This window comes from Myxococcus xanthus (assembly GCF_013116825.1).
GTDB classification, from domain to species: Bacteria; Myxococcota; Myxococcia; order Myxococcales; family Myxococcaceae; genus Myxococcus; species Myxococcus xanthus_B.
In genome coordinates this window covers 1-57,671 of record NZ_JABFNS010000015.1, presented here as the reverse complement: position 1 = coordinate 57,671, position 57,671 = coordinate 1, and the positions used below count along the sequence as shown (strand labels likewise).

The 57,671-nt window shown below is 69.4% G+C and carries 46 protein-coding genes (1 of these 46 running past the window's edge); 21 read left to right on the top strand and 25 right to left on the bottom strand.

Annotation, left to right across the window (positions count from 1 at the left end; translation table 11 throughout):
• Window positions 1–3,112, bottom strand: the 5' portion of a protein-coding gene (locus HNV26_RS06505) for a ribonuclease E domain-containing protein (protein ID WP_171441052.1). 2,348 nt of this gene lie to the left of the window's left edge; 3,112 of the gene's 5,460 nt are visible here — the first part of the coding sequence; its start codon is at window positions 3,110–3,112; the stop codon falls past the left edge of the window.
• Window positions 3,113–3,284: 172 nt separating this feature from the next.
• On the opposite strand from HNV26_RS06505, the gene HNV26_RS06500 reads away from it, so the two are divergent.
• The 7 genes from HNV26_RS06500 to HNV26_RS06475 all read left to right on the top strand — a co-directional run bounded on the left by HNV26_RS06500 (window position 3,285) and on the right by HNV26_RS06475 (window position 8,054).
• Window positions 3,285–3,791 (top strand): GNAT family N-acetyltransferase, encoded by a 507-nt coding sequence (locus HNV26_RS06500; RefSeq protein ID WP_171441051.1) that lies wholly within the window; start codon window positions 3,285–3,287, stop codon window positions 3,789–3,791.
• 129 nt (window positions 3,792–3,920) lie between these two features.
• Window positions 3,921–4,643, top strand: coding sequence for an endonuclease III domain-containing protein (locus HNV26_RS06495; RefSeq protein WP_171441050.1), 723 nt, complete (start codon window positions 3,921–3,923; stop codon window positions 4,641–4,643).
• 458 nt (window positions 4,644–5,101) lie between these two features.
• Window positions 5,102–6,724 (top strand): sigma 54-interacting transcriptional regulator, encoded by a 1,623-nt coding sequence (locus tag HNV26_RS06490; RefSeq protein WP_171441049.1) that lies wholly within the window; start codon window positions 5,102–5,104, stop codon window positions 6,722–6,724.
• Window positions 6,725–6,753: 29 nt separating this feature from the next.
• Entirely contained in the window at window positions 6,754–7,200 is a 447-nt protein-coding gene (locus tag HNV26_RS06485; protein WP_171441048.1) for a hypothetical protein, read from the top strand.
• A 119-nt stretch (window positions 7,201–7,319) separates the two neighbouring features.
• A complete protein-coding gene (locus tag HNV26_RS06480; protein WP_171441047.1) occupies window positions 7,320–7,709 on the top strand; it encodes a transposase in 390 nt (129 codons plus the stop codon).
• The gene (locus HNV26_RS38205; RefSeq protein ID WP_253816296.1) at window positions 7,591–7,857 is read left to right on the top strand and encodes a transposase; all 267 of its coding nucleotides are present in this window, start codon (window positions 7,591–7,593) and stop codon (window positions 7,855–7,857) included. Before HNV26_RS06480 ends, HNV26_RS38205 begins: the two co-directional genes overlap by 119 nt.
• Window positions 7,842–8,054 (top strand): transposase, encoded by a 213-nt coding sequence (locus HNV26_RS06475; protein WP_171441074.1) that lies wholly within the window; start codon window positions 7,842–7,844, stop codon window positions 8,052–8,054. The genes HNV26_RS38205 and HNV26_RS06475 overlap by 16 nt, the downstream gene beginning before the upstream one ends.
• A gap of 253 nt (window positions 8,055–8,307) precedes the next feature.
• Here the strand turns inward: HNV26_RS06475 and HNV26_RS06470 are convergent, their stop codons facing one another.
• Window positions 8,308–9,009 carry a hypothetical protein gene (locus HNV26_RS06470; protein ID WP_171441046.1) on the bottom strand — a complete coding sequence of 234 codons (702 nt, stop codon included), beginning with the start codon at window positions 9,007–9,009 and terminating at the stop codon, window positions 8,308–8,310.
• A 551-nt stretch (window positions 9,010–9,560) separates the two neighbouring features.
• Window positions 9,561–13,196: a serine/threonine-protein kinase gene (locus HNV26_RS06465; RefSeq protein ID WP_171441045.1), complete on the bottom strand. Its 3,636-nt coding sequence runs from the start codon at window positions 13,194–13,196 to the stop codon at window positions 9,561–9,563.
• Between the two features lie 373 nt (window positions 13,197–13,569).
• Between HNV26_RS06465 and HNV26_RS06460 the strand changes: the two genes are divergently transcribed.
• Window positions 13,570–15,129, top strand: a complete 1,560-nt coding sequence (locus HNV26_RS06460) for a LamG domain-containing protein (protein ID WP_253816289.1) — start codon at window positions 13,570–13,572, stop codon at window positions 15,127–15,129.
• 54 nt (window positions 15,130–15,183) lie between these two features.
• Here the strand turns inward: HNV26_RS06460 and HNV26_RS06455 are convergent, their stop codons facing one another.
• A complete protein-coding gene (locus tag HNV26_RS06455; protein WP_171441043.1) occupies window positions 15,184–16,458 on the bottom strand; it encodes a phospholipase D-like domain-containing protein in 1,275 nt (424 codons plus the stop codon).
• A gap of 141 nt (window positions 16,459–16,599) precedes the next feature.
• Here HNV26_RS06455 and HNV26_RS06450 point away from each other — a divergent pair, with 141 nt between their 5' ends.
• Both HNV26_RS06450 and HNV26_RS06445 read left to right on the top strand, forming a co-directional pair.
• A complete protein-coding gene (locus HNV26_RS06450; protein ID WP_171441042.1) occupies window positions 16,600–18,933 on the top strand; it encodes an acyl-CoA dehydrogenase family protein in 2,334 nt (777 codons plus the stop codon).
• A 63-nt stretch (window positions 18,934–18,996) separates the two neighbouring features.
• Window positions 18,997–19,509, top strand: coding sequence for an ester cyclase (locus HNV26_RS06445; RefSeq protein WP_171441041.1), 513 nt, complete (start codon window positions 18,997–18,999; stop codon window positions 19,507–19,509).
• Between the two features lie 8 nt (window positions 19,510–19,517).
• Here HNV26_RS06445 and HNV26_RS06440 read toward each other — a convergent pair whose 3' ends face one another.
• Window positions 19,518–20,144: a hypothetical protein gene (locus tag HNV26_RS06440; protein ID WP_171441040.1), complete on the bottom strand. Its 627-nt coding sequence runs from the start codon at window positions 20,142–20,144 to the stop codon at window positions 19,518–19,520.
• Window positions 20,145–20,291: 147 nt separating this feature from the next.
• Between HNV26_RS06440 and HNV26_RS06435 the strand changes: the two genes are divergently transcribed.
• Complete coding sequence (locus HNV26_RS06435; protein WP_171441039.1) at window positions 20,292–21,728, top strand: M48 family metalloprotease; 1,437 nt, start codon at window positions 20,292–20,294, stop codon at window positions 21,726–21,728.
• 142 nt (window positions 21,729–21,870) lie between these two features.
• Window positions 21,871–22,335 carry a DUF3293 domain-containing protein gene (locus HNV26_RS06430; protein ID WP_253816288.1) on the top strand — a complete coding sequence of 155 codons (465 nt, stop codon included), beginning with the start codon at window positions 21,871–21,873 and terminating at the stop codon, window positions 22,333–22,335.
• A 63-nt stretch (window positions 22,336–22,398) separates the two neighbouring features.
• Here HNV26_RS06430 and HNV26_RS06425 read toward each other — a convergent pair whose 3' ends face one another.
• From HNV26_RS06425 to HNV26_RS06410, 4 genes are all read right to left on the bottom strand, one after another.
• Window positions 22,399–22,815: a hypothetical protein gene (locus HNV26_RS06425; protein WP_171441038.1), complete on the bottom strand. Its 417-nt coding sequence runs from the start codon at window positions 22,813–22,815 to the stop codon at window positions 22,399–22,401.
• A 144-nt stretch (window positions 22,816–22,959) separates the two neighbouring features.
• A complete protein-coding gene (clpP, locus tag HNV26_RS06420) occupies window positions 22,960–23,571 on the bottom strand; it encodes an ATP-dependent Clp endopeptidase proteolytic subunit ClpP (RefSeq protein WP_090488476.1) in 612 nt (203 codons plus the stop codon).
• A 105-nt stretch (window positions 23,572–23,676) separates the two neighbouring features.
• On the bottom strand, window positions 23,677–25,077 hold the full coding sequence (fumC, locus tag HNV26_RS06415) for a class II fumarate hydratase (protein ID WP_171441037.1): 1,401 nt from the start codon (window positions 25,075–25,077) through the stop codon (window positions 23,677–23,679).
• 99 nt (window positions 25,078–25,176) lie between these two features.
• Window positions 25,177–25,530 (bottom strand): PspC domain-containing protein, encoded by a 354-nt coding sequence (locus HNV26_RS06410; RefSeq protein ID WP_253816287.1) that lies wholly within the window; start codon window positions 25,528–25,530, stop codon window positions 25,177–25,179.
• Between the two features lie 248 nt (window positions 25,531–25,778).
• Between HNV26_RS06410 and aceB the strand changes: the two genes are divergently transcribed.
• From aceB to HNV26_RS06395, 3 genes are all read left to right on the top strand, one after another.
• A complete protein-coding gene (gene aceB / locus HNV26_RS06405; protein ID WP_171441035.1) occupies window positions 25,779–27,404 on the top strand; it encodes a malate synthase A in 1,626 nt (541 codons plus the stop codon).
• A 57-nt stretch (window positions 27,405–27,461) separates the two neighbouring features.
• A complete protein-coding gene (aceA, locus tag HNV26_RS06400; RefSeq protein ID WP_171441034.1) occupies window positions 27,462–28,748 on the top strand; it encodes an isocitrate lyase in 1,287 nt (428 codons plus the stop codon).
• A 178-nt stretch (window positions 28,749–28,926) separates the two neighbouring features.
• Complete coding sequence (locus HNV26_RS06395; RefSeq protein WP_171441033.1) at window positions 28,927–29,334, top strand: hypothetical protein; 408 nt, start codon at window positions 28,927–28,929, stop codon at window positions 29,332–29,334.
• Window positions 29,335–29,337: 3 nt separating this feature from the next.
• Here HNV26_RS06395 and HNV26_RS06390 read toward each other — a convergent pair whose 3' ends face one another.
• The 8 genes from HNV26_RS06390 to HNV26_RS06355 form a co-directional block, all read right to left on the bottom strand.
• Window positions 29,338–29,580: a hypothetical protein gene (locus HNV26_RS06390; RefSeq protein WP_171441032.1), complete on the bottom strand. Its 243-nt coding sequence runs from the start codon at window positions 29,578–29,580 to the stop codon at window positions 29,338–29,340.
• A 67-nt stretch (window positions 29,581–29,647) separates the two neighbouring features.
• Window positions 29,648–29,986, bottom strand: a complete 339-nt coding sequence (locus HNV26_RS06385; protein WP_011556377.1) for a hypothetical protein — start codon at window positions 29,984–29,986, stop codon at window positions 29,648–29,650.
• Window positions 29,987–30,045: 59 nt separating this feature from the next.
• Window positions 30,046–30,774, bottom strand: coding sequence for a SitI6 family double-CXXCG motif immunity protein (sitI6, locus tag HNV26_RS06380; protein WP_171441031.1), 729 nt, complete (start codon window positions 30,772–30,774; stop codon window positions 30,046–30,048).
• A complete protein-coding gene (gene sitA6 / locus HNV26_RS06375) occupies window positions 30,771–31,442 on the bottom strand; it encodes a SitA6 family polymorphic toxin lipoprotein (protein WP_171441030.1) in 672 nt (223 codons plus the stop codon). Before sitA6 ends, sitI6 begins: the two co-directional genes overlap by 4 nt.
• A 48-nt stretch (window positions 31,443–31,490) precedes the next feature.
• Window positions 31,491–32,774: a TIGR04013 family B12-binding domain/radical SAM domain-containing protein gene (locus HNV26_RS06370; protein ID WP_171441029.1), complete on the bottom strand. Its 1,284-nt coding sequence runs from the start codon at window positions 32,772–32,774 to the stop codon at window positions 31,491–31,493.
• An 86-nt stretch (window positions 32,775–32,860) separates the two neighbouring features.
• On the bottom strand, window positions 32,861–34,456 hold the full coding sequence (locus HNV26_RS06365) for a serine hydrolase domain-containing protein (RefSeq protein WP_171441028.1): 1,596 nt from the start codon (window positions 34,454–34,456) through the stop codon (window positions 32,861–32,863).
• A 302-nt stretch (window positions 34,457–34,758) separates the two neighbouring features.
• Complete coding sequence (locus HNV26_RS06360; RefSeq protein WP_253816286.1) at window positions 34,759–35,355, bottom strand: hypothetical protein; 597 nt, start codon at window positions 35,353–35,355, stop codon at window positions 34,759–34,761.
• A 749-nt stretch (window positions 35,356–36,104) separates the two neighbouring features.
• Window positions 36,105–37,208 carry a heparin lyase I family protein gene (locus HNV26_RS06355; RefSeq protein ID WP_171441072.1) on the bottom strand — a complete coding sequence of 368 codons (1,104 nt, stop codon included), beginning with the start codon at window positions 37,206–37,208 and terminating at the stop codon, window positions 36,105–36,107.
• A 256-nt stretch (window positions 37,209–37,464) separates the two neighbouring features.
• On the opposite strand from HNV26_RS06355, the gene HNV26_RS06350 reads away from it, so the two are divergent.
• Window positions 37,465–38,490, top strand: a complete 1,026-nt coding sequence (locus HNV26_RS06350; RefSeq protein WP_171441027.1) for an arginine N-succinyltransferase — start codon at window positions 37,465–37,467, stop codon at window positions 38,488–38,490.
• 9 nt (window positions 38,491–38,499) lie between these two features.
• On the opposite strand, the gene HNV26_RS06345 is transcribed toward HNV26_RS06350, so the two are convergent.
• Complete coding sequence (locus HNV26_RS06345) at window positions 38,500–39,525, bottom strand: lasso peptide biosynthesis protein (protein WP_171441026.1); 1,026 nt, start codon at window positions 39,523–39,525, stop codon at window positions 38,500–38,502.
• 62 nt (window positions 39,526–39,587) lie between these two features.
• Between HNV26_RS06345 and HNV26_RS06340 the strand changes: the two genes are divergently transcribed.
• Window positions 39,588–42,734, top strand: coding sequence for an ABC transporter substrate-binding protein (locus HNV26_RS06340; protein WP_171441025.1), 3,147 nt, complete (start codon window positions 39,588–39,590; stop codon window positions 42,732–42,734).
• A 36-nt stretch (window positions 42,735–42,770) separates the two neighbouring features.
• Here the strand turns inward: HNV26_RS06340 and HNV26_RS06335 are convergent, their stop codons facing one another.
• The 6 genes from HNV26_RS06335 to HNV26_RS06310 all read right to left on the bottom strand — a co-directional run bounded on the left by HNV26_RS06335 (window position 42,771) and on the right by HNV26_RS06310 (window position 48,363).
• Window positions 42,771–44,900, bottom strand: coding sequence for a hypothetical protein (locus tag HNV26_RS06335; RefSeq protein WP_366816776.1), 2,130 nt, complete (start codon window positions 44,898–44,900; stop codon window positions 42,771–42,773).
• Between the two features lie 104 nt (window positions 44,901–45,004).
• Entirely contained in the window at window positions 45,005–45,625 is a 621-nt protein-coding gene (locus HNV26_RS06330; RefSeq protein ID WP_171445524.1) for a DedA family protein, read from the bottom strand.
• A gap of 125 nt (window positions 45,626–45,750) precedes the next feature.
• Complete coding sequence (locus tag HNV26_RS06325; protein ID WP_171445523.1) at window positions 45,751–46,827, bottom strand: radical SAM protein; 1,077 nt, start codon at window positions 46,825–46,827, stop codon at window positions 45,751–45,753.
• The gene (locus HNV26_RS06320) at window positions 46,824–47,132 is read right to left on the bottom strand and encodes an anti-sigma factor family protein (RefSeq protein WP_316564470.1); all 309 of its coding nucleotides are present in this window, start codon (window positions 47,130–47,132) and stop codon (window positions 46,824–46,826) included. The genes HNV26_RS06325 and HNV26_RS06320 overlap by 4 nt, the downstream gene beginning before the upstream one ends.
• Window positions 47,129–47,743, bottom strand: coding sequence for an RNA polymerase sigma factor (locus HNV26_RS06315; protein ID WP_171445522.1), 615 nt, complete (start codon window positions 47,741–47,743; stop codon window positions 47,129–47,131). Before HNV26_RS06315 ends, HNV26_RS06320 begins: the two co-directional genes overlap by 4 nt.
• A 35-nt stretch (window positions 47,744–47,778) precedes the next feature.
• A complete protein-coding gene (locus tag HNV26_RS06310) occupies window positions 47,779–48,363 on the bottom strand; it encodes a DNA-3-methyladenine glycosylase (protein WP_171452777.1) in 585 nt (194 codons plus the stop codon).
• 107 nt (window positions 48,364–48,470) lie between these two features.
• On the opposite strand from HNV26_RS06310, the gene HNV26_RS06305 reads away from it, so the two are divergent.
• Window positions 48,471–50,021, top strand: a complete 1,551-nt coding sequence (locus HNV26_RS06305; protein ID WP_171445346.1) for a 4-alpha-glucanotransferase — start codon at window positions 48,471–48,473, stop codon at window positions 50,019–50,021.
• A gap of 54 nt (window positions 50,022–50,075) precedes the next feature.
• Here the strand turns inward: HNV26_RS06305 and HNV26_RS06300 are convergent, their stop codons facing one another.
• Window positions 50,076–50,387, bottom strand: a complete 312-nt coding sequence (locus HNV26_RS06300; RefSeq protein WP_090488432.1) for a hypothetical protein — start codon at window positions 50,385–50,387, stop codon at window positions 50,076–50,078.
• A 156-nt stretch (window positions 50,388–50,543) separates the two neighbouring features.
• Here HNV26_RS06300 and HNV26_RS06295 point away from each other — a divergent pair, with 156 nt between their 5' ends.
• From HNV26_RS06295 to HNV26_RS37865, 3 genes are all read left to right on the top strand, one after another.
• Entirely contained in the window at window positions 50,544–52,691 is a 2,148-nt protein-coding gene (locus HNV26_RS06295; protein WP_171445345.1) for a BamA/TamA family outer membrane protein, read from the top strand.
• The gene (locus tag HNV26_RS06290) at window positions 52,688–57,424 is read left to right on the top strand and encodes a translocation/assembly module TamB (RefSeq protein WP_171445344.1); all 4,737 of its coding nucleotides are present in this window, start codon (window positions 52,688–52,690) and stop codon (window positions 57,422–57,424) included. The genes HNV26_RS06295 and HNV26_RS06290 overlap by 4 nt, the downstream gene beginning before the upstream one ends.
• Window positions 57,425–57,488: 64 nt before the next feature.
• Window positions 57,489–57,671: helix-turn-helix domain-containing protein (locus HNV26_RS37865; protein WP_216611860.1), on the top strand; the 183-nt coding region annotated here is incomplete at its 3' end.

Here is a 57,671-nt window from a genome sequence, read left to right as displayed (position 1 = left end):
ACGAGGGCAGCTCGCCTCCCACCACCACGATGCCCACGAAGGAATACGGGACCGCGAGCGACGCGAAGAACGGCTGACGACTGGCTCGCGTCCAGAGCAAGGGCAGCACGCAGGTGCCCACGAGCAGCAACGGCAACCCCGCGTCGTCCCACCTCACGACCGCGACGCCCAGCACCACGGCGGCGGACAACGTCGCCGCCAGGGCGAAGCGGTGACCGCCCGCCCCCACGCGCAAGACCGCGGGGACCTCCTCCAGCACGGCCAGGAGACTCAACACCCCGGCGAGGAACAGCAACGGCACGGCGCCGAAACTGGACGTCGCGGTGAGCGCATAGAGCGCGGCCACGGCGACACTCAGCCCCGCGGGCAGTACGCGCGCGGTGAGCAACGCCGCGAGCGCTGCCCCCAGCAAAAGGGGCGCCTGCTCCGACGAACGCGCGCCCAGCAGGGCCGTCAGCGGGAAGACGAGCGCGATGAGCCCAGCGACCGTCGCGCTGATGCCTCGACCCCACCGGGCCGCGGCGACGGAAGCCCCCAGGGCCCAGCAGCAGAACAGCGCCACGGACAGGCCCGGCGACATCCATCCACCCCATGGCGAATAGAGCCCCGGGATGTCGCGCACCAGCGCCAGGGCCGACATGAGCACCGCGAGGGGACGCACCACCGGGAACGTCCGCGACGCCAAGGCCACCGCGCCCGCGGACACCAGGATGATGCCGGCCAGCCCCGGCGCCTGGGCCAGCACGCCCCAGGGAATCGCGAGCACCGCGTAGAAGACGCCCGGCAGGCCCAGCCACCGCGTCAGCCCACTCCGCATCCCCAGCAACGAGAGCCCGAGCGCCACCGCCGCGAGCGTGGGCGCCACCGCCGTGGACGAAAGCTCTCCCGCCAGGCGCGGAAGCGTGGCCGCCGCCAGCACTGACGCCAGCGCCATGAGCGAGGCGCGCTGGAGCACCCAGGCGACGAGCACCGCGGCGGCGCCACACAGGGCCACGCCCGTCACCGCCGTGAAGCCGTCACCGGCAATCAGGCCCATGAGGAACCCCACCGTGGCCACCACGCCCACGACAGCGCCCAGCAGCCCGCGCGTGCGCGCGGTGCACAGCATGCTCACCGAGGCGAGCACGAGGGCCAGCGCCCCCGACGCGACCGCGCCGCCGGACGCCCCCAGGACGGCGTAGGCCTGGAAGGGAAGGAACAGCGACAGCCCCGCCCCCACCACCGTCAGGAAGAAGCGCTCCACCAGCAGGCCCAGGACGAGACACAGCACCGCCAGCGCCAGCGCGCTCCAGAAGGAGGGCCGAGCGTCCGGTCCCGACAGGCCAAAGAAGACGAAGAGCGGGCTCGCCACCGCGGTGGCGCGCAGCAGTACCTCCGCCAGCGCGAGGTCCCGTGCATTGCCCGTACGCTGGCCTCGCCACAGCCGCGACACGGCGAGCAACGCGCCCGCGAAGATGAAGGGCAGCGCGGATAGCGCTCCGAATTGAAGGGGCAGCGGCTCGGTGACGTAACCGAGCCAGGCCTTCACCGCGTTGATGATGCGCCGCACCGGCCCGGGGATGAGCTGGGAGAAGGAGGCATAGGCGAAGTACGTGCTCGCATAGGCCGCGTAGACCCACCGGATGCGGGCGACGCCGCCGCGCGACAGCGACAGCAACGTCCACGAGATGACCGCCGCCGTGACGAAGAGCGCCGGCGCCGGCGCCAGCGCCGCGACGATGAGGCAGGTGGCCTGGAGTGACACCACGCCAATGGACAGCGAATCCGCGCCCCGCTCGGCGTCCAGGGTGCGGAAGCGCAACGCGGTGGCCAGGAGAAAGGCGCCGAACGGGGCATAGGTGCCAACGGAGACCGCCACGTCCGCGCCCGCCAATGCGACGTGCAGGCGCGTGAAATAGAGCAGCAGCAGGTACAGCGGCGCGGCGAGGACGAATGCGAGCGCGGTGCCCTCACGCGGCGCTGGCGGCGGACGCGAGGACAAGAGGAAGAAGAGCGCGCACGGCAGGACGTTGAGCCACAGCGCATGGATGCCCAGCCCCGCGGCGAGCGGCGCCAACCCCATCATCAAGGTACTGGCCACGAGCGCCAGTTGGATGAAGGGACGGGACGTGGAATCGAAGGCCTCCAGCGGCTTGCGCGCCAGGAAGGCCGCCACTCCCGCCCATGCCAGCAGCGCGGGGATGAGCCACACCGTGCCGACGCCTCCCAGTTGGAAGACGTCCCCCAAGCCCATGGGCCCCAGTGCGATACCAGCGAGCGGCGCCACGGCCGTACCGATGAGCCCCAGGATGTACCCAGGCTTGCGTAACGCCTCGCGCCTGGCGAGGTACGCGCCCCAACCGGTGAAGCCCGCGGAGCAACCCGCCGTCAGCCCGAACACCGTGAGCGAGCGGAAGCCAGACGACATCCCCACCCAACTCTCGAACACGAGGTAGAGGGCACTGGAGAGGATGAGGAAGGCCCCGACGAACCACATGAGGCTTTCGTAGAGGAACGGCCTCCACACGCGGTTCCAGGTGGAGGTCTCCTCGACGAGGCGCGCGGTGAGGCTTCGCGCCGGCGGCGGCTCCGCGTAGGGCTCCGCCGGGTTCGCAGGCAGCGGCATCCAGACAGGCGGGGCCTCGGGAAGCGGCTCATCCGACGGCACAGCCTCGGGCGCCGCGTCCACTCCGGCATCGGCCTCCGGCGCGGACGGGGGCGACGGCGCCGCGACGTCCTCCGGCTCCGACGGAGCAGACGCTTCGGCCTGGCGCGGCTCCTCGGCGAGCCCCGGAGCCTCCACGGCCGGAGTCACCTCGACCTCCGGTTGCACCGAGGCCGCCTCCGCGGAGCCCGCTGGAGGCAGCTCCGTCAAGACCGCGAGGAGGATGCGAGCCTGCCGCTCATACCGCTCCGAGATGAAGCGCCGGACGCTGGGCGGAACCTCGGACGACTCCCACCGCGTCAGCTCATCGAGCAGGAATTGAACGTGCGTGAGCTCGGCTTCGATGACCTCACGCGAGCGCCCCGTCATCCGAGCGCCACACAGCGCGCACCACAAGTCCTTGCCACGCCGCTCTTCGCGGCAGTCAGCGCAGTACATACATCCCCCTCGATACAACGAACATGCCATCCAAGAGGCTGTCGCGTACAGGCACCCCCAGACGAAGGGGAACGCGTACACGCTGCATCACACCCGTGGCATCTGTGCATCCGGCTGCACAACCCGTGCGTGAGCGTCAACGCAGCGGGCGGCCGCCTTGCCGCCGCTGGCACCTCAGCCCCGGCTATGAAACGTTGCGCGCATGAGCACGGAAGAGCTGACGCTGCGACGCATCGAATCGAGGGATGACACGGCCGTTGCCGGCATCATCCGAACCGTGATGCCGGAGTTCGGCGCGGACGGCCCTGGCTTCGCCATCCACGACCCCGAAGTGTCGGCGATGACCGCCGCCTACGCCCGGCCCCGGACCGCCTACTTCGTCGTGGAGCGGGCGGGGCGTGTCATCGGCGGCGGTGGAATCGCCCCACTTGAAGGAGGAGACGCGGGCGTCTGCGAGCTGCGGAAGATGTACTTCCTCCCCGAAGCCCGAGGCCTCGGCCAGGGCGAGCGCCTGCTCCGACGCTGCCTGGAGTTCGCGCGTGAAGCGGGCTTCCAGCGCTGCTACCTGGAGACGCTGGCGGGAATGCAGCAGGCCCAGAAGCTCTACCGCCGCATGGGCTTCGAACCCCTGTGCGCGCCCATGGGCAGCACGGGCCACTTCGGCTGCGACCACTGGTACGCCCGGGATTTGTCGAAGCCGCTCGACTGACGAAGACGGGCGGCCCCCTGCCCTGCCAGCGGCCCTTCGTACGGCCCAGGGCCTCGTCGCGCCCGCGTCCCCAGGTTTGGGGCGGGAGGCAGCACATGACGAGCATCCATCCCGCGGAAGGCGCGCGCCATGCCTGAGCGGCGGGCGCCCATGAAGCCCGGCCGCGTCGTGGAACCACCGCCCCGGCCGGACAAGGAGCCCTTCGACATCGACGAGGTGCTCGGCCGCATCCGAGAGGCGGTGCGCCACTTCGCGGACGCGGCGATGTTCGCGCTCGCGGCCCGAGGACATGACACGCTCTTCGAGCAGCTCGTCGCCTGCGTCCTCTCCATCCGCACCCGCGACGAGGTGAGCCTGCCCGTCTCGCTCGCCCTGCTCCAGCGCGCCTCCACGCCGGCGGCCCTGGCGCGCATGTCGCCAGAAGACATCGACGCCCTCATCCAGCCCGTCACCTTCCACGAAGCGAAGGCCTGGCAGCTTCACGCCATCGCCACGCGGACGCGGGATGAACTCGGAGGCGCGCTGCCGTGTGATGCCCAGGTGCTCCAGTCCTTCAAGGGCGTGGGCCCCAAGTGCGCGCATCTGGCGCTGGGCATTGCCTGCGGGCACGAAGCCATCAGCGTGGACATCCACGTCCATCGGGTGACGAACCGCTGGGGCTATGTGCAGGCGCGCACGCCGGAGGCCACCATGGAGGCGCTGGAGGCCGTGCTCCCGCGCGCCTGGTGGGTGGAGCTCAACCGGCTGCTGGTGCCCTTCGGCAAGCACGTCTGCACGGGCACGCGGCCGAAGTGCTCCACATGCCCGGTGCTGAGCTTCTGCCGGCAGGTCGGCGTGAGGGACGCGCGCTGACGCTACCGGTCCTGCCCCACGAGCTGCGTCGCCCGGCGGGCCAGCCGCCAAGCGGCCCGCGCTGCGGTGCTCGCCGCGGCCTACGCCGCTCCCCCTGAGCGATTCCCCCGCGGTGCCCCCATGCCGAAGACACCGCCAATCGTCGTTTGGAAAAGCGAACCCGCGCAGTCATCTCTCGAACGCACTGTCTCACTCGCGTTGACAGGTTCCGCGTGTCGCGCCGCAGCCAAGGCGCTGGAGTGCGCCACCTCGACAGTGGTGGTGGCCGTAATAGGCAGAGATCTACCCCGGATGGCTTGGAGACTTCTGGCCTCGTGCACGGCTCGCTTGCTCGCCTCGACGCGCTCATGACGCAGCGAGCGAATTTTGGATAGTCACAGGTGACAGGGTATTGGACGACCTCAGCACTTGAGCCCTTGCGGGTGCAATTCATTGAGCATTGAGATAAATTCACACGGATGTCCCGTCCCAGCGTCCCCCCTCCCCGTGCGCCCGCGAGGACCTCGGACGTGTCCACGGCCTCCGAGTCGGTTCCGTACGGGCAGCGCCCGTCCGCGCGCCCGATTCCAGCGTTGACGCTCATCTCGCACACCACCGTCACCCGCCTCGGGGAGAGGTTGCTGCTGCACGGACTCCTCGCCGGCCGGGAGGTCCCGCTCTCCCGCAATGCCCCGGACTTCTGCCGCCCGGGCGAGCCGCTGGGCCTGCCCCTGGGCGACCCCTTCATGAGCCGCAAGTCGATCCTGTTCGTCCCCGCGGGAGCAGGCCTCCACGTCGTCCTGGGCGAAGTGGGACGATGCACGTCAGCGGGTGAGCCACTTCACGGGGCCCGCGAATTCGGTCACACGGAGCTTGAACGAGGAGTCCCGCTGGAGTTCTCCAGGCGGACGGGGGTGCTGCTGCACCTGGCCTCTCCCCCTGAATCAAACGCACCATCCGCCCTGGGAATGGTGGGCGAAAGCGCCGCCATCCATGCCCTGCGCCGACACATCGAGCGCGTCGCCGACCTGGATGTGCCCGTCCTCATCCGGGGCGAAACCGGCACTGGCAAGGAACTGGTCGCCCAGGCCCTCCACGAGCGGAGCCAGCGCCGAGGTCCCTTCGTCAGTGTCAACCTGGGCGCCCTCCCGAAGGAACTGGCCGCGGCGGAACTCTTCGGCAGCGTCCAGGGAGCCTTCACCGGTGCCCAACGCGACCGTAAGGGCCTCTTCCAAGCCGCGGAGGGCGGCACGCTCTTCCTCGACGAGGTGGGAGAGGCCTCATCCGACGTACAGGTCATGCTCCTCCGAGTGTTGGAGACGGGGGAGCTGTACCCGGTGGGGGCCAGCAAGCCCGTGGCGACGAACATCCGCCTCATCGCGGCCACGGATGCGGACCTGGAAGCGCAGATCGCCGAGGGGCGCTTCCGGTCTCCCCTCCTCCACCGGCTGGCCGGCTATGAGCTCCGGCTTGCCCCTCTCCGCGAGCGCCGGGAGGACATCGCTCTACTGTTCCTCCACTTCGCCCGCCAGGAGTTGGACGCGCTCGGAGAGGCTCACCACCTCGCCGCGAGAGACCCTCATGCACTACCTTGGATGCCATCAGACCTGGCGGCGCAGCTCCTGGTGCATCCCTGGCCGGGTAACGTCCGTCAGCTCCGGAACGTCGCCCGACAGCTCGTCATCGGCAGCAGGGGTCAGCCCTGCCTGGAGCTTGATGCACGCCTCGCCCAGGAGTTGAGGCTCGACCTGGCGCCGCCGGCCCGGCCCTCCGCCTCCGCCGTCCCCCCGAAGCGTGAGGTTGCGGCCCGTCGCAAGTCCACGGACGTGGGCGAACAGGAACTCCTCATGGCATTGCGTGCGCACGACTGGGACGTCAAGAAGGCCGCCCACCACCTGGAGATCGCCCGCTCCTCCATCTATGATCTCATCGAGCGCAGCCCCAACATCCGGCTGGCTGGAGACCTGAGCGTGGAGGAGCTCACCCACGCCTTCCACGCGTGCCAGGGCAACCTGGATGAGATGGCGCAGCGCCTGGAGGTGTCCAAGCGGGCCCTGAACCGGCGTGTCAAGGAACTGGGGCTGTATTCGAAGGAGTCCTGAACGCCTCAATGGCAGACCAGGAGACGACCATGAAATCCAATACCATCACAATCAAATTCAACGAGGAAAACCACACACCAGACCCAGAGACAATCACGGTCTCAAGCGGCACCAGAATAACCTTCACAATAACACTCCCTCCCAACTGCAAGCTAACTCCAACAATCACCTTCTGCGATACCGACCCCGATGCCTGCATCCTGACAATCAATGATCCCACCCACGTCTTCGCCTTCACCGAAGAAACAAACACATACGAACGCGAAGTCATTCCTCAGATAGACAAAACCAAGACCCCTGCCTCCCCAGATAAATTCATACGCAACTATGTCGTCAGACTCGTGGAAACCGTGCCCCCCGAGTACCCTCTGAGAGACAGGGTGGAGAACCGCTCTCCGATAGGGGAACCCCCCACATCCTCCGGGAAAATCGAAGTATCAGGCGGTCCTGGCTCAGAACTTCCCTCTCTGGTCTAGGGGCTGTCCCTGATCTCCGGTCCGAAAATTCAACCTACCGGGTCGAACATCAGGGTTGGACCCGGCTTCGGGGGCATCAGGAGGTTGCCAGCCAGCGTCAGGCATGATCAACACTGGGTGTGCGCCGACATGAGCTGAGCGATGCCGAGTGGAGCAGCATCGAGCCCCTGCTGGGCTCCCGCAGCGGCCCGCCCTCGAAGCGTGGGGACCGCGACTTCATCAACGCCGTCATCTGGCACGTGAAGACGGGTGTGCAGAGGAGGGACCTGCCCGAGAGGTTCGGCCACTGGAAGACCGTCTACAACCGCTGCCACCGCTGGGCGAAGACCGGGCGCTGGGAAGCCATCTTCAAAGCGCTGCGACTCGACGTGGATGAGCTCGGCTCCCTCGCTGACGCATCCGTCGTCCGGGCGCATCAGGACGCCTCGGGCGGAAAAGGCGGGCCGACGCAATGCCCTGGGACGTTCTTTTTCACCGAAGGTTCACGCCGTCACAACGACGGGCGGTAAGCCGCTCCACCTCGCGCTGGCGCCCGGCCAGCAGCACGAGTCCACGATGGCGGAGGAACTGTTGGCGCATGCCGAAGGCGACTCCTTCATCGCGGATACGGGCTACGACGCCGAGCGCATTCGCGCCAACGCCTGGCGCTGGGGATAACGCCTGTCATCCATCCCCATCCCAGCCGCAAGCAGCCGCCACCTCTGGACCGAACCCTCTACCGGCTTCGCTACCGGGTGGAGTGCTTCTTCCACGACCTCAAGCGCTTTCGCGCCGCCGCCACCCGTTACGACAAGACGGCGACCTGCTACCTCGCCGTCCTGCATGTCGCATCCATGCTTCTCTGGCTGCGTTGATCAGGGACAGCCCCTAATCTCTCAGTTTCACTGTCTCATTCACGTTGACAGGTTCCGCTGTTTCAACCGGAGCAGGCCCAAGGCGCCTGCGGTCACGGCTGCACAGGCGGAGCTGTTGACCTCCCTGAGGCAGGGCTCGCTTCTTCCTCCGGTTCTTGCGCACACAAGGCCGAACGGAGCGAGTCCCTGCCCCTTCCCCGCTCCGCTGGAGCCTGCCTACTCTCCAGGCCGAGCGAGAACCGCGCTCCGTCGTTTAGGAGAAATTAGTTTTGTCCAGGTAGACCATGGGGGAGCGGAGCGTCATCGTGTTGATGTTGACTCCACGCTCATTGAGCGGGAAGGACACACTGGCCTGGTTGCCGTCCCCATCATTGTCGGTGATGCGCCAGATCCCGCCCGGGGGGTACGTGAACGGCTTGCCATCCTCGTCCACGAGCAGGAACGTCTGAACGAGCTGCCACACGGCGACCACGGTCACCCCATTCTTAGGCACCTCGAACGACAACATCTGCTCCGTCGTCATGGACGTAGAGACGGTCACGCTTGTGCTGAGGGTGTGGCTGAGCGTGGCGGACAGTCCTTCGTAGCTGGCACCCAGCTGAGCGCTGAAGCTCTCCGCGGTCGTCTTTTCCGTGCCCTCGGTGAAATTGAGTTTGTATGTGTACGTCGACTGGCCCGTGACCGTAGCGCTGTGCAACAGATGCCAGCGCGCCGTGTAGGCCAGCTTGATTTCCTGGGGCAGCGGCGGAATGAAGCGGGCGTAGTGTGCGGCGTCATTACCCGCCTGGAACAACGGGTCCTTGATGGAGATCCAGGTGGGGTCCGTCTCCAACTTCTTGGAGAAGCGGTGGGAGTTGTCATCGGTCTTGAAGTACAGCGACACATCAGCGGTAATCACCGCGCTCTCGGCCGAGGCCCCAGGCAGGATTTCATTCAGGCTCTTAGGCTTGGGCACGGGGAGCGAATGCGAAGGGGTATCGGTATCGGTATCGGACGACGTGAGCACTTGAGCCGGCATGTATGGAAGTCCTCGGGAACAAGCCAACAGGGTGTTGGCTTGCATCTGTTCAAAGCATCCCTCGTGCCAGCCGCTCGCCCACCCCACTTGGCCCTCCCAACGCTCCTCGAAGGGCTGCTGCCGACGGCACGGAGTTGCCCGGAAAGACCCGACGGCAACAACCTGCGGCCGATCCTCGATTCCAGCAGGAGCAGCAGCACCCTGTGGCGCACCCCCTTCAGCAGTCGCCCCACCTCGCCTTTGCGTGGGCAGGAGAAAGCCGTGGGCAACGTCCTCAACTCTTGGTTTCCATAGAGCCCCAGCAGGACAGCGGCATGTCGGCGGCATGTCGACGGCTCGGGGCCCGATTTTTCATCGTTGGTCTGGCTGCGTTAATCAGGGACAGCCCCTAGCCACCGCTCCCAAGGTACGCCCCACGCTCGCGGCACGACGTTTCATTCTCACGCCAGGCAGCCGCGGACGTGGCGGAGGGCGACGCAAGCACGGGCTCAGGGGCATGCGGCAAGCCGCTGCGCGCCAGCGAGCGGACCGCCCCACTCGTTGGAGAGGTTTGAATTGTGCGTGAGCGCCTGGGTCAGCTCATCCAGGGCTTCGCGCCTCCAGGTGCACAGGTCCCCGGGGGGCTCGGCTTCAACCCACTCCAACTTCAAACCGGCCCGCAGGGCGCGGGCCGCAGCCCAGTCGGGCCGGAGCTTCAGCGCTTGCTCGGCGTGTTCGAGGCCCCGCAAAAGGAGCGGGCCGTTCTCACGACCCGTGCGCTTCTGGTGTTCCGCCCACCGTCGGTAGAAGCGGCCAGCCTCCAGGCGATATTCAGGGTCCTCTGGAGAGAGCGTGAGGGCCCTGTCGAAGGACTTCGCCGCTGCCTCCATGGCCTCGGGCTGGAACGACCCGCGCTGTGCCCTCCAGTGCGCCTGGAGGGCCTGCGCCTTGCCAAGCTGCAGCCAGGGCTCCGCCTCCAAGGAGTTCACCTCCAACGCGGCGTGGAGTTCCTTCAGGGCGCGAGCGATGGCAGCCCCAGGGTCTCGCCCTTGGTCCGACTCGATGCGGGCCTGGATGACATGCACCGTGCCGAGGAGGACCCGCAGCCACACGGCCCCCGGCATCCTCTCGGAGGCTTGTCTCAGTGCCTCCCTTGCCGCATGCACGCTCGAAAGAGGCGACTCGCCAAGCGCGAGCAGGTAGTGCGCGCGCCGGACGAAGAGAGAGCCCAGGTTCGCATAGGCAAAGCCCTGTCCGGGCGCGACAGCGATGGCCTGTTCGAAGCACGTCCGAGCCTGCTCCAGCGCGGGCAGGGGATCCTCACCCCGGTTCCAGGAATCCTCGGCCCGCAGCAAGTGCACCACGCCCATTCCGTTATGGAAGTTGGGGATCCGGCGGTTGATTTCAATGCCACGCTGATACTGCTCCAATGCATGCGCCAGGACGGGTCGCGGATCCTCGCCGCGACGACCCCGCCGCCGAGCCAACTGCTCGTCGACCTGCCCCGCATAGAAGTACAGCGCCATATGCTGGGGGTTGAGGGCCCGAGCCTCCTCGAGTGCCGCCGCCGCCCGCCGCAGGTCCTGCTCCGCCTCCGCATTGAGTGGACGGGAAGCCCGTGAAAAAAACGCACGCCCCAGGTTGATCCAGTCCTCGGGGACACGATTGTCCAAGGCGATGGCCGCCTCGTAGGCACGGATGGCTTTGTCCCTGTTCCCCCCGGAATCCCTCCCGAGCTGCTCCTCGTAGTCCGCCCACGTCGTGAAGACGAGACCTGAATCGCCGTGGTAGGCGCGGTCCCGGTGCGCCACGCCGATGCTCGCGAACAACGCGGAGGCTTCTCCGAGCAGCGCGCGTGGGTCCTCGCCCCTCTCGATTTGATAGCGCGCTTGGAGCCAGGTGCTCCGAGCCAGGTTGAATGTGGCCGCCGGAAGCCCGGGCTCCACCAAGAGGGCACGCCGCGCTGCCTCCAGCGCCTTCGCGAGAGGCTCCTCCCCATCGCCCCCATGGGTGAGCCGGTGCTCGGCCAGGCGGTGGTGCGCGCGCGCCATGCGAATCAGACACTGGGCGTCGTCCGGAGCAATGGTGAGACAACGGGAGAGCGCGTCCAGGGAACGGTGGTACGCAGGCATCACATCCCCCCTGCCATACAGCTCCATGACCATCGCATCGTTTTCGAGCAAGGCCAGGGACCGGTAGACGGCGGGGTCGCTTTCAGCGGTGGCGATGGCGGCGGCGTAGGCCTTGCGACCGGCTTCGAAGCTCGCTCGGGCTCCCTCGGGGTCTCCCCCGTTCCAGCGTTTGAAAGCCTGTGCCGCATGGACGTCCCCGCGCAGCATGGGCAGCTCATGAAACCAGGGCAGCTCGCTGGCAGCGCGCTCCGCCAGGAGCAGGGCGTCATCGAAGCGGCCCTCGTAGAAGGCGACCAGCGCCGCCACGTATTCCCTCGAGGGCACCTGAGCGCCTTCACTCTGCTTGAACCACGCGAGCGCCGGATCCCGGTAGAGGCGCTCCGCTTCACGCGTCGCGGCCTCCCGCAGCGCCGGCACACGGATCCGCTGCGCCTCCAGGAGTTGCTGCTGATAGCGCCGCCCGCTCACCAGCGCGAGCGCATACGCGGCCCGGGGCGAGCGAAAACCATTGCGCCAGGAGGACTCCAAGAACTCCAGGGCCTTCGCCTCGTCTCCGAGCGCGAGGTGGCCACGCCCCAGCGCATGGTGCCCAGGGCCCAGCGCCTGCGGACCGGAGCGCTGGATCTCCGCCTCCAGTTCGGCCATCTGGGCCTGGAGTGCCCGGCGGTCCTGCCGGATGTCATGCAGCCGCGAGAGCGCGGAGTAGCGGCCCCTGGACTCGATGCCCTCCACCAGCTCGGTGAATCGCTGGACGATTCGCTCACGCTCGGCGGCCTCCTGGCGGGCCCGGATGCCCCAACCGAGGGCCCCTCCCGCCGTGACCAGCGCGGCGGCGCCCACCGTGGCCAGGAGCCGGTGTTTGCGCAGGCGCTTGCGCAGGGAGTACGCGAAGCTCGTGCGTGCCAGCACCGGCTCGCCGCCCAGGAAACGCTCCAGGTCATCCGCCAACGCACGCGCCGAGTCGTAACGGGCGTCGCGATCCTTCTCCAGACACTTGAGGGCAATGGCCTCCAGGTCCGCCGGGAGTCCTGGAGCAAGCAGGCGCGGCGCGCGCGGCTCCTCGGTGGCGATGCTGTTGAGCACTTCCAGGCCATTGGCCCCAGGGATGGGGACCTCGCCGGTGAGGAGGAAGTAGAGGGTGGCCCCCAGGCTGTAGACATCCGCGCGGCGGTCGAGCCCGCTCACCTCTCCGCGAGCCTGTTCCGGGGCCATGTAGTGCGGCGTCCCCAAGACAGCGCCGCTGGCCGTGACGGACTCGTTCCATTCACGCGCAAGACCGAAGTCCATCACATAGGGCCTGGGAGTCCCGTCGTCGGAGGACTCCACCATGATGTTGGAAGGCTTGATGTCCCGGTGGATGAGCCCGACGCGGTGGGCCGCATGAACACCCAGAGCAGCCTCGCGCATCACCAGTGCCTTCTGCTCGATGGTGAGCGAGCGAACCTGGGCGCTGAGCGACTGGCCGTCGATGTACTGCATGGCGATGAAGACCTTCCCCCCGACGTGGCCCACCTCATACACTTGGCATACGCGCTCGTGCTTCACTTTGGCCTGGGCACGGGCCTCGGAAACGAAGCGGCGGGTATGCGATTCCTCGTCGCGGACGAACTTGAGGGCGACCTGTCGGCGCAGCCGTGGATCCCAGGCCAGGAACACACGACCCATTCCGCCCTGTCCCAGGAACCGCACGGGTTGGTATCGCTCCCACCCGGGGAGCGGGAAAGCAGGGACGTCGGCGTCCCCCGGGGCCAATGCCTGTTCAGCCCGGACCGGGTCGACCGTAACGGTCTGCTCGGGAGAGGGCTGCTCACCTGACGGGCGCTCCTCCAGGACAAGGTTCTCCCGCATCAGAGAGGCAAGTGTCTCTTCCGAAACCCGGCCCCGCTCCTGAAGCAACTTCAGCGGGCTTCGTCCCAGGCGTCGCGCATCCTGAAGCAGGTCCGCCGCCTCCTCGCGGGACAGGATCCCCTCGTCAATCGCGAGCCAGATCTCCGTCTCATCGTCACGATTCATTGATGGGCACCTCAAAGAGAGCGGCGCGCAAAGCCAGCGGCCGTCTCAGTTGAAGGGCCCCGCGCTCCCCGGTCGTTCCTATATCACGAGGTCTCTTCTCAGAAGAGACACGGGCTCCGCTTCGAGCCAAGGAGTGCTCGCGGCATGTCGCCGGCATGTCGCCGGACTGTCGAGACATTCCCCTGGGGCGCAATCACCCTACCAACGCGTGCGATGGCGGAGACGCGCCACGCCCCTTGATGGAAGCGTGAGCAGTCCGATTCGGAAGCGAAGCTCGAGTGGGCACGAGAGGTGCAAACACAGACTCGCGCCTGGTGATTCCACCACGCATTGCCGCTCCCTCGCCCCTCTTCAGGTGAAAGCCATGAGAACCATGTCCGAATTCAGCTCACGAAACTCCAAGCCGCGCGGAGGGTGGGACGCACTCCGCCAGGCCACGAAGGTCTCCGCCATGTTGGCGGGAGTCCTCGGTCTGGTGGGGTGCACGCCCGAGCAGCAACTCCAGCTCGAGCAAGACGCGTTGAGCAGTTCGCGTGCGGGCCTGACGATGGGCGGCTCGAGCCTCCTCCACCGCTACAGCTTCACCGCCGGCGGGACCGACTCGGTGAGCGCGGCGCATGCCACGCTCGAGGGGGGTGCCACGACCGTCAATGGCGAGGTGATTCTGAACGGAGCGGGGGCCTATGTGAACCTGCCCATCACCGGGACCCTCGCCAGCCTCCAGGATGCGACCTTCGAGGCGTGGGTGAAGTGGGATTCCGCCTCGGGGCAGACGTGGGCGCGCATCTTCGACTTCAACGATGGCGTTTGGTACAAGTCCCTGGTTCTCACCCCGCGCAATGGTGGCTTCGATTCGGGGCCGGCGGTCAATACGCCACGCTTCAGCATCTTCAGCCCGGCCATCAGTGGAGAGGAGCAGGCCACCAGTGCGATCAAGTTCCCAATGGGCGCGCTCACGCACGTCGCAGTGACCATGGACAGCGTCGCGAGGGTCAACCGCCTGTACATCGACGGCGTGCAGGTGGCTCAGACCACCACCCCTACCGCGCTCACTCCGGCGAGCCTGGGCACGCTCGCGAATGCGTGGTTGGGTCGTTCCGCCTATTCCGCGGATCCATTCTTCAAGGGCTCGATCTCCGAGTTCCGCGTTCACGGCGCTGCGCTGTCGTCGAATGCCCTCACCGCCAGCTACCAGGCCGGCCCAGATACCGTGATGGCGCCTGGCACGGAGCACGTGGTCATCGACGGGCGAACGGATGTGGCGGGCATGGCCGCGGACACCACGAGCGTGTACTGGGTCGAGAAACGAACCGACGGCCAGGTGATGAAGGCGTCGCTCTCCACGGGTAGAGCGCAGGTGCTCGCCTCCGGCCGCGAAAACCCGAGCGCCGTGACCACGGATGCCACGTTTGTCTACTGGGTCGAGAACGGCACGACCATCTTCAAGATGCCCGTCAATGGCGGGAGCATCACCTCCCTGGCCTCGGGGCTATCGGGGATTGGCCAGCTCGTCACGGATGGCGCGGAACTCTTCTGGACCCAGGGAGGCTCCATCCTCCACATGCCGGTCCAGGGCGGCACGCCTGCCATTCTCTATACGACGGCCCTGGCTGGCCCCCTTGCAGTGGATGGTCATCATCTCTACTGGATGGTGCCGGGCGGCACCATCGTGAAGGCAGCCAAGCCCGGCGGCCCTGCTTCATCCTTCTGGAATTCGTCGAACTCCACCACGGGTATCGCCAGCGACGGAACGGACCTCTTCATCGCGGAGAACCTGAGTCCATACGACATCCTCCGGCTCCCGGTAGGAGGGAGCCAGTGGGCGCTAGCGTTTGCCGTCAGGTACGGCAACATCACGAGCCTTGCCGTGGGGCCCAACCGCGTCGCCTGGTTCGACCCCAGCCTCGGTGCGATTCTCGCCAAGGGCAAGTAGGGCACGCGGACTCAGGGCCAGCGAGGGGAGCTCAACCGGCGGCTGTTCCCCTCGCTACCGGTCCTGTCCCACGAGCTGCGTCGCCCGGCGGGCCAGCCGCCGCCAGGGATTGGTGCGGCCCCCATTCTCCAGCGTGATTTCCTTCGAGTGCCGCAGGTCCCTGGCCCAGCACCGCGCCAGCTTGCGGACGAAGGACGCGTCGTGGATGACGAGCGAGCCCTCCTTCAGCTTGTTGAGCGACAGCGAGTCCATGTTGGTGGAGCCCACCACGGCGAGCCAGTCGTCCACGAGCAGCGTCTTCGAGTGCAGCATCGACGGCTGGTACTCCCAGATGCGCACGCCCGCGGCCAGCAGTCGCTCGTACGTCGAGCGCTGGGACGCCCTCATGATGGGCACGTCATGGTTGGGCCCCGGCCCCAGGACGCGAATCTCCACGCCCTGACGGCACTTCTCCTCCAACTGCTCCAGAATCGCGTTGGGCGGTGAGAAGTACGCGTTGGCAATCCAGATGCGCTCACGCGCGGCGCCAATCACGATGCGAATCATTCGCTCCGCGTCGGTGAGGCCCAGCTTGCCCGCGCTGTCGATGAAGCCCGCGGCGCAGGGGCCCGCGGGTTCCGCTTCCGGAAAGGCGCTCGGTGGAATCAACCCGCCACCCGACTCCTGCCAGTGACGGGAGAACGACAACTGCATCCGGCGCACCTCGGGGCCCTCCACGCGGATGTGCGTGTCGCGCCACTCGTCCGGCTTCAGGCCGTCGCCTTCCCACACCTTCCAGATGCCGAAGCCGCCCGTGTAGCCAACGCGCCCGTCGACGATGACGAGCTTCTGGTGACTGCGCCCCAGCAGACGGCCCAGCACCTTGCCCGCCAGGAGCCGGAAGTAGTGGACCTCCACCCCAGCGTCCGTGAGCACCTTCTCCACCTTCTGGTCGAAGTCACGGTCGCCGCGAATCTCCTCGCTGCCCACCGGGTCCACCACCACGCGGCACGCCACGCCCGCCCGGGCGCGCTCCACCAGCGCCTCCACCACACGGTCCGACAGCTCACAGGGCCGCCAGATGTACACCAGGACATGGACGCTGCTCTGGGCGGCGCGGATGTCCGCCAGCATGCGCTCGAAGACCGCGCCGTTCTCCAGCAGCTCCAGCGCGTGTCCGGGAATCAGCCCCACGCCCGTGGACTGGTACAGCGCGAAGGAGAAGGCCTCCGGCCCCGGCGGCAGCGTGAAGGGCCCGTGCATCTCATGTCGCGCACGCTCCGCGCTGCCCGAGAAGCCCAGCGCCCCGGGCTTGGGAATCAGCGCCTCCAGCTCCTGCATTTCATCCATACGGGCAAGCTAGGGACGCCTCCCTCCGCTTGGAATGCCGCGCCTGCCCGCCTGCCTTGGGCCCAACGCGTGCTTCCCGTTGCCGCGCGGCGGCATGCTGGCCACACTGCGCCCGTCCTCGAGCCTCCAGGAGCGCCGACCATGGTGGATGACACCCGACCGACAGCCCACGAGCTGCTGTCCCTGCCCCGACTCGCTCCGCTCGTGCCCATGCTGTACGTGGCCTGGACGGACGGGGAGCTCACGCCGGAGGAGATTCGCGCCATGGGCTCCGCCGCCCGCGCGCAGCCCTGGCTGGACCTGCGCGCCAACACCGTGCTGGCGCGCTGGCTGGACCCGCTGGTGCCACCCAGCCCCGGTGAGCTGGCCCAGGTGCGCGAGCACATCCGCCGCACCGCCGAGCGCCTGTCTCATAGCGAACACAACAACCTCGCCGAGCTGGGCGCGCGGCTCGCTCAGGTGGGCAACGGCGACGAGGGCCTCCCCGCGCCCATGCCGGAGCTGACGCGCGCGCTGGCGCAGTTGGAGGCGTCCCTGGGCGTCTCCGGCAGCGAGGCCGTCCGCTCGCTCGTCCCCGCCGCCTCCCCCAGCCGCGCCCATGAGGGCACGCCCACCTCCTTCGCCCCGGAGGCGCTGCGCGCCGTGCTGGACCGGACGTACCCGGAGACACGCGCCCAGGTGCGGCAGTGGCTGGCGGACCCGGCCTTCCGCTACACGGACACCCGCGACACCGCGAAGTACCAGGACAAGGTGCTCGCCTGGCTCAAGGCCCTGGCCGACCAGGGGCTGGGGCGCATCGCCTTCCCCAAGAACAATGAGACGAGCGCGGACCTGGGCGCCTTCGTGACCGCCTTCGAGACGCTGGCCTATTTCGACCTGAGCCTCGTCATCAAGGCCGGCGTCCACTTCGGCCTCTTCGGCGCCAGCATCCTCTTCCTCGGCACCGAGGAGCACCACCGGAAGTACCTGCCCCAGGTGGCCTCGCTGGAGCTGCCCGGCTGCTTCGCCATGAGCGAGCTGGGCCACGGCTCCAACGTCCGGGACGTGGAGACGGTGGCCCGCTACGACGCGGAGGCTGGCGAGTTCGTGGTGCACACGCCGACGGAGACGGCGCGCAAGGAGTGGATTGGCAACGCCGCGCGGCACGGGCGCATCGCCACCGTGTTCGCGCAGCTCGAGGTCGGCGGCCGGGCGCTGGGCGTCCATGCGCTGCTGGTGCCGCTGCGCGACCCGGCTGGGAGGGTGCTGCCCGGGATTCGCATCGAGGACTGCGGCGAGAAGATGGGCCTCAATGGCGTGGACAACGGCCGCATCTGGTTCGAGCACGTCCGCGTCCCGCGGGAGAACCTGCTGGACCGCTTCGGACAGGTGAACGCGCAGGGTGAATACACCAGCGCCATCACCGGCGACTCCAAGCGCTTCTTCACCATGCTGGGCACGCTGGTGGCGGGCCGGGTGAGCGTGGCCACCGCGGCGCTGAGCGCGGCCAAGAGCGGCCTCACCATCGCCGTGCGCTACGGCGACCTGCGGCGCCAGTTCGGTCCCGCGGGCGACCAGGAGTTCCGTCTGCTGGACCACCAGGCCCACCAGCGGCGCCTGCTCGTGCCCCTGGCCAAGACGTACGCCCTGGACTTCGCGCTCGAACACCTCGTCGAGCGCTACGTGCGGCGCACCGAGGAGGACGCGCGCGAGGTGGAGTCGCTGGCGGCCGGCCTCAAGGCCTACAGCACCTGGCACACCACGTCCGTCCTCCAGGAGGCGCGCGAGGCGTGCGGCGGCCAGGGCTACCTCGAAGCCAACCGGCTGGCGGCGCTCAAGGCGGACACGGACGTGTTCACCACCTTCGAGGGTGACAACACGGTGCTGATGCAGCTGGTCGCCAAGGGCCTGCTCACCGGCTACCGGCAGCGCTTCGAGGACGACCGTGTCTTCGCCGTGCTGAAGCTGCTGGCGGACCGGGCCACCGCCGTGGTGGACCGCAACCCCTTCGCCGCGCGGCGCACCGGCAGCGACCACCTGCGCGACAACGACTACCACCTGCGCGCGCTGCGCTTCCGTGAAGACGAGCTGCTGGCCACCGTGTCGCGGCGCCTGCGCAAGCGGCTGAGCGCGGGCGTGGAGGCCTTCGAGGCCTTCAACCAGGTCCAGGTCCACCTGCTGGAGCTGGCGCACGCCCACGTGGAGCGGCTGGTGCTGGAGCAGTTCCTCAAGGGCGTGGCCGACGTGAAGGACCCCGGGTTGAAGACGGTGCTGGGGCGCCTGTGCGACCTCTACGGCCTGTCCTGCCTGGAGTCCGCCAACGGCTGGTTCCAGGAGCACGGGTGGCTGGAGGGCGCCAAGGTGAAGGCCATCCGCAAGGAGGTGACGCGGCTGTGCGCCGAGCTCCGCCCGGACGCGGTGGCGCTGGTGAACGCGTTTGGAGTACCGGACACCTGCCTCGCCGCGCCCATCGGATTGGGCCACCTGTCGCCATGAGGTGAACGTTTGAGGCCGGCGGCACTGCACGCCTGCCTGCCCCATGCGCAGCATCGTGGGGCCATGACACGACACACGACGATTCTGCTGTGCGCCCTCGGGTGGCTGTCGGGCTGCGCCACGATGTCTCCCGTGGAGCGCGCGGCCGCCCTGGAGGCCCAGAACAAACAGCGGGTGCGGCAGCTCACCGAGGAGCTCTACAACCTGCGCAAGCTGGACCGCATCCCGGAGTTCATCGCCGAGGACTTCGTGGACCGCTCCCAGGGCGCGCCCCTCAACGCGGTGGGGCCCGCCTTCATCCGCCAGCAGGCGGAGGCCAGCTTCCAAACGTTCCCCGAGCTGAAGTTCGACATCCTCCACCTGGTGGCGGACGGCGACCTGGTGCTCGTGCACTGGAAGGCCACCGGACCGGACCCCAAGCAGGTGGACGACACCGGTGAGTCCCGGCCCCTCCTGCTGCGAGGACACTCCCTGTACCGGCTGCGCGACGGCAAGGTGGTGGAGTCCTGGGACATCTCCGACCGCCTGTCCCCGCTGCTCCAGCGCGGCTACAAGGTGGTGCCCCCCACGCTGTAGCGCTCGGCTCAGCCGCCGGGCGCGCGGAACACCGCGCCGTCCTGGCCTTCCACCACCAGGCTGGCGCCGTCCGACGGCGACACCCGGAGCGCCACGCGGGGCAGCCCCTTGCGGTCCCTCAGCACCAGACCGGGAGAGCCATGCTCGTCCGCCCCCAGGATGGCCCGGGGCCGTCCGTCCGCGTCCGACAGCTCCAGCCGCGACGAGCCATCCACCTGAAGGCCCACCGCGAACAGCTCCCCGCCGCCGGGCTTGGACAGCGTCAGGCGCGGCGCCTCGTCGGAGTACACCATCAGCTCCGCCAGGGACTGGCCCTCGGCGGTGGAGAAGCGCAGCCGGGGCGAGCCGTCCTCGCCCACGCCCAGGAGCGCCCGGGGCCGGCCCTCGCCGTCGCGCAGCACCAGGCCCGCGTTGCCCTGGTCATCGGTATCCAGCGTGGCCCGCGCCTGCCCGCGCGCGTCCGTGAGCACCAGCCGGGAGGCCACCAGCGTCCCGGAGGACACGTCTTCGCCCCGGAGCGCCGCCGCGCCCAGCCCCAGTCCCGCCAACGCGAGCGCGGTGAACGTCAGCCCCTGCCACCGCCGGCAACTGCGCTCCAGCCGCGCCATCCGTGCTTCGAGCGAATCCGAATCCATTCGAACGCCTCCTCGCGAAGAGAAGCTAACGGAAGCGGGCCCGGTGCGCGCGCCCGACTGTCCAGCAGTGACGGCCCGCCCACCCCCACCGTGGTCGCCGTGCCGCCGCTGACCTATTTGCGCATCCACCACTACCAGGAAGGCCCCATGACTTCACGACTCCGGCTGCTGCCGCTGCTGGCCCTGCTCTCGCTGACAACCTGCGTGCGCAACCCCGCCACCGGCAAGCGCATGCTGTCGCTCGTCTCTCAACAGGACGAGATTGCCCTGGGCAAGCAGAGCGCGGAGGAGGTGCGCGGGTCCATTGGCCTCATCCAGGAGCCCAAGGTCCAGGAATACGTCGCCCGGGTGGGCCTGCCCATGGCGAAGGCCTCCGAAAGGCCGGAGCTGCCCTGGACGATCCAAGCCGTGGATGACCCGGTGGTGAATGCCTTCGCCCTCCCCGGGGGGCCCGTGTTCGTGACGCGGGGCCTGCTGACCGCGATGAACTCCGAGGCGGAGCTGGCCTCCGTGCTGGGGCACGAAATCGCCCACATCACCGCGAGGCACTCCGTGGAGCAGCTGTCCCAGGCGCAGCTCGCCCAGGCCGGCCTGCTGCTGGGCAGCGTGCTCAGCGAGGACGTGGCCCGCTTCGGGGGCCTGGCCGCCGCCGGCCTCCAGTTGCTGTTCCTCAAGTACGGCCGCGACGACGAGCGCCAGGCGGACGAACTGGGCTTCAAGTACATGCTGAACGGCGGCTACGACGTGCGCCAGGCGGCCAACGTCTTCGCCACCCTGGACCGCGTGGGCAAGGCCGCGGGCGGACAGAGCCTCCCCACGTGGCTGTCCACCCACCCCGACCCGGGCGACCGCGTGAAGACGGCGAAGGAGCGCGCCGCGAAAGCCAACGTGGACTTCAACCGGCTCAAGGATGGTCGGGAGGAGTACCTCGCCATGCTCCAGGGCATGCCCTACGGCGACGACCCGCGGCAGGGCTTCTTCCGGGGCAACGTCTTCATGCACCCGGGACTGCGCTTCCAGCTCACCTTCCCCCAGGGGTGGAAGACGGCGAACCAGCCGCAGCAGGTGGCGGGCGTCAGCCCGCGGGAGGACGCCATCGTCGGGCTGGTGCCCACCGGCAACATCGCGCCGCAAGAGGCGATGCGGCGCTTCCTCGCGCAGGAAGGCATCCAGCCGGTGAGCGCGGCGCCCACGGGCTTCCCGCCGGGCGCCGCGTTCTTCCAGGCGCAGACGGAGCAGGGCGTCATCGCCGGCGTCACGGCCTTCGTGACCCAGGGCGGCACCACGCTCCAACTCCTGGGCTACACCGGCGCGCAGCAACTTCCCGCCTACGAGGACGCCTTCCGCGCCACCTTCTCCAGCTTCAGCGAGCTGACGGACGCCTCCGCGCTGGCCGTCCAGCCCGCGCGGATTGAACTGGCGAAGGTGACGTCACCCATGACGTTGCAGCAGTTCAACGAGCAGCACCCGTCCACCATCTCCGTGGAGGAGCTGTCCATCATCAACGGCGTGCAGCCCGGGGACACGCTTCCCGCGGGCCGCACGGTGAAGCGAGTGACGGGCGGGGTGCGGTCCACGCCCTGAGCCGTGCCCCGGCAGGGGGCGCCCCTCAGTATTCTTCGATGCCGCTGTCGTCGCGCCCGTCGCCTGGACGTGGCTCACTGAATCGAACATTCACACTGGATTCTCCGAAACCCGATTTTCCCCGGAGGACACGCGGCGCATCATGAGCGGTATGAGCCACCACGAACGCGAGCGGTTGGCGACGGCCTACGCGGCAACGCGCTACGTCATCCGACCCCATCCCAGCACAGGGGGTGTCGAGCAAATCCTGCGGGCGGGCGCCTTGCACCCGGCGCTGGACGCAACGCTTGCGGCGCGCGGCCACCGCGAGTGGGCCTTCCTGACGGCGTGGAATCCCGGCTCGCAGCGGCGAAGCGACGAGGAGAACCGCCGCGCGCAGGAGCGGATGGTCGCGCAGCTCGTCGCCGGGGGGTGGGGGGCCGCCCCCGCGCTGGGGGAGGCGGATGACGGCAGCTGGTGCGAGCAGAGCCTCTTCGTCCCCGGGCTTCCCCGCGAGGAGGCCGGACGCTTCGGCCGCGCCTACGGCCAGGTCGCCGTGCTCGTGGGACGCACGGGAGGCCAGGCGGAGCTGCTGTTCTGCGAGGAAGCCCGCGCACCCGCCCCGTGAAGCACGCGGACAGGGTGCCCCCGCGCCGCCCGTGAGGACCGGGGCGCGGGGCGACGCCCACGCTCAGGGAATGGGGCCTCGGGGCTGCCCCGCCGTCGGAACGGAGCCGCCACCCTGGGCGGCGTCACCCGGGTTCTCTGGGATGATTTCCAGCTCGCGGGCCCTGATGACCTTGCGCGCCAGCTCATCGAACTCGATCTCCAGCACGCGGCCGGGTTGGTCCGCGAGACCGAAGCGGATGCGCCAGAAGTTGGGGCGAATCTCCACCGCCTCCCCGGCCTCGGCCAGCACCAATGCGTTGTTGCGGGCGTACTCCTCGCCGGCCTGCACCACGTCCCGAGCGCCCAGCTCCGTCTGCACGGCGGCCGAACTGGGAGGGACAGGGGGGCGGCCGGTGGGGCCCGTCGCGCAGGCCATGGAGGCCAGGATGGCGCCGGGCAAGAGGAACCGGGGGACGATGCGAAATCGGAGCGGCGTCATATGCCCATGGTGAGCACGCCGCGTGCCACCCGCAGGCAGGGAGGCCGGAAACGTCCAGTGCTGGACCTGCGTCCGGCGCGGCGCCCGTGTGGCACCCCGCCGGGGGAGCCCCCGCCCCGGCATGCGTCCGGGGCGGGAAGGGCCCTACTTCGCCGGAGCGGGCGTCGGGGCGATGGCGCGCTGCTTCTCCACCACCTCGTCGATGAGGCCGTACTGCCGCGCGTCCTCGGCGCTCATGAAGTAGTCGCGCTCGGTGTCCTTCTCGATGCGCTCGATGGTGTGCCCCGTGTGCTTCACGATGAGGCCGTTGATGTAGCTGCGCAGGCGGAGGATCTCCTTGGCCTGGATGTCGATGTCCGTGGCCTGGCCCTGCGCGCCGCCCAGCGGCTGGTGAATCATGATGCGGCTGTTGGGCAGCGCGTAGCGCTTGCCCTTCGCCCCCGCCAGCAGCAGCAGCGCGCCCATGGAGGCCGCCTGCCCCACGCAGATGGTGGACACCGGACACTTCACGTACTGCATGGTGTCGTAGATGGCGAGGCCCGCCGTCACGGAGCCACCCGGCGAGTTGATGTAGAGGTTGATGCCCTTGTCCGGGTCCTCCGACTCCAGGAAGAGGAGCTGGGCAACGATGATGTTGGCCACGTCGTCATTGACAGGCGTGCCCAGCATGATGATGCGGTCCTTGAGGAGCCGGCTGTACAGGTCGTACGCCCGCTCGCCGCGGTGCGTGGTCTCGATGACGAAGGGGACGTTCATGACGCCCCTACCCTAATCGCCCTTCCGCCGCAGCGCCCGTCCCTTCTTCCCGGAGCGTACGCTGCCCCACGCTTCGACGCCGGGGCCCCCTGCCCCCCGGGGGACCTACCCCTTGTGGCCCGTCATGTCCTCCGGGCGGACCCACTGGTCGAACTGCTCGGGCGTGACGAGCCCCAGCGCCACGGCCGTCTCCTTGAGCGTCGTGCCGTCCCTGTGGGCCGTCTTGGCGATTTTCGCCGCGTTGTCGTAGCCGATGTGGGGGTTGAGCGCCGTGACGAGCATCAGGCTGCGCTCCAGGTTCTCCTGGATGCGGGGCCGGTTGGGCTCGATGCCCACCGCGCAGTGCAGGCGGAAGCTGCGCATGCCGTCCGCCAGCAACCGGCAGCTCTGGAGCAGGTTGTGGGCGATGAGCGGCTTGAAGACGTTGAGCTGGAAGTTGCCGGACGCCCCGCCCACGGTGACGGCGACGTCGTTGCCCATCACCTGGGCGCACAGCATGGTGAGCGCCTCGCTCTGGGTGGGGTTCACCTTGCCCGGCATGATGGAGCTGCCCGGCTCGTTCTCCGGGATGGTGATTTCCGCCAGCCCCGAGCGCGGCCCCGAGGACAGCCAGCGCACGTCATTGGCCACCTTGAAGAGCACCGCCGCCAGCCCCTTCAGCGCCCCGTGCGCCTGCACCAGCGCGTCGTTGGCGGCCAGCGCCTCGAACTTGTTGGGCGCGGTGACGAAGGGGTGGCCGGTGAGCTGGGCCAGCTCCTGCGCCACCCGCTCGGCATAGCCCCTGGGGGCGTTGAGGCCGGTGCCCACCGCCGTGCCGCCCAGGGCCAGCTCCAACAGGTGCGGCAGGGTGCGCTCCAGGTGGCCCTTCGCGTGGTCCAGCTGCGCCACGAAGCCGCTGACCTCCTGCCCCAACGTCAGGGGCGTGGCGTCCTGCAGGTGGGTGCGGCCCACCTTCACCACGTCATGGAAGGCGCGGGCCTTCTGCGCGAGCACGTCGCGCAGCGCCCCCAGCTCCGGCAGCACGTGCTCGGTGATGGCGGCCACGGCGGCCACGCTCATCGCGGTGGGGAAGACGTCGTTGGAGCTCTGCCCCTTGTTGACGTCGTCGTTAGGGTGGACCTTGCGGCCCTCGCCGCGCTCGCCGCCCAGCAGCTCCGAGGCGCGGTTGGCGAGCACCTCGTTCGTGTTCATGTTCGTCTGCGTCCCGCTGCCCGTCTGCCAGACGCTCAAGGGGAACTCCGCGTCGTGCTGGCCGGCCAGCACCTCGTCCGCGGCCCGGATGATGGCCTCGCCCTTCTCCTTCGCCAGCGAGCCGTTCTCCACGTTCACCCGCGCGGCGGCCTTCTTCACCAGCACCAGGGCGCGGATGAGGGCCAGCGGCATGCGCTCGGTGGAGATGGCGAAGTTCTGGAGGCTGCGCTGCGTCTGCGCGCCCCACAGCCGGTCGGCGGGGACGTCGATGGGGCCGAAGGTGTCTTTCTCGATACGGACGTTCTTCGTGCTCACGCGCGGGGCTCCTCGGAAAGAAGGATGGGCCCCATCGAATAACAGGCCGGAGCCCTCGGGCAGGGCTCCGGCGTGATTTTCTCCGTTGGACGCTGAGCACTACACCCGGCGCTCGACGCGCGGCGTGCGCTCCGAGTTGCCCAGGCCGGACAGCCAACTGTACGTGCGCCGCAGGGGCGCGGTGCCCGTCGCCGACGGCGGCGTGAAGGCCCACAGCAGCAGGTACACCATCAGCGCGGTGCCCCCGGACACCGCCAGCGCCACCACGAAGCCCACGCGAATCAGCGCCGCGTCCACGCCCAGCTCCCGCCCCAGCGCCGCGCACACCCCGGTCAGCAGCCGCCCATCCACGCCCCGGTGCAGGGGCTCCGTGCGCGCGCCGCAGCGCGGGCACCTCCGGACCTCCAGGCTCACTTCCTCGGTGCAGGTGGCGCAGCGTCTCTTGGCGTCCATCACATCTCCCTTCTGGGGCCGCTCCCACTTGGCGTCCGTGGCCCTCATTCCTACCTACGCGCCCTGATGCGCCCCATTGCATACGCCCTGGGGACGACCCTCTGATTTACAGATTTAACACGCCAGTTGTTGACAGAGTTACAGGCGAGCAGGCAAAGATTCACTTCGCACTTCCTTTTTGCCCTCTCAGTACTCATTTTCCGAGCCGTTCCAGCAGATTTACAACGCACCTGGCCAAAGGAGCTCAGATGTCGGACCAAGCCCCCTCTGTGAAACCCCCGGCGTTCGGACCGGGAGTGGTGGTGAAGGGGACCTGGCACCCCGACTACGCCGAGGTCCTCACGCCCGAGGCCCTGGAATTCGTGGCGAAGCTGGCCCGCAACTTCGGCGAGCGCCGGCTGGCCCTGCTGGAGCGCCGCAAGACGGTGCAGGCGGCCTGGAGCAAGGGTGAGCGGCCCCACTTCCTGCCGGAGACGAAGGCCATCCGGGAGGGCGACTGGACGGTGGCTCCCCTGCCCGCCGACCTCCAGGACCGCCGCGTGGAGATCACCGGCCCGGTGGACCGGAAGATGGTCATCAACGCGCTGAACTCCGGGGCGAATGTCTTCATGGCGGACTTCGAGGACGCCAACAGCCCCACCTGGGACAACGTGGTGCGCGGGCAAATCAACCTGCGCGACGCCGTGCGCGGCACCATCTCCTTCACGGCGGAGAACGGGAAGCACTACGCCCTCAACCCGAAGCGCGCCGTGCTCTTCGTGCGCCCCCGCGGCTGGCACCTGCCGGAGCGGCACATCGAAATCGACGGCAAGCCCATCTCCGGCTCGCTGCTCGACTTCGGGCTCTTCTTCTTCCACAACGCCCGGGAGCAGCTGGCGCGCGGCACCGGCCCCTACTTCTACCTGCCGAAGATGCAGAGCCACCTGGAGGCCCGGCTGTGGAACGACGTGTTCCACCTGGCCCAGGCGGAGCTGGGCATCCCGCGCGGCACCATCAAGGCCACCGTCCTCATCGAGACGCTGCCCGCCGCGTTCGAGATGGACGAAATCCTCTACGAGCTGCGCGAGCACTCCGCCGGCCTCAACTGCGGCCGCTGGGACTACATCTTCAGCTTCATCAAGACGCTCCAGTCGGACACCCGCGTGGTGCTGCCCGACCGTGGCCAGGTGACGATGGACAAGGCGTTCCTCAACGCCTACTCGCAGCTGCTCATCCAGACCTGCCACCGCCGCAACGTGCACGCCATGGGCGGCATGGCGGCCTTCATCCCCATCAAGGGGGACGCGGCGGCCAACGACGCCGTCATGGACAAGGTCCGCGCGGACAAGCTGCGCGAGGTGAAGAACGGCCACGACGGGACGTGGGTCGCGCACCCCGGCCTCGTTGAAATCGCGCGCGACATCTTCGACTCGCACATGAAGGGCCCCAACCAGCTCTCCAACAAGCGCGAGGACGTGAAGATTGGCGAGGCGGAGCTGCTCAAGGTGCCGTCCGGCACGCGCACCGAGGAAGGCCTGCGCCACAACATCCGCGTGGGCATCCAGTACACCGCCGCGTGGCTGGGCGGCCTGGGCTGCGTGCCGCTCTACAACCTGATGGAGGACGCGGCCACCGCGGAAATCTCACGCGCCCAGGTGTGGCAGTGGATCCACCACGGCGCCACGCTGGAGGACGGCCGCAAGGTGACGCCTGCCCTCTTCCGCGACGTGCTGGGCGAGGAGATGGCGCGGCTCGACAAGGAGGGCGCCAGGGAGCGCTACGGCGCCGCCCACGTGGAGCGCGCGCGCGTGCTCTTCGAGCAGCTCTCCACCGCCGGCACCTTCGAGGACTTCCTCACCCTGCCGGCCTACGACGCCCTGGAAGCGCAACGCTGAACCCTTCGCACTTTCGCAGCAGCAACCCACCACTTTTACCGTAGCGAGGAGCCCACGATGTACGACGCCACTCCGACGACCGCCGATGCCTCCCCTCACGCCAAGCTCCACGCGCAGCGTTTCGAGGGCATCAAGCGCAACTACACTCCGAAGGACGTGGAGAAGCTCCGCGGCTCCATCACCGTCAGCCACACGCTGGCGGAGCTGGGCGCCAGGAAGCTCTGGGAGCTGCTCCACACCGAGGACTACATCAACGCGCTCGGCTCGCTCACCGGCAACCAGGCGGTGCAGATGGTGCGCGCGGGCCTGAAGGCCATCTACCTGTCCGGCTGGCAGGTGGCGGCGGACGCGAACTCCGCGGGGCAGATGTACCCGGACCAGAGCCTCTACCCGGTGGACAGCGTCCCCACCGTGGTCCGCAAGATCAACAACGCCCTGCGCCGCGCGGACCAGATTGACCACGCGGAGGGCCGCAAGGACCGCTACTGGTTCGCGCCCATCATCGCCGACGCCGAGGCCGGCTTCGGTGGCCCGCTCAACGCCTTCGAGCTGATGAAGGGCATGATTGAAGCGGGCGCCGCGGGCGTTCACTTCGAGGACCAGCTGGCCAGCGAGAAGAAGTGCGGCCACATGGGCGGCAAGGTGCTGGTGCCCACCAGCCACTTCATCCGCACCCTCAACGCGGCCCGGCTCGCGGCGGACGTCATGGGCGTGCCCACGCTGCTGGTGGCCCGCACGGACGCGGACAGCGCCAAGCTGCTGATGAGCGACTCGGACGAGTACGACCACGCCTTCATCGACAAGAAGGCCGGCCGCACCCCGGAGGGTTTCTACCGCCTCAACGGCGGCCTGGACTGCGCCATTGCCCGCGGCCTGGCGTACGCGCCGTACGCGGACCTGGTGTGGTGCGAGACGAGCACCCCGGACCTGGCCCAGGCGAAGAAGTTCGCCGAGAGCATCCGCGCGAAGTACCCGAACAAGCTCCTGGCCTACAACTGCTCGCCGTCCTTCAACTGGAAGAAGAACCTGGACGACGCCACCATCGCCAGGTTCCAGCGCGAGCTGGGCGCCATGGGCTACAAGTTCCAGTTCGTCACCCTGGCTGGCTTCCACGCGCTCAACTTCGGGATGTACGAGCTGGCGCGGAAGTACAAGGACCGCGGCATGGCGGCCTACAGCGAGCTGCAGCAGGCCGAGTTCGCGGCGGAGAAGGACGGCTACACCGCCACGCGTCACCAGCGCGAGGTGGGCACCGGCTACTTCGACCAGGTGGCCGAGGTCATCTCCGGCGGTAACGCCAGCACGCTCGCCCTGACGGAGTCCACCGAGGCCCACCAGTTCTAGGCGACGGCGCCTCTTGAAGTCTTCTGAAGGCCGCGGCGGACGGGGAGCACGCCCGTAAGTCCGCGGCCTTCGGGCGTTTTCGGCCTTTCGCGCAACTTCGCCGGCGGCCGGGCGATAATGGGGTTTCGAGAGGTCCGACACGTGCGTGGTGCGCGTCCCGGGCCGAGACGGAGGCGCCATGACCCGCATCAACTCCTTCACCGGTCCCATGATTCAGCCCGCCACCACGCAGGCGCAGACCCGCGCCGCCAGCACGAGCTTTGGCGCGCTGGTGAACCCGATGGCCCCGGCCAACCGGCCTGGGGATCCGCTCATGGTGTCGGGTGGCGCGGTGGTCGCCTCGGCGCTCGCCTCGGTGGGCAGCTCGCCGAACAACGGCATCCTGAACTCCTACCTGTCCGCCGTGGGCCGCGGGCCCATCTCCGAGGACGGCTCGCGGGGCACGGTGTCCCAGGCCCCGGCCGGCTCGGAGCAGGCGCAGCAGGAGCAGGTCCTGATGGAGCTGGCGGAGATGTCCGCCGCGACGCTGTCGAACTCCATCCTGCACATGGGCAACAAGATGAAGGTGGACCTCGACCGGGAGTAAGGGTCACCCCTTCTTCTTGTCGCTCTCCGCGTTGTAGGCGTCGCGCTGGCCGCGTTGCAGCTCGGGGCCCTTGCGCCACGGTACGTCGACGTCGGTGCGCTGACCGCCGTTGTGCTCGGAGACGTCGTTGAGGAACTCGGCGCGTCCTTCGGCGGGGACGCGCTCGCCGTCTTCCTCGGGGTCCTTCTGCTTCTTCGGATCCAGCGGGATGCCCGCGCCGCGCTTGAGGTAGTCCTTGGGGTCCATGTCTCCAGAATGGAGACGCCCACCGTCCGCGAGCAGGGGGCGGACAGGCGGGCGGGCCCGCGCTGGCTCAGTTGAGGTACTTGGGCCGGGGCGGCTCGGCGGGCTGCTGCTTCATCATCTCCAGCCCCTGCCGGGTGAGGACGAAGCGGACGACGCCGGAGCCCCGCTCGGTCTCGATTTCCGCTTCGAAGGCCGGCCCGGCGATGCCGCCGAAGGACACGTCCTTGCGGAGGTTCACCACCCGGCCGCTCACCATGTCCCCGGCCACTTCCTTGGCGCCCTCACCGCGCTGGTGGAGCTCATAGGCCACCTGGTGCAGCGTCATCGCCAGCGAGGGCGACAGCGGCTGGTTGCTGAAGAGGACGGAGATGAGGAGCCAGTAGGGAGGTGCCTGGTCGGTGGACATCGCGCCCCCATCCTAAGCGCCTGGCGGAGCGGAGGCCCGTGGAAGTGAAGGCCCGGGCGCTAACGGGTGGGGAGCTCGCGGAAGGTGATGCCCTCCAGGCCCAGGCGCTGCACCGCATCCTTGAAGCGCTCGGTGCCCACCATCACGGTCGCGAAGTTGCCCACACGGAAGACATCGCGGTCCGTGGGCAGCGAGGCCGCGTCGAGGATGGGCTCGTCTGGCAGCGTGAGTTTGAACCGGCCACAGGTGTCGCACGGTAGAGGCAGATCCGGCGGATAGCAGTCCGGGTGCAGTTGTCCTCGTGGCTCGAGCTGAAGCTCCAAGAGTTCCGGCGGGTCCTTCTGCCGAAAGCGCAGCTCCGTCTTGCAGCCAACGAGGCCGCGCACACCTTCCACCTGGAGCCGTTCCAGCGCTTCCCGGCGAACCACCAGCAGCATGCTCCCCTGCGTTTCGAAGTCGGCGAATCGTCCCGAGGCAGTTCCAACCAGCGGGCCAAACAATGTCCCTGGAGGCAGCAGCGCGCCTGGCGGAGCCAGGGGGCGGACCAACTCACGCAGCCTCGCGAACTCCTCGAAAGGTTCGGGCCGGGCCTTCAGGAGTTCGCTCTGCGCAGGCAGGTTCGACAAATCGACAGCGGGGTACTGGTGGCCCGAGGAGGCCCAGGTCACCCCACAGCCAGGGCACCCCGCCAACCCAGGCAGTCCCCACCTGTGCGCGGCGTTGAAGCTCCCGTTGATTCGGGGCCACATCGCGCTGTCCTGGGAGAGTTCAAACACACGAAGGGTCATGTTCCGGGCCTGGAATAGTACGGGCGAATCGGCCCACCAAGCAGCTCGAAGCGGTAGATCAACTCTCCGGCGTGTTTGAAAATCTCTTCAGGACTCGCCCCACTGTTCCGCCGCATGTACGCACGCCAGGCTTCGTTCCAGGCACCACCGGCTCCCGCACCACCGTGAATGCGTCGATGGAGCTCTCGCGGTATCGGCATCGTGTAGTCGTGAATCTTGATGCCCCGCTGCGTGAACCATTGGGCGAGTTCTGGTGCCTGGGGAAAGACGTGGTGCTTCTCCCAGCGTCCGGGCGGCAGCCGATGTGACGGCGGGATGACTCGTCCAGGCGCGCCACCCCAGCTGGGGAACACCATGACAGCGCCCCGAGGCAACTGCTGCCCGAGGCCCCAGTTTCGCCGGGGACCTCGGCCAGGCGCCGCGGCAGCCACGGGTGGACGGGCGGGCGGAAAGCGCGCCAGCTCCACCTCCCCAGGCAGGTCCGCGCAACGGTAGAAGCCACACGCGTCGCCCAGACACAGCAAGGACACACACTGGTCCTCGTGCGGAGTCCAGCACTCCAGTTCCGCGTCATCCCAGGCCTGCTGCATGGGCGGCTTGACCGAGGTGGAACACCCCAGCCAAAGCACAGCAAGCACTGGGAGCATTCGGAGCAGACAGGTTCGCATTCCGCGAATCCTAGACGTCAGGTCTGTCTTGCCCGCTCCGCGCTGCCCCTACCCCGCACGCGGGCGGCGGCGTGAGGCAATGCCCTCGGCGAGCGCGACCTGCTGCTTCCAGTGCCCATACAAGCGCCCCTGCGAGGCCAGCCGGTCCAGCTTGCGCTGTGTCGCCTCATCCACCGACCCGGGCGGCGCATCACGGAAGGGCGTCCCCGGCAGCGGCATGAATGTATGCCCATGCACGCGCGCGCCCAGGCCCGCCAACTTCTCCATCAGCGCCACCGTGGCCTCCACGTCCGCGGGCTCCTCGCCGGGCAGCCCGAGGATGAAGTCCACGTTGGGCACGAAGCCACACTCCACCGCGATGCGGGTGGCGCGCACCACCGTCTCCACGTCGTGCCCCCGGCGGGTGCTCTGAAGGATGCGCTCGGAGCCGGACTGGCCGCCGATGATGAGGTTGTCGTTGTGGACGTAGCGCTTGAGCAGCGCCAGCGCCTCGGGCGTGACGTGCTCGGGGCGGACCTCCGACGGGAAGGTGCCGTAGTAGACGCGCCCATCGGGCGCCATGGCCTCCTTCACCGCGGCGAGCAGTGCCTCCACCGCGTCCAGGTTCACCGACTCGTCCGCGGTTCCGTAGGACATGGAGGTGGGCGTGATGAAGCGGATGTCTCTCCGCCCCGAGCGCCGCAGCTCCCGCGCCCAGTGCGCCACGTTGGCCACGGAGCGGTGGCGGAAGCGCGCCTTGCTCATGAACGGCGTCTGGCAGAAGCGACACGCGTAGATGCAGCCGCGCGTAATCTCGATGGCGCCGTACTGCCCGTTGCGCGCCGCGAAGGGCGGGAAGTCGTCCAGTTGCACGCCCTCCCCTCGGCCGTGCTGCACCAGCTTTCCGTCCTCCAGGTACGCGACGCCGTGCGTGTCACGCGGCTCCTCGCCCCGCAGCACCCGGCCGAGCAAGGCGCGCAGGGAGTACTCACCCTCACCTACCGCGACGAGGTCGAAGCCCGCCTGGAGCGTCTGCAGCGTCTCCGCCGTAGCGTGTACGCCGCCGGCGATACACAGCACCTGCCGCCCCTCCAGCCGCTCACGCACCCATGCCAGCTCCTCCGCCGCCGGGGCGAAGCTGGCCGAGTAGAAAGACCACGCCGCCACCACCGTGTCTCCGGCGTCCGCGCGCTCGCGAATCGTGTCCAGCAGCGTCTCGCGGCTGCGCGGGAAGTGGAGCGTCACATCCGCCAGGGCCGGGTCCGACTCCACCGCGCCCGCCAGCACGGTGAAGGCGTACTTGCCCGGGTACTGGTAGCTCAGGACGAGCGAAACGCGGCGAGGTGGCTGCATGCAGGACGGGCTTTATGCCACAGGCCCGCCCGCGCAAGCACACGGGCGGGCAAGCGGGCGGGCACACCGCCCGGCCCCGGGTGCCGTCAGGACGGAGGTACCAGCGACAGGGCCAGCTCATTGAAGGCGGAGAACTCCATGACGTCCTCGGGCACCCGTCCGTCCGGCACCGCCATGCGCACCACGACCAGGCCCTGCTCCGGCGCCACCAACAGGAGCTGACCGTAGGAGCCTCGCGCGGAGTAGGCCTTCGGCGCCCCCTCCACCTGCGTACGCAGGGGCACGCGAGCGCTCTTCTCCATGAGCGCCATCACGCCCTTCATCCCTCCCAGCCGCTCGGAGAGGCGCCGCATGAAGTCACCCGATGGAATCGGCTGCCCCACCATGTCCCGCAGGCGCGCCAGCGTCGCCTCCGGCATCCCGTTGCGGCGCGCCTCGTCCACCATGTCCTGGCCGAGCACCCGGAAGGACTTCTCATACACGAGCCACCACAGCAGCCCCGCCGCCGGATTGTGGGGCTGAGACGACGCGGCGGTGCACTCACGAATCCACGCTTCGCTCAGGATGCGCTGCCCCTGCCAGACGCCCCGCTGGAGCATCAACTGGCCCACCTTGGCGAAGTCCACGGGGTGCAGGCGCAGGCCGGACATGCCCAGCGGGTTGCCAGACGGGTCCTTCTGCCAGAACACATCACGGATGCCGAGCGGCTCGAAGAGGCGGCGCATCAGGTACGCGTCCAGCTTCTCGCCCGAGGCGCGCTCCACCACGCCCGCCAGCAGGTTGGTGGCCTTGTTGTTGTAGAAGAACCGGCTGCCCGGAGCGTCCACCACGTGGCTTTCCAGCGCGTAGCGGACAAAGTCCGGCGACTGGTAGATGTCCATCGCGCTGGCGTTCGCTGCCAGCCCCGAGGTGTGGCTGAGCAGGTGCCGCAAGGTGACCTTCCCCTTGAGGCCGTCCTTCCACTCCGGGAAGAAGGTGGAGACAGGCGCGTCGACGGAGGGAATGCGGCCGTCGTCGATGAGCAGACCGATGGCCAGCGCCACCACGCCCTTGGTGGCGGACATGGACTCGATGCGCTGCGTCTCGCCGCCGAAGTACCACTCCCCCACCAACTTGCCGTGGCGGAGCACCACCAGGGCCGACGAGCCCGATTCTTCGGCCGCCTTCACGAAGGCCGCGAGCGCCGGCTCCGACAGCCCCGCCTCGGCGGGCGTCGCCTGCTCCAGCCCTGCCCCAACGTTGCCCTCGGCGCGCGCCTTCAACGCGTTCTCTCGCGCCCGCGCCACCAGCGCGTCGTAGCCCGGCATCCGCCGCAACGGCTCCAGGGACTTGTCGTGCAGCAGGTCGCCCGGCGAGCCCATCCCCCGCTCGACGGCGCGCTCCAGCCACTGGAAGGCCGCGGCGTCGTCGCCCGTCCCCAGCGAGGCGTAGGCGGCGAACCATGCCACTTCGTCCGTCTGGCGGCCCCCCTCCCACAGCCGCTGCATCTCCGAGAGCGCGGCGTCGAAACGCCCGGCCTCCATCGCCCTGCCAGCCCGCTGCAACGCCTCGCGGAGCTGGGACTCGGGGTCTGCTGGCGCCGACTGCACGGCAGGGGCTGGAGACGAAGCGGGCGCGGCCACGGGTTGCGTGTGGGCACAGGCCAGCAAGGTACAGAGCGGGAGGTAGAGACTGTGTCGCATGGGCGTTCCCCGGGGGAGGACCTGCTCGAACTACGCACCGGAAGCGCCGATATTGCATGGTCCGCGCGCCACGACGAAGCGACATCAACCCCCTGCGAGGGCACTGGTGCCAGGCCGGAGAGGGACGAGGCATGCGCCCCCACTCGAGCGCCCGCGCCATCAGATGGCGCGGGGCCGCCGCTGGCCGCCCGGGTTCCATCGAGGCCCGGACGGCAGCGGTGGCTTTCCGCGCGGCGTCGTGCAAGTCCAGCGTCATCAACAGCAACCGGCTTGCGGGGGGCGCGCGTGCGCTGAAGGGATTATCAGCTCGACGAACCGATCTTGAGGAAGGGGTCGAAGTAGAAGTACTGGACGTTCGCCCCGTCCTTCGTCAGCGCGAACACCACTCCGTACTCGAGCAAACCGCTCACGAGCTTGCTGGCATTGAACGTGACGTACGGAACGAAGGTGGGCGTCCAGCTCGCCCGGAGCTCCTGGTCGATGAGCGGCTCGTTGGGCCAGTTGCTCCAGGAGGGAGGCGTCTGGGTCCACTTCGGGCTATCGCCGACGTAACCGATGAAGTCCGGAATCGGGCCCAGATCCAGATCGAAGTTGGGGATGTCGATGGGCCGCTTCGTGGCGTCATTCATGAGCGCGTCCGAGACCGGCGCGTTGTTGAACGCATGCACGATGATGCCATTGGGCGCGAGCCCCACGGTCGAGCCGTAGTTCGCCTCTTGGATGTAGATGCGGACGCTCTCCCCACTCGGGACGGGCACCGCATAGTCGGGGTCACTTTGGTTCGGATGGGTCTTGTCGTTCAGGAGGAACGGCGGATGGGTAACCGCGACCGCGGTACTGACGGAGGAGCCCCCCTTGGGAAGCTTGGTGGAATCAATCAGGAAGCTGATCTTTACCATGTCAAACCAATCCCTTCGTATGGCTGTCGTGTGTCGTTGATGAACCCTCACATCGGGTTCACGGCAAGAGGTTCATCCTGCCTGACGCCCACCAAAGCAACGCACATGCCATCGATTACCCAGCCCTCGCTTCCTCTGAAGCTCGCATCGAGCCTGGAATTGCACCCTGCGACTGACGCGTCAGCGCCAACCACCGGCACGCCATGCCCTTCATGCAATTCATTGCTCCCGAACGCTTGAGCCCACCCCAATCCAAGACACAACCCGCCTCCATTCCAGCCGCAGCACATGGAATCGTGTGGATACCTGGACCCGCCGCATCAGGTCGCCACCTCCCACAGCCAGGCCAGGGAGCGCCACGGAACGGGCCGTGACGGGCGAGTCCGCACCCGAGGGGCCCCTTTCAGACCTGTCAGGTCATTGGCCTTGCTGCTCACGAGCAGAGGAGCGGCACGGAGCGCTGCTGACACGTCAGGCGCACTCCGAGTCCGTCAGAAATGACGTTGGATTTCACGCCTGGAGTAGCGCTCCACCGGCCGCCCCGGCATCGACACGGCGAGGCATGAGACGTATCACGTCGGGTCCATGGCTCGACCGAGAGCGCCGCGCCACTTCAGGGCCGGACGAACCTTCCCGGACGAGCCGACCTCGCCCGTGGGTGCGAGCGCTCCGGACACGAGGAGCGCGCCGCGTCCCTCACTTTTCCCCACGATGGCGCGTGAGCCCGGGGCCCGCGCGCCCCGAGAGGCTCAGCTCCTGCGGCGACGGCGGTAACCCGCCAGCCCCATCAGCCCCAGCAGCGCGAAGGCCGCCACGGGGCCACCGGTGCTGCTGCACCCCGACTGTGCAGCGACGCCCTCATCCGAGGAGATGCCTCCGGGCGGGGGCACGTTCGGCCCAGGCTCCGTGCCCGCGTCCCAGGCAGGCGTCCCCGCGTCCGCCTCCGGCCGCGGCCCTGGCTCCTCTGCCCCACCCGCGTCGACAGGGTCCGGGTCCACGCTGCCCGCATCCTCGGGTGAGCCCGCGTCCATGGGCGAGCCCGCATCCACCGGCGAGCCGGCGTCCATCGGCGTCCCCGCATCCATGGGCTCCGGCTCCAGCACGTCCGACAGCGCCGTCGCCTGGATGAAACCATCATGGTAGACGACGCCCACCGGCTTCACGGTGTCGCTCCGGTAGAGGCCGAGCTTCAGGTAGTTCCGCTGCCCCGAGTACATCGTCATCGCGCCGCGCTTGGGCAGCACCAGCTCCTTGTTGTGCCACAGCTCGACGAAGCCCACCTTCGGGTCGGATGACCACTTCGCGTGCAGGATGAACTCGTGCCACACGCCTCGGGTGAGCTTCGTGCGCCACGGAATCTCATTGGTGCCAGGGAGCGACAGCCGGATTTCCTCCCCCTTCACGTAGAACTCCACCGGCGGCGAACCACAGCAGCCGTCGTGGTGCCACTGGGTGAAGAGCTGCCAGGTGTCCACGCTGGGGAAGTCGTTCGCGAACATCACCTTCCAGCGGTAGTAGTACTCCGAGCCCACCGGCTCGTTGCTGATGTAGACCAGCTCGTTGCGATTCCCGCTGGCGTTGATGGGGTCGTCGCCCTGGTGCACCGTCGCCTTCAGCGCGTATTTGCCCTCGGCCACGGGGGACGTCACCACCTGCAGCCGGTCCGCGTTCACCATCTGCGCGCGGGAGTACTGCGAGCGGTCTCCCGTCTCGAAGTCCCCCCGCCACACGACGCCAGCCATGGCGAGCCCGGGGACGCACCACATCACAAGCCATCCGGGGACAAAGGCTCTCAAAATACATCCTCGCAAAGGTTTGGAATGCAACAACCAGCACACCGTATCGCAAACCATTCCTTGCTTCATTCCCCCGCGAAATCCTTCCCGCTGGGCCGGCAAGTGGGCAGGCGGGCATGCAAGGCCTTGGATGTTTCACGCCATGTTTCACGTCGAGCGCAGGGCGGCTGACACACTCCGGGCGTCCTGGCAAGCCGGCAGCAACACGTCGCGTCATCAACACGCCGGCCAACCTTCAGGCTGACTGGCGGCAGGTGTGGGGTATAGTCCGCACTTTCCGGCGCTCCGTTCCGGGGGCGCCCCGAGTGTCCCCATGCTTGTCCTGCGTGACGTCCAGAAGACCGACCTGCCCGGGCTGAAAAGGCTCGCGGCCGTGCTGAACACGGTGAACCTGCCGAACAACGAGGAAACGCTGTCGGCCATCGTGGACACGTCGGTGAAGAGCTTCGCGGGCAAGGTGAAGAACCCCTTCGAGCGCGAGTACCTCTTCGTGCTGGAGGACGTGCGAAACAGCCTCATCATCGGCACGTCGATGATCATCGCGCAGCACGGCACCTATGAGGCTCCGCACATCTATTACGAGGTGAGCGAGCGCGAGCACTACTCCGCGTCCCTCTCCCGTCACCTTCGCCACAAGGTCCTCTCCATCGCCTACAACTACGAGGGCCCCACCGAGGTGGGCGGCCTCGTCGTGGACCCGCCCTACCGCGCCACGCCGGACAAGCCCGGCAAGCAGCTGTCCTACGGGCGCTTCCTCTTCATCGCCATGCACCGGCGGCTCTTCCGCCCCCGCGTGCTGGCGGAGCTGCTGCCGCCGCTGCTGCCGGACGGCCGCAGCCTCTTGTGGGAGGCCTGCGGCAAGAAGTTCACCGGCCTCACCTACCAGGAGGCGGACCGCCTCAGCCGGCAGAACAAGGAGTTCATCAAGGAGCTCTTCCCCGCCTCGGACATCTACGCGTCGCTCTTCCCCGCGCGCGTGCAGAAGGTGCTGGGCGAGGTGGGCCCGCAGACGCGCGGCGTGCAACGCATGCTGGAGCGCATCGGCTTCAAGTACATGGAGCGCATCGACCCGTTCGACGGCGGTCCCCACTTCGAGGCCAACACCGCCGACATCTCCCTGGTGCGCAAGTTCCGCACGCTCAAGGTGGGGGAGGGGGACTTCGACCTGGAGGGGGATGACGTCCTCGTCGCGGCGGAGAGTGACTCCGGCCGCAACCGCTTCCGCGCCGTGCGCTGCCAGGCCCGGCTGGAGAACACCCAGGCCTTCCTGCCCGCGCGAGCCAAGGAGGTCCTGGACATCCAGGCCGGCGCGAAGGTGTCCATCATCCCCTTCGAATAGCCCGCTGCCTCACGGCCGGCGCACCACCCGGTGCGCCCCGCGCAGCAGCGACAGCCAGCGGGCCCCCGCCTCCAGCGCGGGGCCCTGCGCCTCCGCCAGGGCGATGGGCAGGTGCGTATGCGGTGACACCTCGTCCAGGGACGTCGGGTCCAAATCCAACGTCCCGCCCTTCGCCAGCGCCACGCGCACCCAGGCGTGGGGGCGCGCTGGCCCGCCGTCCACCACCAGCAGCCCGTGCACCAGCGCCACCTTCACGCCTCGCGCACGGGCCCCCGCCGCGAAGCGCAGCGCGTGCGCCAGACACCCGCCCGCCTCGCCCTCGCCGTCCTCGCTCCAGTCCGCGCCGCCGGGCGTCTTCTCCGGGAAGGCCGCGTGGACCTCGGCCGCCAGCGCCCGCGCCGCCGCCGCCCTCCACGGCGTCAGCCCCGCGAGCCGCGCGGGAACGGCGAGCGGCGGCTCCAGCGACAGCGCGCCCCGGGCCCCCTCCACGGGCAGTCCGTCCGCGAAGAGCTCGGGAGGCGCGCGCAGCCGCTCCCCAGGCGCGGCCTCGGTGAAGCGCGAGTCGCCCACCTCCAGCGCCTCCATCCGGCCGTCCGCCCCATAGCGGGCCTGGAAGGCCGTCCCCAACAACGTTCCCTCCACGCGCCGGTCCTCCACCCGGGTGACGCAGTGCGGGCCCTCGCGGCCCGTCAGCTCCTCCCGCCCCACGACACACCCCTCGGCGGGCACGCCCTTCCAGAGCCACAGCGCCTGCGGCACCGCCGGCGAGCCACGCACCCGCCCCTGGGCATCCACCGCCAGGGCCTGCTCCCGGCGGCGCGCTCCCGCCTTTCCGGCGCGGGTGTGCAGGTGCTGGCTGACGTAGGTAAACCGGCCCGGCTCCAGCGTCAGCGTCACCGTGCCCACCGGAACGCCGCGCCAGGCGAAGACGTAACGCGTGGAATCCGCCTGGGGCGCGGGTGGCGCGCCAGCGCCAACAGGATTCTCTGGCTTTACCGGGAGCGTCAGCAGCAGCAGGGCAAGCAGGGTGGCCACGGCCCCAGTGTGGGGCGTTTTGAGGACCGGCGCGAGAAGGCGGAGTAGCGTTCCACTCCTTCATGGGCGCCAAACGGTACCTGTTCACGTTCGGCCTGGCGGCAGGGCTGGTCTCCGCGCTCCTCCTGGGGGGGATGCTGCGAGCCGTGTCCGGAGGCCCGCTTCCGAATGCCACCTGGGCGGTGGTGTTGCTCGCCACGCCCGCGCTCTATCTCGCGGGGGGCTACCTCGCGTGGTTCCGCTGGGCGGCGCAGCGGCGGCGGGTGCGCCGGCAGGTGATGGCGCGGCTGGCGGAGGGCGACCTCACCACCACGGTGGGGCCGCGCTATGAAGGCCACGAGGACGTGCGCCGCCTCATCCTGTCCCTGCGGCGCGCCCTGGCGCAGGTGCAGCGGGTGACGGCCAACCTGCACCGCACCAGCACGGACGTGAGCGGGCAGGCCCGGATGCTGCTGGAGGCCGCGCGGCGGCAGGGCGGCGCGGTGGAGCGCACGCTGGAGGCCGTCAGCGGCATGGGCGGCAGCCTCCAGGTGGCGGGCAAGCGGGTGCACCAACTGGAGGTCTTCGCCGTCGACACCACCGGCGCGCTGCTGGAGATGACGGAGCGGCTGGAGCAGGTGGTGGACTCGCTGGCCCAGGTCAACACCTTCGCCCACAACACCACGTCGCTGATGCAGGCCATGGCCGAACGGATGGCCAACATCGCCGCGTCTGGTGACGAGCTGGGCCGCTTCGCCAGCGAGGCCGAGGACTTCGTCGCCGCCGTGGAAGGCGGCATCGACTCCGTGCGCCGCCGCGCCAACGAGACGAACCAGTTGGCCATCGCCGTGACGGCCACCGCCGAGCGCGGCGAGGTGCTGGTGGGCGACAGCGTCAAGGGCATGTACCGGGTGGAGGAGACGGTCCGAAAGGCCGCCGAGCTGATGGAGATGCTGGGCACGCGCTCGACGGAAATCGGCCGCATCGTCGACGTCATCCAGGAGATTGCGGACCAGACCAACCTGCTGGCCCTCAATGCCGCCATCATCGCCGCCCAGGCGGGCGTGCAGGGGCGGCCCTTCGGCGTGGTGGCCAACGAGATTCGCAACCTGGCCGAGCGCACCACGCGCTCCACCCGCGAAATCGGCGCCATGGTGGCGGGCGTGCGCGACGCCGTGCAGACGGCGGTGGCGCTGGTGCAGGAGGGCCGCGAGCGAGCCACCGCCGGCGTGGCCCTGGGCGACCGTGCCGCCGAGGCCCTGGTGGAGATTCGCACCATCACCCAGCGCACCTTCACCGCCGTGGAAGCCACGGTGGCGGAGACGCAACGGCTGGAGGCGCAGGGGGCCACGGTCGTGGAGGCCAGCCGCCGCGTGGCCCTGCGGGTGGAGAACGTCACGCGCATGGCCATCGAACAGTCCGGCCACGCGCGCGAGCTGCTGCGCCAGACGCAGGAGATGGCCCGCGTGGGCCAGGGCGCCTCGCAGAAGGCGGAGGCCCAGGCGCGCACCGGACGCGACCTCTCCGAGTCGGTGGTGCGGCTGAGCGCCGCCCTGGAGGAGCTGCGCACCGCCAACGTGGTGCTCACCAAGGCAGACGCCTCCATCCGCGAGGAAGTCGCCCAGGTGCGCGAGGACGCACGCCGGGTCATCCGCATCGGCGACGGGCTGACGCGAACGGTGGACCAACTGGGCCACGAAGCCGAGGGCCTGGAAGCGGAAGTGTACCACTTCAAGCTCCCCACGCCGCACTCCGGCGGGACGCTGCGCGTGGGCATGCACCAGGCCGCGTCGCTGCGGAACCGCCAGGCGGTGGACCCGCTCTTCAGCGTGGAGAACCAGGTCTCCGAGCTCACCGCGTGCGTGTTCTCCACGCTGGTGCGCAGAGAGGACGGCGGGCTGGAGCCCGACCTGGCCGAGCGCTGGGACGCAGACCCCTCCGCGCGCCGCTACCGCTTCTATCTGCGCCGTGGCGTCACCTTCCACGACGGCGCGCTGCTGACGGCGAACGACGTGAAGCGCCACCTGGAGCGGCTGCTGGACCCGGCGCTCCGCTCGCCCGACCGGAGCCTCTTGGAAGACGTGGAGGGCGCGCCGGAGTACGCCGCTGGCATGGCGCGCGACGTGTCCGGCCTGGAGGTGCTGGACGACCACACGCTGGAGGTTCGCCTCCGCGAGCCCAAGGCGTTCTTCCTCCAATTGATGGCGCTCACCGCCACCGCGGTGGCCCGGACGGACGCCAACGGGCGGCTGGTGGGCACCGGGCCGTTCCGGCTCCTCGCCCTGGAACCCGAGCACGTGGTGCTGGAGCGGAACCCCTCTTACTGGCGCTCGGGCGTACCGATGGTGGACCGGCTGGAGTTCCTGCTCGCCGGCTCTCGCAAGGAAGCGGTGACGCTGCTGCGCCAGGGGGCGGTGGACCTCGTGTCATTCCTCGACACGGAGCATGTGGAGCTGCCCGGCCTGGAGGCCTTCCAGCTCGCCGCGAGCACCACGCCCTCCACGGCCTTCGTGGTGCTCAACCACCGGGAGGCGCCCTTCGACGACGTGAGAGTCCGGCGCGCACTCCGCGCGGGCATGGACATCCCGGCCATGGTGAGCCAGTTCCACCCCGGCGCGCGCGTGGCTCGCTCGCTGACCCCGCCCGAGCTGCTGGATGACGCGGACATGGGACCGGCGCCCGTCCCGGACGTGGCCCTCGCCGAGCGGTTGCTGCGAGAGGCAGGCCTGCGCAGGCTGCGGCTGACGCTCCACCGTCCCACCGGCAATGACCACTCCGCGGAGGACGCGGTGCTCTTCCGCCCGCTGCTCCAGGCCGGGCTGCTGGAGCTGCGCTATGTGGAGATGTCGCTCGAGGAATACACGACCCAGGTGACCGAGGGCCGCCTCCCCGCCTTCCGCAACCGCTGGCTGGCCGACTACCCGGACCCGGACACCTTCCTGCACTTCCTCCTCCACTCCAACGCCCAGACGGTGTTCCCCATGGGCTACCGGAACCCGGAGCTGGACCGCCTCACCGCCGAGGCCCGCGTCTCCATCGACCCGGAGCTGCGCCGTCAGCTCTATCTGCGCGCGGAGCAGCTCTTCCAGGAGGACTGCCCCCTCATCCCGCTGTACCACGACCGCGCCCACGCGGCCGCGACCCCCGCGGTCCAAAGCCTGCGGCTGCACCAGACGCCGCCCCAGGTGCGCTTCGACGACCTCTGGGTCGACCCGAACGCCTCCACCTGAGACAGCCCAAGGCACGGGTGGCGCGCGACGCCGGCATCACGGAGATTCGATTCTCATCCGCGAGGGTCCGCCATGGCGCTGCGGCCAGCCGCGGTCTTCCGTCGTGAAGTCCCGCCCCAGGCCGTACGACTCCAGCCGCCACACGCCATCGCGGCTCAAGACGACATACAGGTGCTGCCCCAGGAACGCGGCCCCCGCCACCCGCGGGCGGCTGGGAAGCGGGCAACTGCCGACTCGGGCCCCTCGAGCAAAGAACTGTATCCAGGCCTGCGGGCCCTCCGGCAGTTCGGCGTCCGCGAGCACCGCCACCGCGCCCCCTTGAAGCAGCGCGGCTTCGTACACCGTGCCCGGTGCCACCTCATCCGGAAGCGCATCCACCTCCCACACCACGTGTCCGGACTCCGGGTCCACGGCGCGAAGCACGACACGCTCCTCCCGCGCCGTGCAGGGAACGCCGTCCGTGCGCGCACATGCCCGTGCGAAGAGCTGGCCCGGCTGGCCAGCCGGGGACAGGAGCGCCGGCTCCGCGATGGGCACCCGCACGCCGGCGCCACCGTCCCCTTCGGAGAGCAGGACGGGCACGCCGCCATCCTCCGGCACAAAGGCTCGCGCTCCCACCAGCAGCCGCCCACCCGCGATGGCCAGTGACGCACCTCCCTCCGGGACACCGCCATCCAGCAGCGCGCTCAACTTCAACGCCGCCCCCCCACCGCCCTCCGCCACTCCTGGCGACACCTCCACCCGCGCCAGCCGTCCATCCACCGTGTAGAGATAGGTTGTCCCCAGCACGTCCAGCCCCAGCCGCGCCTCCCCTCGCCAGGCTTCGACCTGTGACGCACCCAGCAACACGCCAGCGTCCTCGCGTCCCGACAGCCAGACGAGCCTCGCGGATTCGGGCGAGGTGCCGCCATCATCCACGCCGCCGGCATCCGGCACGGCCCGCCACGCGACGTACGCGAGGACGTCCTCCTCGTGCGTGAGGGCGATGTGGCTCGCGACGGAGCCCCCCAACGGCAGGCCCTCGCCCGCCCCTAGCGACGCCCACGACGCCTGCCACAGGCGCGCACCGGAGCCGCGCGGCGCATAGGCCTCGAGCCCCTCTGGCGCCTGGACCACCACGCCCGCATCCGACGCGGCCAGCAGCGTCCGCGCGCCCCCATCCGGGTACGAAGACGCGTACCGCAGCAGCCCAGAGCGGGTGTACGCGACCAACTGGCAGCCCGCGTCCCCGCCACACACGGAGGTGTAGAGAGCGTCCTCCGAGACGAGCAACACCGTCCCACCGTCCGCCTCCGTCGGCACACCTTCCAGCTCCAGGCTGAGCTCCGGCGCGAGCTCGACAGGGTCCGGCCGCTGACACACGCCGCCCTGGCACGTCCCTTCACCCTGACAGGCGGTAGCGGGCGCGCAGACGAAGCCCTCGGGTGGCGTCACCTCCCGGCATGCGCCGCTGAAGCACAGACGCGCCGTCTGACAATCCGCTGGGCCGCAAGGACTGAAGTCGTCGGCGTCCACCGCCGTGCAGCCCTCGTCCCGGTCGCACAACCCCACCTTGCAGGGATTCTGCGGCGCGGGGCACGCCACCCGCGACGTCACACACCCCCGTGAAGGCGAACACGCATCCACCGTGCACGGGTTGTTGTCATCACACGTCCTCGGGTGGCCCACGCAGACGCTCGCCTGGCAGCGGCCATCCACCTGACAGCGGCTCTCCGGCGCGCACGCGGCGCCTTCCTCCAGCGGCGTCTCCACGCACGTCCCCGATGCCACGTCGAAGCGGGAGTCGAAGCAGGGGCGCTCCGGACACGGCGTGGGCCGGATGCCCAGGCCCGTGAGGCGAACGGACTCCGTCAACCCCGCGCCAGACAGCAGCAGCGTCCCTTCCGATGGCCCATGCCCCGCGGTGAAGACGACCTCCACTTCGGTCGCGCCGCCGCCAGCGATGCTCACCTCGGACGTCACCACGGCGAAGGGCGCCTCCACGGCTGCCGCCACCGTCAGACCCATCCGGCCCGTGGCCAGCACCGCCACCGCGCGGCGCGCCTGCGTCCCCTCCAGCACACGGCCGAAGTCCACCACCGAATCCCGAGGCCGGAACCCCTGACGCGAGCTTCCCGTCCCGGAGTCCCCCGACTGGCACCCGCCCACGGCGAGCACGAGCGCCACCAACACTGGACTCCAGGAACACGCCCGCGGATGCATGTCCGCGACTCAAGCGCGGGGCCGCGCGCCCCTGCAATGCAACGCCAAGGCGCCGTCCTGAGACGAACTCAAGGCCCCGGCGCGGGGGCACGGCGCCGGGCCAACATCCGGACGCCCACGCCAATGGCGCCAATGACGACCAGCCCCACCACCGCGTACTGGTACCGGGTGACGAGCGCCGTCAGCCGCTCCAGATTGCCGCCCACCGCCGCGCCCAGCCCCAGCACCAGCCCGGTATGTGCCATGGCGGACACCGCGCCCAGCGCCAGCGCGTTGAAGCGCGGCATGCGAGAGGCGCCCGCGGCGACGAAGATGAGCCCCCGGATGCCCGGCAGGAAACGATTCACCAGCAGCAGCCACGGCCCATTCACGCGCATGCGCGCCTGGACCTGCTCCAGCCGCACATGGGTGATGCCGAAGAAGCTGCGCTCGGGGTGGGCGTCGAAGCGCTTCGCCAGCCAGTGCCCCACCGCGTAGTTGATGGCCGCGCCCGCAACGCTGCCCACCGTCACCACCAGGAAGACGAGCATCCACGGCTGCGAACCACGCACCGCGTACACGCCCCCCAGCAGGGTGATGGTGTCTCCGGGAAAGGGCGGCACGACGTACTCCAGCATCGCCGCCAGCCCCAGCACGAGCAGGCCCAGGGGCCCCAGGGCCGAGATGAGCTGGTCGATGAATTCCACCATCCGCGCGTGCGACCTCCGGCGAGCCGTGCTCCGTCGGATTTAGGTCGGAAGCCGCCAACGCGAAAGGTGCTTCCGCCCTGACCCCGCCAGCGGTGAACATCCCCGGGGCCCACGGGGGGCCCGCGTCATGGCGTCGTGGAGGGAGGCGCCTCGGCGGGCCGCGGCATCACCGTGCCGCCGTACTGCGTGGCCGCCAGCGTGCCACACGCCGCGCCAATCTCCTTGCCACCGGAGTACCGACGCGCCACCGGCGACTTGAGAATCTGGAGGTGGTCGCGGAACGCGCTCAGCTCCTCGGGCGTGGGCGGCAGGTACTTCCCGGTGGGGTCCGTCACGTCGATGAGGTCCACCTTGATGCGGATGCCCTCGAAGGCGGCCTTCAGCGCCTCGGCGTCCTCGCGGCCCATGTTGAAGCCGCTGATGGCGACATAGGCGATCATCGCCCGCTCGCGCCGCACCTCGCTGTACTCACGGATGGCGGCGATGAGCTCCGGCAGCGGGTGCGTCTTCTCAATCGGCAGCACCTTCGCGCGCTTCTCCGCGATGGCGCTCGTCACGGAGAAGGCCAGCCGGTACGGGTGCCCTTCGCGCACGTAGCGGCGGATGGCCGGCACATGGCCCGCCGTGGAGAAGGTAATCGCCTCGCCCGCGATGGAGAACCCCGCGGGGTGCCGCAGGATGTCCGCGGCCCGCAGCGTCTCCTTGTAGTTGAGGAGCGGCTCCCCCATCCCCATGAAGACGACGCCGCGCACGGGCCGGTCCGCCTCCTCTCGGATCTGGAGCACCTGGTCCAATATCTCCCAGGTCTGGAGGTTCCTTTTGAAGCCCAACTTCCCCGTCATGCAGAAGTCGCACGCCAGCGCACAGCCCACCTGGCTGGAGACGCAGATGACGTACTTCTCATCGAAGATGGGGATGCGGACCGCTTCGATACGTCCGCCCAGCGGCGAGTCGAAGAGGTACTTCACGAAGCCGTCGTCCGCGCGGCGGCGCTCGACGATTGCCAGCTTCGGCATCTCCGCGTGTGCACGCAGGTGCTCTCCCACGCGGCGCGGCACCTGGCGGGCCGAAGCGACATCCTCCACGGACTGCGCACCGTGGGCGAAGACGGCCGCGAACACCTTGCGGACGGCGACGGGCGACGGGGAGAGCGGCGCGAGCGCGGCCTCCAACTCCTGCAACGACAATGACTTCAGGTTCACGAGGCGGACTTGATCTTGGAGCGAAGGAACTCGGTGAGCTTGTCGGAGACTTCCTTCGGCATCTTCGCCGCCAGCGCCTTCTTGCACAGTCCGGGAGTGGCCCGGTAGGTGCGCAGGAAGTCCACACAGGGACTGCACCCGCGCAGGTGCTCACGTAGGTGCTGTGTGTCCTCGGGAGACATCTCTCCGTCGAGGAATTGCAGCAGGAGGTTGATGGAATCTTTGCAGTTGTACATCCGAACCTCGGCTGGCTGCGGCGCGCCCTCGTTCCTCTCGATGATGCCGAGCGCTTCGTCGCGTTTCACAACTCGCGGCTATCCCGGTTGTAGAAAGCGTCGATGGCTTCACGGAGCGCGAGCCGTGCCCGGTGCAACCGGCTCTTGATGGCGGGGATGGAGTCCCCCGTCGCCTCTGCAATCTGTTCGTAACTGAGGCCCTCCACGTCTTTCAAGAGGAAGACCTCCCGATACCCCTCGGGCAGGCGGTCCGAGGCTTGCTGGATGGCGGAGCCCAGCTCGGCGTCCAGGGCCTTCTCCTCGGCGTCCCGGCTCCAATCCGTCTGGGGATAATCCGCCAGGGAGCCCCGCTCGGTGAACTCCGGGCCCTGGAGCTCCTGCTCGGCTGCCTGGGCCACGCGGCGGTGGCGCAGGCGCATGAGCGCATGGTTGGCGGCGATGCGGTGCACCCAGGAACCGAAGGCCGCATCCCCCCGGAAATCCTTCAGGTGTTGGTAGGCGGACAGGAAGGTGTCCTGGGTGATTTCGGCCGCGTCGGCCTCCGAACGGGTCATCCGGAGCGCCAGGCCATACACCTTGTCCCGGTGGGCATCCACCAGGGCCTCGAAGGCGGAAACATCCCCATCCTGTGCGCGAGAGAGGAGCTGACGGTCCTCTCCCATGACGGCCTCGTCGGACATGGCGGGGAGCACCCAACCAGCCAGGAAGCCCGCCGTCAAGCGGGCTTGCGGCGTCCCGGTGGCGGCCCCTTGCTGACATGTTGACTGTCCCGGACCCACAACCGGAAGGGTTCGGCGGCCCAGGTCCCGGCGTAATCCACGCCAATCCGGGGCCCCCGGGACACGGCTGACTCGGGAACAGGCGTCCCGGGTCGCAGGTGCAGCGCGGGCGTGCACAGGCCCCGCCGGTTGTGCGCCCGGGTGAGGCCCAGCGCCTTGCACAGGCGGCCCGGCCCGTCCGTGCGCACCCCCGGAGGCAGGCCCTCCACCGGCTCCACCGCCCGCACCAGCACCGCCGCGCCGACCCCCGCGGCATCCGTCACCACGTTGAAACAGTGGTGCATGCCATAAATCAGATAGACGTACGCCACGCCGGCCGGTCCGAACATGACCTCGGTACGAGGAGTGAGCCCCTTGGCCGCGTGGCACGCCAGGTCGTGCTCGCCAATATAGGCCTCCGTCTCCACGATGCGGCCCACCCGGCGCCGCCCGCCCTCCTCCACCGCCAGCAAGGCGCCGAGCAGCTCTCGGGCGACCACCAGCGCGGGACGGGCGTAGAAAGTCTCCGGCAACCAGTTCACACCTGGATGTTAACGGCCCTTCCGTCCGGAAGGCGAAGAACCCAGACACACTCGGAGAGCGTCCGCAGTTCCCACCAGCGCGGGGCTGGGGCAGATTGCATCGCACCATGTCCACCCCTGGCCGGCTCTCCGGTCTCTTGCTCCCGCTCTTCTCCCTCCGCTCGCAGACCGACTTCGGCATCGGTGACTTCGGTGCCCTGGAGGGACTGTTCACCTGGATGAAGGCCGCCCGCCAGCGGATGCTGATGGTGCTGCCGCTGCTGCCCACCGCGCCGGGCGACTCGAGCCCCTACGCGACGCGCTCGGCCTTCGGCCTCAATCCCCTCTTCATCGACCTGCAGCGGCTGCCGGAGTTCATCGCGGCTGGCGGCGAGGCGGCCCTGTCCGACGCGCAGCGCGCCCAGCTGGCCGAGGCGCGCTCGGCGCCGCGCGTGCGCTACGACCTGGTCTTCCCCCTCAAGGACACCGCCTTCGCGCGCGCCTTCGACGTCTTCGAAGCCCAGCACTGGGCACCTCAGTCCGAACGGGCGAAGGCCTTCCGCCAGTGGCGCGACGCCCAGGGCGAGTGGCTGGAGAGCTACGCGCTCTTCACCGCCATCAGCGAGCAGGAGGAGCGCCGCCCGTGGTGGGAGTGGCCGGAGCCGCTGCGCACCCGTCAACCCGAGGCCCTGGCCCAGAAGGGCCGGGAGCTGGAGCGCCGCGTGCGCTACCACGCCTGGCTCCAGTGGGTGGCCGAGCAGCAGTGGAACGAGGTGCGGACGCAGGCCCACGCCAAGGATGTCCTCCTGTGCGGCGACGAGCCGTTCATCATCGGCCAGGACAGCGCGGACGTGTGGGCGCACCCGGACATCCTGCGGCGCGACGCCCGCCTGGGCGTGCCTCCGGATGACTTCTCCGCCACGGGCCAGGACTGGGGCCTGCCCTACTTCGACCTGGTGGCCATGGAGAAGGACGACTTCGCGTGGCTGAGGACGCGCGCGAAGAAGGCGGCCAGCTACTACGACTTGCGCCGCGTGGACCACGCGGTGGGGTACTTCCGGCAGTGGATTCGCGACGCGCAGACGCCCACCGGGCGCTTCATCCCGCCGGACGAGGAGAGCCACCGCCGCCTGGGCGAGAAGACCTTCCGCCTGCTGTCCGAGGGCGCCGGCATCGTCGCCGAGGACCTGGGCGTGATTCCGCACTTCGTGCGCCACATCCTCGCGGAGCTCAAGCTGCCCGGCTACCGGGTGATGCGCTGGGAGCGCGACGACAATCACTACCGCGACCCGCGCCAGTTCCCGGCGGTGTCCCTGGTCACCACCGGCACGCATGACACGGACACGGTGGCCGAGTGGTGGGAGGGCGCGGGCGACCACGAGCGGCATGCGGCGGCGCGCGCATGGCCGGAGCTCAACGGCGTGGCCATCACCCGCGAGTTCACCCCCGACGTGCACCGGGCCATGCTGGCCTCGGCGCTCAACGCCAACAGCGACCTGTGCGTGTTGCCCTGGCAGGACGTGCTCGGCACCCGGGACCGCATCAACCTGCCCGGCTCCATGAGCGATTCGAACTGGGCCTACCGCATCGAGCAGAACGTGAGCGACCTGCTCACCGATTCGCGCACGCGCGAGGCCGCTGAACGCCTGGCCTGGCTCACCGCGTCCGCGCGGCGCTGAGACACCGTCCGCCCGGGGCCCCCACGTGGGCGGACACGCGCGGCCGCGATGGCCTCACGGCTTGATGCACTTCACCTGGGCCGGGAAGCCGTCGAACAGGGCGCAGGTGCGGTTGGAGTTGGCGCACTCCAGCCGCTCGCAGATGTCGTCGAAGACGCAGATGGGCGGCGAGCGGCCGAACTCCAGGAAGATCTCCGCGCAGAACTGGTACGGGTTCACGCAGCCGAACGAGCCGCAGTAGGGCGCGTCCGACAAGCTCTCGCCCTCCTTGGGGCGCACCGCTTCGTCCTCGGAGACACCACACGAGGACGCGCACACCGCGAGCACGGAGAACACCAGGCTTCTGATTCGCCGGGACTGGGCCATGGCCCCCCATCTTGGGCCAGGCGGGCGCGGCTTGCACGTCTTCGCGAGGCGCCCTTCCGCGACACCGGACACTGGGGTTTGCCCTGACGTCCCGGTATGCGACAAAGCATTGCCATCCTGGACGGAAGAAGTGTTGGGGCCGCGAGCCTTCCAGCTATGAAACACCCCGTGGCCGCCGACCTGCACAGATACCTCCGCCTTGCCACTCCGCTCGCGCTGCTGCTCACCGCGGCCTGCGCCACCACGAACGCGCCGCCCCCCTCCGGGCCCAAGGTCACCGACCTGGAAATCCAGGGCACGGACCAGGTGAGCGAGGGCGCCATCAAGGACCGCATCCTCACCACCGCCACGCCCTTCTGGGGCTTCTGGCCCTTTGGCGGCCCCAGCTACTTCGACGCCAACGCGTGGCAGGCGGACCTGCGCCGCATCGAGCGGTACTACCAGGCCCAGGGCTTCTACCAGGCGAAGGTCACCGACGCCGAGGTCAAGCCGGCCGGTGACGACAAGGTCGCCATCGACATCCGCGTGCAGGAGGGCGAACCCACCCACATCAGCGAAATCCAGGTGACGGGCCTGGACACCCTGCCGGAGGACGTGCGCGAGGAGCACCGCAAGTACGTGTTGGACGGACTGCCCCTGCGCGAAGGCGACGTCTTCAAGGAAGCGTCCTGGGAGGAAGCGAAGGTCCGCGTCCAGGAGCGGCTGCGCGAGCTGGCCTACGCCGAGGCCGAAGTCGACGGCGAGGTCCGGGTGGACGTGGACACGAGGCAGGCGGTGGTGGAATTGCGCACCCGGCCCGGCATTCGCTACCGCTTCGGCAACACCTTCGTCGCCACGGACGCCAATCCCCAGGTGCCTCCGCGCCGCATCATCGAGCAGGTGACGGGCGCGTTGAAGAAGGGGGACTGGTACAGCGAGACGGCGCTGGCCAACGCGCAGGCGCGCGTGTTCCGCATGGGCGTGTTCGGCGCGGTGAAGGTGAACCGCGGCGCGCCGGACCGCGAGTCCGGCACGGTGCCGGTGGTGGTGGACGTGCGCGAGGCGCCCTTCCGCTCCGTGCGGCTGGGCGGCGGCCTGGGCGTGGACGCGGCCCGGCAGGAGGTCCGCGCGGTGGGCGAGTGGACCCACCGCAACTTCGGCGGCGGCCTGCGCCGCTTCACCGTCCGCGGCCGGCTGGGCTACGCCTTCATCCCCAACGTCCTCGACTTCAACAAGGACGGTCCCGTCTTCGACGTCACCGCCGAGTATGAGCAGCCCCGCTTCCTCTTCAGGGACCTGCGGGCGCAGAACTCGCTCAGCGTGGAGAAGGGCCTGGAGCAGGCCTATGACTTCTGGGGCGGCAGGCTCCAGACGGGTGTCATCTGGCAGCCGCACCCCGACTTCTCCATCTTCCCGTCGTACAACCTCCAGATGTACCGGCTCAGCGGCCGCGTCAGCGCCGACTCCCGCGTTCCGCCCATCGTCCTGGGCTGCGGCGAGGGCCAGGCGCAGTGCAACGTGGCGCTCAGCTTCCTGGAGCTGGCCTTCACCTGGGACCGGCGCGATGACGTCGTCGAGCCGCGCGACGGCTACTACATCTCCCTCTCCGTCCAGAAGGGCGGGGGCACGCCCCTCATGGGAGACTTCAACTACGTCCGCCTGCTGCCCGACCTGCGCGTCTACCGTTCGTTCGGCGAGGACAAGCGGTTCATCCTGGCGGCGAAGGTGCGCGCGGGCACGCTGAACCCCGCGGGCGGCGGCCAGAGCTCCATCGTCACCCGCTTCTTCTCGGGCGGCGGCACGTTCATGCGCGGCTTCAACGGCCAGCGCCTGTCACCCCTGGCCGCCCTGCAACGCACGGCGGACGTGGACGGCGACGGCACCCCGGATGTCGTCCAGGACGAGGAATGGGACACCGTCCCCGTGGGAGGCAACAGCCTCTTCGAGACCTCGGTGGAGATGCGCTACCAGTTCACGGAGAGCCTGATGGTGGCGGCCTTCTATGACACGGGCCTGGTGGGCATCGAGGACTTCTCCCACGCGAACCGGCCCAAGCTCTTCGGCCCCCAGCACTACCACGCCGTGGGCATGGGCCTGCGGTATCTGACGGTCGTCGGGCCCGTCCGGCTGGACATCGCCCGGCGGTTGAACATTGGCGGGGGATTGCCCGTCTCCACCCCGGGATACATCTATCCCGAAGCCGGAGGCTGCTTCGGCATCGGAAGCCGGTGGAGGCCCACGGGCCCGACGACGCCCAGCGGAGCGTTCGCGGGTGCTCCGGACGGGCTGTGCGCGCTGCACCTGTCGATTGGAGAGGCGTTTTGACGGAATCCGCCCCGAGCGCCGCGCCTCCCCCACCCCGCCGGCCCGCGCGCTGGGGCCGCCGCGTGCTGTGGGGCCTGCTGGGCCTCGTGGGCCTCATCGCGCTCGTCGTCGCGGGCCTGCTCGTCTTCGTCACGACGTCGCGCGGAGAGACCTGGCTCGTCCAGAAGGGGCTCGCGCTGGCCCATGAGCAGCTCTCCGGCCGGCTGGAGCTGGGGCGCCTGGACCTGTCCCTGAGCGGCGTCATCCTCGAGGACGTGAAGCTGTATGACCCCGAAGGCGAGCTGGTGGCGGAGATCGCCCGGGTGGACGTGCGCGCGCGGCTGGCGGGGCTGGTGCGCCAGCACGTGAACCTCCCCTCCGCGCGCCTCGAGCGTCCGCGCCTGTATCTGGCCCAGGACGAGCGAGGACTGAACCTGACGCGCGCGTTGGAGCCCCGCACGCCCAGCCCGGAAGAGCCCTCCAAGGGCCGCGGCTCGCTGACGCTGGACTTGCACGAGCTCGTACTCGAGGACGGCTACGTCGACTTCCGGCAGGCGTTGCCCGAAGGCGGTGAGCGGCAGGTGCGGCTGGAGGACCTGGATGCCCGGGGCTCGGCCCGCTACGCCGCCGCGACGCAGGGCGTGGGCGCGAACCTGGACGCCACCGCGCGCCTCGCCCGTCCCGTGGCCGGGCCCGTGCGGCTGGCGCTGAAGGCCCGCGGCGAAGAGGGCGCCTTCGAAGGCGATGTCGACCTGGAGGCCGCGGGGCTGGAGCTGGACGCCAGCGGCCGCGCGAAGCTCCCTCCAGAGACGCCGCCGGGCGCGCCGGAGGGCCCGCTCCAAGCAGGACTGGAGCTGCGACGCCTGTCCGCGCCGCCCGACCTGCTGCGGGCCTTCGTGCCCACCTGGCCGTTGCGGGTGCCGGTGTCCGCGGAGGGCTCCGCCGGACTGGACGGCGACGCGGCGCGGGTGGACGTCACCGCGAAGGCCGCCAGCGCCTCCGTGTCCGTGAAGGGCGGCATGGATTTGGAGCGGATGCGCACCGACGGCCTGTCCGTGAAGGCGCGCGACGTGGACCTGTCGGAGCTGCTGACGCAGGGCCCCAAGACGCGCATCGCCGCGGACCTGGACGCGAAGGGCGGAGGCACGAGCCTGGAGTCGATGGAGGGCGAGGTGAAGCTCACCGTGTCCCCCTCCCGATACCTGGGCCAGCCGCTGGGGCCGGTGGAGCTGGAGGCCAGCGCGAAGGAGGGCCGGTATTCGCTGATGCGGCTGCGGATGCTCGCGCCGGGCGTGGCCCTGCAGGCCAAGGGAGACGGCACCGCGGAGTCGGTGAACCTGGAAGGCGGCCTCACCGCCGGCAACCTCGCCCTGCTCTCGCAGATGCTGTCCAAGCTGATGCCGGGCGTGGTGGCCCCCATGGCGGGCAACGGCGCGTTGGACTTCTCCGTGAAGGGCCCGCTGCGCACGCCCGCCGTGAAGGTCGACGGTGGCTTCGCGGCGCTGCGGTACGGCGACGTGGCGGCGCAGGACGTATCCCTGAAGCTGGAGATGCCGGACGTCAGCCACCCCCTCACGTCCAACGCCACGCTGGTGGTGTCCCGGCTGAAGGCGGGCGGACGGGACTTGCGCGACGTCGCCGTCACGCTGGCCACGCAGGAGCGTGCGCTGGAGGCCAGCGTGCGCGTGGCGGGAGACGCGGAGCTGGGGCTCACGCTCAGTGGACTGGTGGACGGAAATCGCCAGGGGCTGGCCATCCGGCAGCTGGCGCTGTTCTGGCCGGAGGCCACCTGGACGCTCCAGGCGCCCACGCACCTGGGCTTCGGCGGAGGCAACGTCGAGGTGGCGCCCCCGCTGCGGCTCGCGTCGGAGGGGCAGACGTTGTCGCTGCAGGGCGCGATGCGCGGCCAGCGCGTCAACGCGCGCGTGGAACTGGGCGCGTTCGACTTGTCGCGGCTGCCCAGGGCCTTCGTCCCGGAGTCGCTGGGCCTGGGCGGCAGGCTGACAGGCCACGCCGCCGTCAGCGGGACGATGGCGCGCCCCGACGCGGAGACCGACCTGCGGCTGGAAGACGGCAGCGCGCGCGGCTACGAGGGGCTCCAGGCGAAGCTGAAGGCGCGCTACGTGAAGGACCGCGCCACCGGGACGCTGGCGGCCAGCCTGCCCGTGGCGCGGCTCGCCGCCGAGTTCGACGTGCCAGTGCAGGGCGTGCTCAAGCGCCGACGCGACGCGATGTCCGTGCGCCTGAATCTGGAGGACCTGGACATCGCCGGCGTCATGAAGCTCGCGGGCCAGCCCCAGAGCGCCAGCGGCCGGCTGGCCGGCACGCTGACCGTGGAAGGCCCCGCGCGTGAGCCCCTGCTGGACTTCACCCTCCGCGGGCAGGGCGTGCGCTACCAGACGCCGCCGCCGGGCTTCTCGCTGCCCGAGCCGCTGGCCTTCCAACTGCGCGCCGCGTCCGACCGCGAGGACCAGACGCTGGATGCGCGCCTGGACGTGGAGGGCCTGGGCTCGCAGACGTACCTGGCCCTGCGGACGCCCTTCACGGTGGGCGGGCTGATGGCGAAGCCGCCCACGCCCGATGAGCTCCTGGCGACGACGCTGGGCGTAGAGGCCCGCGTGACGCAGCTGCCCCTCACCCTGTTCGAGGGAATGAGCGGCGTGCAGCAGCCAGGCGGCACGGTGACGGCGCACCTGGACTTCGAGGGCTCGGTCCTGGTGCCCCACGCGACGCTGCGCGTGCAGGCCAACGCGGTGACGATGAACGGGCTGCCGCCCATGAACGGGCAGCTCAGCGTCGTGGGCGGCGACAAGGACGTGAAGCTCACGCTGAACGCGCAGCGCCAGGACGGACCGCTGGCGCAGCTGACGGCCACGCTGGAGGCCCCGCTGGGCGCGCTCCAGGACCGCGAGGTCTACGGCCACATCCCCTTCGACATCACCGGCCGCGTGGGCCCGGTGCCGTTGCAGGAGCTTCCCGGCCTGGCCACCCCGCCGTCGCCCGTGGCGGAGGGCGCGCCGCCACCGCAGGGCAGCCGGCCCCAGGGTATCCAGGGCGTGCTGGCCATGGAGCTGGGCGCGCGGGGCACGCTCGACACGCCGCAGATGGAGCTCACCGCCGGCGTGCAGGACCTGGGCGTGGGCAACGCGGGGCTGGGCCAGGTGCGCCTGAACTACACGTACAGGGACACCCGCTCTCGCTTTGACCTGCTGCTCACCGAGCCGGGCGGCGGCACCCTGCTGGTGAACGGAGGCCTGGGCCTGGACGTGTCACTGCCCGCGCTCAACCGGGGACTCCAGACAGACAACGCGCCGGTGGAGGTCGCGCTCAAGGCGCGCAACTTCAACCCGGCCTTCCTGTCCGGCACGGTGGAGATGCTGCGCAGCATCGGCGGCGTGCTCCAGGCGGACGCCAGCGTCGCCGGCACGCTGGGCGCGCCCCGCATCAACGGCAGCGTGGAGTGGAAGGACGGCAAGCTGGGGCTGATGGGCCTGGGCGAGTACCGCGACATCCAGCTCGCCCTGAAGGCCAGCCGCGAATCCATCGCCGTCACGACGCTGTCGGCCAAGGCCGGCAACGGCTCGCTGCACCTCAACTCGCCGCTGACCGCGGTGCTCAACGCCCGGAACGAGTACGAGCTGTCCAGCCCCGGGACGTCCGCCCCGCCGCTGGTGATGCGCAACTTCCCCATCATCGTCGACGACCAGCTCATGGCGCTGGTGAGCCTGCGCGCGAAGGTGGAGGGCACGCTGTCCCAGCGGCTGGTCAACCTGCGCAACGTCACCATCCCCGAGGCCACCATCGAGCTGCCGGAAGCCAAGCGCAAGGACCTGCAGTCGCTGGAGCGGCCCGGTGACGTGGTGCTGGTACGCAACGGAGAGCCGCTGGACCGCAAGAAGCGCAAGGAAGCAGCCCAGGCACAGCCCCCGGCGAACCCCGACGGGACCCCCGTGGAAGGCGCGGCCCCAGCGGAGGGTGTGGCGGCGGAAGACGCGGAGGAGACGGCCACGCCACGCATTGTGTTCTGGGTGAATGTGAATGCGCCCCGCAACCTCTGGGTGAAGGGCTCCGACATCAACGCGGAGCTGGGGCTGTCGGAGGACTTCCGCGTCGAATACACGGACGTGGCGCGCCTGTTCGGTGAGGTGCGCGTGCTGCGCGGACGCGTGGACGTGCTCGGCCGCCGCTTCGACATCCAGCGCGACAGCCAGGTGCGCTTCACCGGCCCGGCCCTGGCGCCGTACATCAACGTCACCGCCGAGCACCGCAACGACAGCGCCAAGGTCACCGTGTTCGTCACCATCCGGGGCCAGGGGCGGGAAATCACGCTCAAGCCCACCAGTGACCCGCCGCTGCCGGAGTCGGAAATCTACACGCTGCTGGCGACGGGCCGGCGCACGCTGGAGCGCAGCTCCGGTGCCTCCATGAACGCCAGCGCGCAGGCCGCGTCCGTGGTGGGCTCACTGGTGGCCAACGAGGCCCGCAAGGCCCTGGCCGCGAAGCTGCCCCTGGACGTGGTCTCCATCGAGGCGGGGGACTCCGGCATCGCGGGCACCAAGCTGGAAGTCGGCACCTACGTGACGGACAAAATCTACGTCGGCTACACCGGCCGCGTGGGCGCCAACCTCCAGCAGGGAGAGAACGCCAACGCGGTGCGCTTCGAGTACCAGTTGGGCACGCGCTGGAGCCTGGAAGGCCAGTACGGCGACGCGCGCTCGGGCGGGTTGGACCTCATCTGGACCAACCAGTACTGATAGCGGGGTGCGGATGAAGGGAGCAGGCGGAGGGTGTTGACGGAGTGAGGAGGTATCGCCTGCTATGTCCGGTACGCATTCGCTCGACCTGCGCGAGCGTGTCATCGCAGCTTGGCAAGGGGGCGAGGGCAAGAGTGCCATCGCCCGTCGCTTCATGCTTGGTTATGCCACGGTGCGTCGTTACATCGCGCGCTTCGAGGTAACCGGCAGCGTTTGTGCGCGCCCCCATGGGGGCGGGGCCCCTCGC

Bases quoted from the DNA above. Each gene is read 5' to 3' on its own strand.
- HNV26_RS06455 (WP_171441043.1), bottom strand. From the start codon at position 16,458: ATGGATGAAATGCAGGAGCTGGAGGCGCTGATTCCCAAGCCCGGGGCG.
- HNV26_RS06340 (WP_171441025.1), top strand. From the start codon at position 39,588: ATGGGCGCCAAACGGTACCTGTTCACGTTCGGCCTGGCGGCAGGGCTG.
- aceB (WP_171441035.1), top strand. From the start codon at position 25,779: ATGTCGGACCAAGCCCCCTCTGTGAAACCCCCGGCGTTCGGACCGGGA.
- HNV26_RS06445 (WP_171441041.1), top strand. From the start codon at position 18,997: ATGACACGACACACGACGATTCTGCTGTGCGCCCTCGGGTGGCTGTCG.
- HNV26_RS06500 (WP_171441051.1), top strand. From the start codon at position 3,285: ATGAGCACGGAAGAGCTGACGCTGCGACGCATCGAATCGAGGGATGAC.
- HNV26_RS06395 (WP_171441033.1), top strand. From the start codon at position 28,927: ATGACCCGCATCAACTCCTTCACCGGTCCCATGATTCAGCCCGCCACC.
- aceA (WP_171441034.1), top strand. From the start codon at position 27,462: ATGTACGACGCCACTCCGACGACCGCCGATGCCTCCCCTCACGCCAAG.
- HNV26_RS06425 (WP_171441038.1), bottom strand. From the start codon at position 22,815: ATGACGCCGCTCCGATTTCGCATCGTCCCCCGGTTCCTCTTGCCCGGC.
- HNV26_RS06315 (WP_171445522.1), bottom strand. From the start codon at position 47,743: ATGTCCGACGAGGCCGTCATGGGAGAGGACCGTCAGCTCCTCTCTCGC.
- HNV26_RS06330 (WP_171445524.1), bottom strand. From the start codon at position 45,625: ATGGTGGAATTCATCGACCAGCTCATCTCGGCCCTGGGGCCCCTGGGC.
- HNV26_RS06490 (WP_171441049.1), top strand. From the start codon at position 5,102: ATGTCCCGTCCCAGCGTCCCCCCTCCCCGTGCGCCCGCGAGGACCTCG.
- clpP (WP_090488476.1), bottom strand. From the start codon at position 23,571: ATGAACGTCCCCTTCGTCATCGAGACCACGCACCGCGGCGAGCGGGCG.
- HNV26_RS06390 (WP_171441032.1), bottom strand. From the start codon at position 29,580: ATGGACCCCAAGGACTACCTCAAGCGCGGCGCGGGCATCCCGCTGGAT.
- HNV26_RS06350 (WP_171441027.1), top strand. From the start codon at position 37,465: ATGCTTGTCCTGCGTGACGTCCAGAAGACCGACCTGCCCGGGCTGAAA.
- HNV26_RS06485 (WP_171441048.1), top strand. From the start codon at position 6,754: ATGAAATCCAATACCATCACAATCAAATTCAACGAGGAAAACCACACA.
- HNV26_RS06495 (WP_171441050.1), top strand. From the start codon at position 3,921: ATGCCTGAGCGGCGGGCGCCCATGAAGCCCGGCCGCGTCGTGGAACCA.
- HNV26_RS06460 (WP_253816289.1), top strand. From the start codon at position 13,570: ATGTCCGAATTCAGCTCACGAAACTCCAAGCCGCGCGGAGGGTGGGAC.
- HNV26_RS06295 (WP_171445345.1), top strand. From the start codon at position 50,544: ATGAAACACCCCGTGGCCGCCGACCTGCACAGATACCTCCGCCTTGCC.
- HNV26_RS06430 (WP_253816288.1), top strand. From the start codon at position 21,871: ATGAGCGGTATGAGCCACCACGAACGCGAGCGGTTGGCGACGGCCTAC.
- HNV26_RS06305 (WP_171445346.1), top strand. From the start codon at position 48,471: ATGTCCACCCCTGGCCGGCTCTCCGGTCTCTTGCTCCCGCTCTTCTCC.
- HNV26_RS06360 (WP_253816286.1), bottom strand. From the start codon at position 35,355: ATGGTAAAGATCAGCTTCCTGATTGATTCCACCAAGCTTCCCAAGGGG.
- HNV26_RS06355 (WP_171441072.1), bottom strand. From the start codon at position 37,208: ATGGTTTGCGATACGGTGTGCTGGTTGTTGCATTCCAAACCTTTGCGA.
- sitI6 (WP_171441031.1), bottom strand. From the start codon at position 30,774: ATGACCCTTCGTGTGTTTGAACTCTCCCAGGACAGCGCGATGTGGCCC.
- HNV26_RS06435 (WP_171441039.1), top strand. From the start codon at position 20,292: ATGACTTCACGACTCCGGCTGCTGCCGCTGCTGGCCCTGCTCTCGCTG.
- HNV26_RS06465 (WP_171441045.1), bottom strand. From the start codon at position 13,196: ATGAATCGTGACGATGAGACGGAGATCTGGCTCGCGATTGACGAGGGG.
- HNV26_RS06365 (WP_171441028.1), bottom strand. From the start codon at position 34,456: ATGCGACACAGTCTCTACCTCCCGCTCTGTACCTTGCTGGCCTGTGCC.
- HNV26_RS06385 (WP_011556377.1), bottom strand. From the start codon at position 29,986: ATGTCCACCGACCAGGCACCTCCCTACTGGCTCCTCATCTCCGTCCTC.
- HNV26_RS06450 (WP_171441042.1), top strand. From the start codon at position 16,600: ATGGTGGATGACACCCGACCGACAGCCCACGAGCTGCTGTCCCTGCCC.
- sitA6 (WP_171441030.1), bottom strand. From the start codon at position 31,442: ATGCGAACCTGTCTGCTCCGAATGCTCCCAGTGCTTGCTGTGCTTTGG.
- HNV26_RS06410 (WP_253816287.1), bottom strand. From the start codon at position 25,530: ATGGACGCCAAGAGACGCTGCGCCACCTGCACCGAGGAAGTGAGCCTG.
- HNV26_RS06300 (WP_090488432.1), bottom strand. From the start codon at position 50,387: ATGGCCCAGTCCCGGCGAATCAGAAGCCTGGTGTTCTCCGTGCTCGCG.
- HNV26_RS06440 (WP_171441040.1), bottom strand. From the start codon at position 20,144: ATGGATTCGGATTCGCTCGAAGCACGGATGGCGCGGCTGGAGCGCAGT.
- HNV26_RS06370 (WP_171441029.1), bottom strand. From the start codon at position 32,774: ATGCAGCCACCTCGCCGCGTTTCGCTCGTCCTGAGCTACCAGTACCCG.